This is a genomic window from Bacillus sp. FSL K6-0069 (assembly GCF_038007785.1).
GTDB lineage: Bacteria > Bacillota > Bacilli > Bacillales > Bacillaceae_G > Bacillus_A > Bacillus_A mobilis.
Map to the genome: position 1 here is coordinate 2322129 of NZ_JBBOXN010000001.1, position 57671 is coordinate 2379799.

Sequence of the window (57671 nt, forward strand, 5' to 3'; positions counted from 1 at the left end):
TAACTTTGGAATGAAAGCGTTATTTTATAGGGGTGTGAAAAGAGCAATTTTGAAAAGTGATCCTGAATCATTATTTTAGCGTAGGACGGAAAATAGTAATGCTGCTATGAATGGTGTGAAATCAAATAAGATATGTGTGATAGAACTGGCCCATAATGAATTAGCTTTAAATGCAACCCAGTTAAGTGGCAATCTAGCTAAACCAATAACAAAGAAAATTTGAACGAGGTTACCGTTATATGTAGAATAATGTGCCAAACCAAAAAAGAATGCGCCAATAATTGTAACAATAATCATTGATCGTTTCTCATTTACTCTATGTTTTTTCAAAAAGTAAATCGCTAGTATAGATGGAATTAAAACGAAACATTCTTCACCGATTAAACTAAATATAATATCTATAGCGTTATAGATGAATTGTGCAGGTGTGTTGTCTACGAAAATATTAGTCGCTCCGTTAGCAGCAACCGGAAAGTCAAAACCATATGTGATTACTACTGCAACAAGTGAGCTTTGGACTGCATTCCATATATAAGCAATTAAAATAAATTTAATTGCTCCTTTTTGGAGGGGACTAAACGCTGACTTAATTCCGTATGTACCATAGTTTAAATATAGGGCAATGACACCAGCAAGGGCTATAAATGTAAAACTGAATGGTAGACTAGCATAAACCAAACCTACGTAAGCAATAAGAATTAAAAAGATACCAATCATTACAGTTAAAGTGCTAATAGGTCTTCTGTCGTAAAGACTGTTCATTGAGTTTTCCTCCTGCTCTGTTAATCAAATTCCAAAAATATGAAATTTAACTTTTATTATATGACGGAGGTAACAAATTTAAAACAATATATGAATAATGTGAATTTATTCATGAAAATAAAACTCAACAAAATAAACCTTTTTTCATAAACAAGAAGGCGGTTGTTTCCGCAACCACCTTTTTATAAAACAAAGCACTTTTTCAGAAATAAAGTATGAATGATTTCTGAAAAGGTTATAGGATTTAATCCTATTTTCATAACTCCAGTGACTAGCTTAATTTTTAAGAAAGGAATGACTATATTATATGAAAGCTTGTCTAACAGGGTTACAAATAAAAAAACAGCTAGCAAAAGCTAACTGCTCTCGAAATGGGATGAAGTAAAAGTTCAGCAGAGCAGATCGAACGGAGGGGAGCCGTATCGTATGAATCAATCAATTGTCATTTTTTTGAAGACATCGATAAAAAAAGATACGATGACTTGTGGTGAAAGAGCTGAAAAACTACAAAGCATTGTGCGTCCGTATGAAGAATCAAGAAGAACAGGAAGGGCAGGGAAATCAGTGGAAAGAGAGTATTTATAAGCTAGTACGTTTATACTTTGAAAAACTAGTTAAGCAAGGAGAAATAAAGGAAGTAAAAAGAAGCAGAAGAAAAAGATATAGAAATAGATGATTCGGTAAAAAGTAACCATTTGGGTGCTTTTTCTTTTACACAAAACAAATGGAATCAATGAACGAAAAAACAGCGATGTATGAGATTAGTATACTAGTCAGTTTTAAATTTAATATAGTGCGGTTTCTCTAGGAAGGAGAAACCGCATTTTTATATTTATAAAGGTAATTAGAAATATAGAGTTGGATTTTTTAAGATACATGAATTGTTAGCAAAAAATAGCAACTTCAGTGCCAGATGGAAGAAGTAATTTACGTGGTATTGTAATAATCTCAAGAGCCATCTGAGCTGAATAGAGAAGTATTGGAGTTAACTCTAAAGCTTGAGTTAATAATAATATAAAGCTTGTTAGGATTGCAAAGCTCCCCCAAAAGAAACTTTTTGACATGTTACGGAAATCTTTTATTAAGGAAAAGAAAGAAAAAAATGCTGTAACAAAGAGAATCAAAAATTTATATTTATCAGCCATTAAACCCCTCCTAAAGAACAGTAGCTTATATTATAACGTATTTTTCTGTATTATAATAAAAAGATTTTGAAATTAACAGTTTAAATGCGTAAAAACCGCAACTTAAAAATATGAGTTGTGGTTTTTATTTATGAGTCCTTTGTTTTAGAAAATAAATAATCTAGATTTTAAAAACTAGATTAGTGCCCTAATTATTGTTTGCTGGAGATGTACTGGATATTTGACCGGACAATAAGACGAGCTTTGAATATAGTAATAAAAAAGGGATGTGGAACAATGGCTAGATATAGTTTACATGGAGGTCACAATAGTATTGTACAAGGTGCGAATTATGGGAATCGGAAAGAACACATTTTGGATCGCCAAGTGAAGGATGCAGTTGTTGCTAAATTAAGAGCATTGGGGCATACAGTTTATGATGATACCGATGAAGTAGGGACAACGCAAGCACAAAATTTAAATAACATTGTATCAAAAACAAACTCACATGATGTAGATTTAGTAGTTTCATTTCACTTAAACTCATATGATACGAAAGCTAATGGTGTTGAAGTTTTGTACTATGACCAACAAGCTTTATCAGCTAAGGTAGCGGCACAACTTTCAAAAGATATTGGTTGGTCAAATCGTGGTGCGAAGGAACGAAAAGACCTTTATGTGTTATCGAATACGAAAGCACCTGCAATCTTAATTGAACTTGGATTTATCGATAATGAAGCAGATATGGCAAAATGGGATCCAGATAAGATTGCTAATTCAATTGTATATGCATTAACTGGGCAATCTGGTGGGACAACTCCACCCACAAAACAAAATATCATTCAATCAGGAGCTTTTTCACCGTATGAAACACCTGATGTTATGGGGGCGCTAACGTCCTTAAAAATGACAGCTAACTTTATCTTACAATCGGATGGTCTAACATATTTTATTTCTGAACCAACTTCAGACACTCAACTTAAAGGAATGACGGATTACCTTGATCGTAAAGGTTGGTGGTACGAAGTTAAGTAAAGGTATTAGTTTAATAGAACAGCATATTTTTAAAAAAATATGCTGTAAAAAGAGGATTACTTATTATGAGTAATCCTCTTTTTATAATATTATTTCGTATAAATATAATTAGATAAAGGAGACTCCAGCCTTAAAACTTAATAAGTGCTATATGTTAGTGGGAGGTTCATTAAGATATCAGCTATATTTGTAAAACATACTTTTAAAAAGAAAAGAAGTTGAATTTAATTAATTACAATTGAAATAGCACTGAAAACTAATAAAACGGCCATAATGATGTTAAATGATTTCGTATGTTTTAATAAAAGTTTTTGGAACATGGAACCAAATAAGCTCCAACTAAATGTACTCATTAACCCAACTATACCTAGAAATAATGAGAAAAGTAGAAAACTTGAATATGAATTATAGTACGGGAGAATAAAAGTTGACACTACAGTCAGCCCAAATAGTATCCCTTTAGGATTAACAAATTGAAGAAAAATCCCGACTGTAAATAAGTTTTTATTATGTTTTTCATCTGGATCTGCACTAGTTTTACTAGTGAGTATTTTAAAGGCTAAATATAGCATATATATTACACCTAAAATTTTTAAAGGGAATTCGATTATAGGTAGGATATTAATTAGTACAATATTAAAGAAGCTACATAAGGAAGTGAGGATGAAAAATCCGAAAGCTACCCCAAAGCAAAATTGCATACTCCGTTTCAAACCATGTTGATTGGCATATGTCATAGCTAAAAAATTGTTAGGTCCGGGTGTGAAGCTACTTATAAAAACAAATAATAAAAAAGAAAATATAGGCATTTCAAAACCCCCTAATTATTTTGTGTGTTATAATGACCGAAAAGAACAATATAACGTGTGCTTTTTATTATACATAACGGTCGTTATATTGTATATGGTGTAGGGGTGTTTCCTATGGAAGAAATTCAACTTATTTTAGCAAAAAATTTAAAAACAATACGTGAAAAAGAGAAAATGAGTTTAGAAAAGGTCTCTCAATTAACAGGTGTGAGTAAAACGATGATTGGACAAATTGAACGAGGAGAGTCAAGCCCAACATTAACAACGATATGGAAAATCGCTAATGGTTTGAAAGTGTCTTTTACTTCATTAATCAATAATCCGCAACCGGATACAAAAATTGTGTTACGAAATGATGTTCAAGTATTATCAGAAGACAGTGGGAAATATAAAGTGTATCCTTCTTTTCCTTTTCAAGATGATAGGAACTTTGAAATCTATACCGTTGAAATTGAAACAGAAGGAAAATTAAGTTCAGAAGGTCATAAAGAAGGGACAGAAGAATTTATAACGGTGTTTGAAGGGGAATTGACAATTGAAATAAATGATTGTCAATATACATTAAAGAGTGGAGATGCAATTCGCTTTAAGGCGGATAAAACGCACTCGTATTATAATTCTGGACGAACGCTAACTCGATTAAGTATGACCATTTATTATCCAGCTACATAAACTTGTAATTACATCAAGGATATAAAGCAATGTGTGTTGATAAACCATCTATAAGAGATGGTTTTATTTTATTAATTCATAAAAAAGGACACTCGTTTGAGTGTCAACATAGTATTGCTCTCGCGTATAGGATTGGAGTATGTTTCTCAAGTACGCTTTGAGATGGTTCGCATTTGAGAAAATGCTTCTTGTTCAATGTAACATCCGCAGGGAAAAGTGTAAATTGATAATGTATATACGGAAAATTTAGTATAGATAATTTCTACTATGAATATAGTGTAATGTATTTATTATCCGGTATTAACTGGTAGTAAAACCCCCACTTTAAATTTCAGCTGGAGTAAAGATCTTAGGTGGGGGCGGGCTTCACATAAACGACCGATTGGTTTAACTAATTATTAGTGGGGGCGGATAAAACTCCTACTGATAAAACTTTCGCTTTATTACTTAAGTATGTAAGAAAGTGACTTATAAAAAGTATGAATCATTTTTTAATCGTTTTGTATAATTGTTAGAGGGAGATCCGGTGAAGTGGACTTATTTAATTAATTTGAAGTGGATATTGTGGAATAAAAAATAAAGCTGGGAAGTGAGAGTTTTTAGTAGTAGTTATAACAATGGTAACATGTTTAATAGGCTAGTCATTTGAAAAAAGAGGATAGTTATTAATTTATTCTTTAATAATAGATTTTAATGATTTGAATGAATAAAAAAACATGTGGAATGAGGTATTCAAGTGAACCACAATGATAAATTATCCTTGAATAAAGGTATGATAGGACCTGAAAATATTGGACCTACCTTTCCGGTTCTTCCACCAATTTATATTCCAACGGGATCGACCGGATTAACAGGAGCAACAGGTTTAACAGGACCGACCGGATTAACAGGAGCAACAGGCTTAACAGGATCGACTGGTTTAACAGGAGCAACAGGATCGACTGGTTTAACAGGAGCAACAGGCTTAACAGGACCGACTGGTTTAACAGGAGCAACGGGATTAACAGGAGCAACAGGTTTAACAGGACCGACCGGATTAACAGGAGCAACAGGCTTAACAGGACCGACTGGTTTAACAGGAGCAACAGGTTTAACAGGACCGACTGGTTTAACAGGAGGAACAGGCTTAACAGGACCGACTGGTTTAACCGGAGGAACAGGCTTAACAGGATCGACTGGTTTAACAGGAGCAACAGGCTTAACAGGACCGACTGGTTTAACAGGAGGAACAGGCTTAACAGGATCGACTGGTTTAACAGGAGCAACGGGATTAACGGGACCGACGGGTTTAACAGGAACTACCGGAGCAACAGGTCCAACTGGAGTTATTGGTCCCATAACAACAACTAACTTATTATTTTATGCTTTTGCAGATGGGATGAAATTTATATATACAGATTCAGATGGGATAGCTCAATATGGTACAACTAAAATATTATCTCCTGATGAGGTTTCCTATATTAATTTGTTTATTAATGGAATACTTCAACCACAACCATTTTATCAGGTTAGTACTGGTCAGTTAACTTTATTGGATGATCAACCACCATCGCAAGGTTCTTCAATTATTTTGCAATTCATCATTATTAATTAAAAAAGACAGATTCTTAAATGAAAAGAATCTGTCTTTTTTTTCTACATTAAAGTAGTTACACTAAGTGACGATAAATTCAATTGTAATTGGAATTCCGCCGTCTAATGCATCTCCATTAGGAATTGTAATAGCACCAGTTGGTCCAGTAGTAACACTGGAGTTCACACTAGGTTGAAGAATACCGTTTACATATAAGTTGTAATACGTAAAAGTTGGAAATGCTGTTGCAGTTGTACCGGCATCATTTAAACAAGCTGTTGCAGCAATTGCAAAAGCTGCACCTGTTCCTGTTCCAGCACTTAGTGTAGATGTAAATCTTCTAGATGCCATAAATGGTTGGATGATTGGCAATTAACTCTCACCTCCTCAATTTTTGGGAACGAAGTATAGAATAACTTGTCCGATATATTGTATGAGAGTTTTCAATAATAGAGACGGCTACATGATTATTGAGAGAACATAATTTTAAGAAAGTTATTATTGTTACATATCTGAAAAGCTAGTGTTGGTACTTGTTGGTTGTATGCTAATGCTTAGTTTTTATACTCAAATTAAAATGTGCTTTTGGACCTAAGAGATAAACGTGGAAAAATAAAATAAACTCGTAAGTTTAGGTGTTTAATCTAAGCAGTCAATTATTAAAAACATATAATTAATATGTGAGTCATGAACATAATTAAATAACGTTTTTTCAGTTTAATTATTATTCATGTTTCCTATTTTAAGTGAATGAAACCTATACACAATTTTATAGTTCTTATAATAGGAAAACACTCAAATATAATTTAAGTAAGGAGGAAATATATGACAAATAATAATTGTTTTGGTCATAATAACTGCAATCCGATAGTTTTCACTCCGGAATGTTGCAATAATCCACAAACTGTTCCAATTACTAGCACTCAATTAGGACAATTAATCACTTTACTAAATTCTTTAATTTCGGCTATCGCAGCATTTTTTGCAAATCCAAGTGACGCAAACAGATTAAATTTACTCAATTTGTTTACTCAACTATTAAATTTACTAAATGGATTAGCACCATCTCCAGAAGGTAATTATTTAAAACAATTAATTCAAAGTATTATCAATGTACTCCAATCTCCTAATCCAGACATAAGCGAATTACTTTCTTTATTACAACAATTCTACAGCGCTCTTGCACCATTCTTCTTCTCTTTAATTATTGATCCTGCAAGTTTACAACTTCTATTAAACTTATTAACTCAATTAATTGGAGCTACTCCAGGAGCAGGAGCAACAGGTCCAACAGGAGCAACAGGGGCAACGGGAGCAACAGGTCCAGCAGGAACTGGTGGCGGAGCAACAGGAGCGACAGGAGCAACGGGAGCAACAGGCCCAACAGGAGCGACAGGAGCAGGAGCAACAGGCCCAACAGGTCCAACTGGGGACACAGGAGCAACGGGGGCAACAGGTCCAACAGGAGCGACAGGAGCAACGGGAGCAACAGGCCCGACAGGAGCAACAGGGGCAACGGGAGCAACAGGCCCGACGGGAGCAACTGGATCAACTGGTGCAACAGGTGGCGGAGCTATTATTCCATTCGCTTCAGGTACAACACCAGCAGCGTTAGTTAACGCATTAGTAGCTAATACAGGAACTCTTCTTGGATTTGGATTTAGTCAGCCTGGTGTAGCTTTAACTGGTGGAACTAGTATTACTTTAGCGCTAGGTGTAGGTGATTATGCATTCGTAGCACCACGAGCAGGAACTATTACGTCGTTAGCAGGTTTCTTTAGTGCAACAGCTGCATTAGCGCCATTATCACCTGTTCAAGTGCAGATACAAATATTAACTGCGCCAGCAGCAAGTAATACGTTTACAGTTCAGGGAGCACCTTTATTATTAACACCGGCATTTGCTGTTATAGCTATTTTGGACACAGCATCAGGTATCATACCTGAAGCTATTCCGGTAGCTGCTGGAGATAAAGTACTACTGTATGTTTCGTTAACAGCAGCAAGTCCAATAGCTGCAGTAGCTGGATTTGTAAGTGCAGGTATTAATATCGTCTAGTTTGTTACAACGCCTGTTTGAAATTTGAATTGGTGTTTGTATATAGCCCACCCTAATTTTATTAGGGTGGGCTATATTTTATGGGAAGATAGTTGATAAATCAATTGAGGAATTCTTCTTTGTTAAGTTGGGGTAAAAGGAACATCAAAATGTATGATTTACACTTTATTGTTTATGAAATAAGTTATATGGTTTGAAAAATTACCTATAAATAAAAAAGATGAATTCTATTAAAAATAGAATTCATCCATTACATAAACGGTATACAAGGGAAGGAAATTATTTATTGAGAGTGTTGAAATATTATTATTCAAATTAATAATAAACTATTTGTTTTTATTGCAGTTACATCCTTTTTTCTTTACATATCCTTGCTCGGCTAAATCTCTTTGTGATTGGGAATTGGAAGATTGAGAATTCGAAGACTGAGAGGATGTTGATGAACTACTATTTTTATTATGAGAGTAGTTTTTTCGATAGTTATAATTACTCATAGTACTATCACCTCCAATTAAATATATAAATATTATATGTATGTACTCTATTAATTGTTACGCTAAAAATAGGAATGGAGTGTAAACAATAAAAAATCTCCTACGTATTTTCCAAGGAGATTTTTTATTGTTTATTCATGATATAAATTAATATCCCCAGTAAAGAGGGAAATAATATGAATCTTGATAATATAAATTTTGTTGTGGACTAGGAGGCTGTGTTGGTGGGTTTATCATTCCGCGGTTTTGATTACAGTTTGCTGAAGGACCAATTACTGTAGTGGATTGAATAGGGGATACCGCTTGTTTCCATTGTTGTTCATCAAGGCAGTAAGTATGAGCCATCAAATTTGCGGGAGTTAATCTTAAAATATCAGAACCAAAAATAACTTCTGGTGTCGGGGCGTCGAAAATAGCTAATAAATGAGTACTATCTGTTGTAGCAATTTCATAATGCCACCACGCTTTTGGAATGTTGGCAACTTGCCCTGGTTTTATCGGTAAGTTTAATATTTGATTTGTAAAAGGGTTCAGTATAGAAACAACAGCAGATCCTGAAATACAGTAAACAAGTTCAGCTGCATTTTGATGAATATGCGGCTCTACAACATTTCCAGTACTTAAATAAATATCTAGTAAAGAAGTATTTTCTAACGTATTTAATTGTTTCACGCCAAGTACGTTTATATAATTTTGGGCATCTTTTTTAAAAAAATTACTTTTACTTAAATCATAGGTGAAATTAGTTGAGGGGGAAGTGTAGTCGATACTAGAAGTCATTTGTATTACCCGCCTTTCTTATATTTTCATGCAATTTGAATTTAAGATATGAGTCTAGTTATTGAAATGTGAAAGTGCTGCTGCTCTTGGTTTGTAAAGTGATAAAATTGTTCGTTGGTATGCAATATAATTACAACAGTTTCATTGCGAAAAAAGGTGCATTTAATTACAATTAATGTAAAATACGGCACTTTTTTAATTTGTATTATAAGGGGAGTACAGAAAATGAATCAAACTATTTTAAAAGAGTTGGAAGTTGAATTAAAAAATTACTTTAAACCGTTTTTGAATGCGCCTGCAACAATAGAAGAAATTCAAGATGCTGAAAATGAAATGGGAATTGCGTTTCCAGATGAATTACGTAATCTTTATCTTGCACATAACGGTGAGGATAAATCAGGACCAGGGTTATTTTTTGGTTTGCCATTTCTTTCATTAAATCAAGTTTTGGATGAGTGGAGAATATGGAAAAGAATTGAAGAGGATGATTTTTTAAATTTTGATGCATTTTCAATACCAACAGAATGTATTAAGGAAAGATATGTGAATCACAATTGGATACCTATTAGTAAAGATTATGGCGGTAACAATATAGGAATAGATGTTGATCCAGATGAAAAGGGAGAAGTGGGGCAAGTTATTAATTTTGGACGAGATGAAGAAGTAAAATATGTAATTGCGAATAGAATTTCAGACTTGTTACTATTTATTTTACAAACGCTAAAAAATAAAAATTTCACCATTCACCAAGAAGAAGACTATGTATATTGGAGTTATGGTGCTAACAATAATATACACTTTTTAGACGCTTTATTTAATATTGAATTACCTGTTTTACATCCTCAATTTATATTTCAATCTGAAAATAACATTCATGATTGGTACGATAGTTTAGATGAGAATTGGAGAAATATAGTGGGTCCACTTGAGTGTGCAGGTAAGTTTATTAGAGAGAAGCGATTATATTTAGGTGAAAATGGATTAGTAGATATTAGTCCGTTACAGATGTGTACGGAAGTGAGAGAACTAATTTTATCTGGAAATGAAATTAAAGATTTAACAGGATTAGAACGAGTAGATTCTTTAAAGAAGTTGTATTTAGTAAATAACCCGGTTCAAGATTTAACGCCATTATTACGTTTGCAGCACTTACAAGAAATGAATATAAAGAATACGAAGATAAATAATCTATCGGAACTTGTAGAAATATCATCATTAAAAAAATTAGATATTTCACATACTAGTATTCAAGACTTTTCGTTGCTACCGAAGTTTCAAAATTTAGAATCTCTTACAGTACATATTTCAAATTGTGAGCAGCTCTATGCGATTTCGAAAGTAGATAATTTAAAGCATTTATATATTTTAAGTTTAGAGAATGTTAGTGAATTGGATTTGCTTGTTTTGCAGAATTTAAAAAAACTAATAACAATTGAATTTGAAAATAGCATCATTGCTAATTTAAATTGCTTAAAACACAATTCGTCAATTCAAAATATAAAGTTGACAGATACAAAAGTAAAGGATGGAGCCGCATTAGGTAAAATGAAAGGACTAATAGAATTAGAATTAGATGGCACAACAATTGATAACCTTGAAACAATTTGTTGTTCTCATTCATTAAAAATATTTACAGGATCGTTTGAACAATTTTATAAGTTAAAAGACTCATTTGATAGGAAAATAGATTTTTCAAAAATAATAGGAGGGATGAGTGAAGAAGAAAGTGAAATTTGGCACCAGCATGTAATGGATTAGAAAATAAATTATGTATCACTGAATGTCACATCCCTCGTTAATCGTTCGTCTTGTATGTAGAATGGATAAGGAGGGATTTTGTTATGAAAAATTTGGATGTAGTAATTGTTGGTGGTGGGCTTGCTGGATTAACAGCATCTATATATTTAGCGAAAGCTGGAAGGAAAGTTATTGTATTAGAAAAGTCCAGTCACTTTGGTGGTCGAGGGATGACTAAAAATAATAATGGCATTTGTATGAATCTTGGTGCACATGCTTTATATAGAGGTGGAGAAGCGTTTATAACTTTTAATGAGCTAGGTGTAAATCTTCCAGGTGGAATCCCATCTACAAAAGCACATGGAATATGGAAAGGGGATATTTTTACCATCCCAACAGATTTTCGCTCAATTTTATCAACACCGTTACTTTCATGGTCTGCAAAAGTACAGTTCTCTCGTCTTATGATTCATTTAGGGAAATTAGAAGTAGGAAAAGTTCCGAAAATGAGCCTAACTAAATGGGCAGAAAATGAAATTAAAGATCCAATGGTTCGAAATATATTTTATGCATTATGCCGAACAACAACATATACGTATGCTCCTACAATACAATTAGCATCTTCAGTATTAAAACAAATACAGCTTTCAATGAAAGAAGGAGTACTTTATGTAGATGGTGGTTGGGAGACGATAATAACAAATTTAAGGGGTATTGCAAGTACTAGTGGTGTGCAATTTCTAGCTAAAAAGAATGTGTTGAAAATAGAGTATTGTGAAGGGAAACAAAGAATACAATGTTTTGACGATGAAATATTTGAAGCAGGTGCAGTCATTGTAACAACTCCACCGAAAGAGGCTTGTAAAATTATAAAAGGTGCAGAAGGAACAAGTTTGCAAAAATGGAGTGAACAATCTATACAAGTGACCGCGGCAGCGTTAGATATCGGTTTAAAACATTTACCGAATCCTTTGCATCATTTTGCATTGGGATTAGATCAACCTATATTTTTCACAAATCAATCGAGAGCAGCTAAATTAAGTGAAGATGGATCAATTGCAGTGAGTCTAATTAAGTATCACAACCCTGTGCTAGAGCTGAATCATATTCAAGAAGATAAAGAACAGTTAGAAAATACAATGGAATTGCTACATCCGAATTGGAAAAGAGAAGTTGTTGCACAGCAATATTTACCGAAAATATCGGTAGTACATGATTTTCCTCATATTGACCGTGTTGAAAACCCTGGCCCTAATATACGTGAAATGCCAGGTGTTTATATTGCAGGAGATTGGGTTGGACATGATGAAATATTAGCTGATGCTGCGGTAGCAAGCGGAAAACGTGCAGCGTTACACATTTTAAAGCAATCCGAAAGTGAGGCAGTTCATCATGGAAGCGGAGCAATTATATGAAACGTATCAATCATTATTATTTTCGGTAGCATACAGAATCCTTGGGAGTGTTATGGATGCTGAAGATATCGTCCATGACGTATTTATATCGCTTAATAAAAGGGAGGACATTCAATCTATTGAAAATATGAAAGCATATTTATGTAAAATGGTAACAAACCGCTCAATTGATAAATTACGTTCGGCAGCACATAAACGTAACGTATATGTCGGGATGTGGTTGCCAGAGCCATTTGTTGAAGAGATTAATGATCCATCAGAGTCATTTGTAATGAAAGAATCAATTTCTACGGCATATTTATTACTTTTACAACAACTGACTGAGGTAGAGAGGGTTGTTTTCATATTAAGAGAGGTTTTCAGTTATGACTACGAAGAAATCGCTTCAATTGTAGATAAGAGTAATGCGAACTGCCGAAAAATCTTTCAACGTGCACGAAAAAGTATTTTGGATAAGCCGAAGCAGTCAACATTAAGTACGAAAAAGATGGCTGCTTATGTGGAGAAATTTATATCATCATTGCAGTGTGGGGATGCGCAAGGCATGTTAGAAGTATTAAAAACAGATGCGATATTAAAAGCTGATGGTGGTGGTAAAGCTACAACTGCAATCCATCCAATCTATTCTGCGGATAGAATTATACGTTTATTCTTTGGAATTGGGAAGAAGTTCCCGGAAGAGTACGATGTTGATTATAAGATGGTAAATGGTGCCCCAGGCGTTATTGTTAAAGTAAATAATAAAGTGACTTATGTGCTTTCATTTTTATTTGAGAATGAGAAAATCTCAAACATTTATATGATGGTTAATCCTGAAAAACTTATGCACTTAAATGTAACAGTATAAAAAAGACGCATTTCTTTAGAAGTGCGTCTTTTTTTTATTTCTCTAACATTTCAAGAGGTACATCTTTTTCGCCAGCTACCTCAAATTTAATTTCCCCATCTTCTTCATAAATACGTGAAATAATCGGTATAGTAATCATTAATTTTTTATGCTGTTTTCGTTTTCGAGCAGCATCTAAGCTAATCACGTTCATTGTAAGCATCCTTTCTTCTAGAAATATATAAACAAAAGAAAATGCGTCCGAAAAGGGCGCTTAATTGAATTTGAAATACCGATTCATTTAATTGGGGTTTATATGATTTAACAACTGCAATTGAATTAAAAATAGTATGAATGGAATAATTGCACGTAGAAATTAACTTTACCAAAAAACGAAACAATATGCTATAAAAAAATTTAAATCTTTGTCGTATAACGAGAAAAAGATTTTCGTTTCGCATATAATGAAAGTAGACGGGCAGCAAGAGCTTTTTCATCATATTGCTTTGGAAAGGCGATGAAAAAAATGGATACGTTAGATTCATTATTATTTCAACTTGAACAATATGGAGAAGAGCATGATCGAAATAAAAAAACACGGGAAGAAAAATTACGAAATATTTCTCGTGAAATGGGGCAATTTTTATCAATTTTAGTAAAAGGATGTAGAGCAAAAAACATTTTAGAAATTGGAACTTCTAATGGCTATTCTACATTGTGGTTAGCTAACGCGGTAGAAGAAACAAATGGAAGTGTAACGACTGTAGAGCTTTCTTCGGAACGAGTTGGAGAGGCACTTGTCAATTTTGAAAAGGTAAACCTTTTGCAAAGGATTGATGTTCATAATCAAGAAGCAGGGGCATTTTTAGATTCACAGCTAAATCATTCATTTGATTTTATTTTCCTAGATTCAGAGCGTACGCAATACATGTGGTGGCTTGAGCATATAAAACGCATTTTACAACCAAAGGGTTTTCTTGTTGTTGATAATGCTACTTCTCATGCGAGTGAGTTAGCCGAGTTTATAAACATGATTGAAGAAGATGAAATGTTTGAAACGGTGTTATTAGCATTTCAAAATGGAGCATTCGTAGCGCGCAAGAAGAAATAGGAGTGAGCGCAATTTAATTATCACATTGTAAAAGGGTATATGTCAAAAGATTGCGTACAGTAGGATAAGAAGAACATAATTTATATATATAACTTACGAAGAATCCGCCTTCAGCATGTTGTTCTCTAGGTCTTAAGTCTGAGGAAAATAATGTTGAGAACAGGTATACTTATAGTAAGAAACAGGGAATGACTGCATAAACAGGCATTTCTAAATAAATCGATTTCAAGCAACCAGAATGTATATGAAATACGATATAATAGATGAAATATAGTGCATATAAATTCGCACATATAAATAAAGGAGCGATTTTGTTGACTGAACTCGAGAAAAAAGAACCTGTATCGATTGTGAAAGATAATAATGTAGAAGTAGTGGTTGATACAGTTATAAAAGATGCAGAATTAGAGGAACTGAATAAAGAAGCTGATCTTTATGTACAAAAGTTAAATAGCGAGCAAAATACAGATTTATCAAAAGTATTGTCTCAGCTAGGAGATTTAGGAGATAAAGAGCAACAAGCAGCAGGAAAAACGTTGTCAGCATTAAAACGTCCTGTAACAGCGATGATGAATGGAAAGAACGAAGAAATTCCAAATACATTGTTAGAATTACGAAAAGTGGTATCAGAACTTGATCCGAATTCCTTAAAAGCAAGTGGTATGAAGAAAATTATGTTTAAAGTATTCAAGAAAAATCCACTTGAAACATACGTGCATAAATATCAATCTATAGATAAGCAAATTGAGGAGATTATAAGATCCCTTCTAATTGGTCGTGACAACTTACAAGAAGATACAGTTGGTCTTGAAATGCTTAAAGAGCAATCGCACGATAAAATTCACGCTCTTGATAAGCAAGTATACTTAGGTAGAAAACTTGCTGGCATGCTGGAAGCTGAGAAACAAAATCCAGAACGTCAAAGAGATATTCCATTAATTAACGATGCATTAGAAAAGATTCTAGTGCGTACACGTAATATGCAGCAAGCGAAAAGTGTTTTATTACAATCTATCGCATCTGTAGATATTATTAAGAAAAATAATGAAAAGTTAACAGAGGCAATTCGTAATGCAATTACGATGACGCAAAACGTTGTAACAGTTTCTGCTGCTATCCAACTAGCATTAACAAATCAACGTAAAACAATTGATGCAGTGAATGCGACAAATGAAGCAATTGAATCGATGGTATTAAGTAACTCACAAGCATTAAAACAAAATACAGAAGAAACAACAAAACTTCTTGAAAATCCTGCAATTAGCATGGATAAATTACGTGAATCATTCCAAAACGTATTCGCTGCGATTGAAGCTTCTGAGAAATCGTCAGAACGTATTATCGAGTCAAGTAAGAAATTTGTTATTGAACTAGACACATTTAATGATGAAATGAAACAAAAACTCATTCAGCGCCCAAGAAAATAGCAGACTTTTAGAGGAGGTGAAAAAATGAGTTTCATTCAAACCGTATTAGTACTATTAGGTACATTGCTTTTAATCGCATTTACTGTCGTTGTTTTAGTTGTATATTTCGGACGTAAACTGTATTTTTCATGGACGAAGCCATATAAAAGAGCACATGATTCTTTAGAAAAGTTATCGAATAAATCATTACCGTTTCTACAAGAATTTACACAACACCCACTCTTTTATCGTTGGATTCGTACGGAAGGAAAGAAAGAACAGTATACATTAAACACTCTTTTCTGTGCATCAGGTCAACGTACGAGAGAGCAAGTATTCTCAATGTTACCGAAAGAAAAACAGAAAAAAGTACATGTAATGGCAAAAACAACGAAAAAACTTACAAATGAAGATATTGATATAGCGGCGATGAAAGTAAAAGATTTTTTAAGACAAGAAACGCAGCAAACGGTAAAACCGACAGACTTATCGTTTTATAAATTGTATTTTTATGATCGATATCCAGATGCATTAAATACAATTCAAGCGTATAAACGCTCAATAAATCCTTCATTACAAAGAACGGTTGATGACATTACAATTTCAGTATTAAATGCACTTCCGTATTATCAAGAACAACGAATGTTTGAACAACAACATAAACTTGAAACGTTCTTAATGAAAGATTTAACGGCGATGCTATCGTTAGTCGTACAATTACCACCTTCACAACGACCAGAAAAAGAAGAAGAGTTAAAAATCTACTTACAAAATTTCCAAAAAGAAATGGAAGTAGTAGAACGAGATATCCGCGACTCGATTGATCATGATTTGAATGTGAAGATGAGAGCAGCGACTGAGAAGTTTAAGAATAAATAAAAAAAGTGCCTTAAAGCTATAGTTTTTAGCTTTTAAGGCGCTTTTTTTATTAGATGTTATTTTGCCTTTACGGTAGTTTTACTAGAAGCAACACTTTCATTATGCAATCGATCAACTGCAGTTACTACATACGTATACGTTTCTCCAGAAATAGCTGTTTTATCTACATAAATTTCTCCAAGTTTTGTTTTTCTTACAGTAGTAAGTAAATTTTTTGGGTTTTGTATATCCACTTCATTTTTTCCATTCACACGATAAATAGCGTAATAAGCAGAGTCATTCTCTCTATCATCAATGATACCTACAGCAATACCTTCATCTCTTGGAATGGCCCCTTTTAAAGTGGGTTGTTTTGGTGGCTCATGATCAAGCCAAGGCATAGGCGGAATAAGTGCAGGATGTTTATATATGTCTTTTGCGAGTCTATCTTTAACCCCTAGTGGATTATTATTAATATCTTTTAAGCTAAAATGCGTACTACCTTTTATTTCAGGATATAACCGGTTTAATGCAATTTGTCTTGGATATTCTTCTGGATCAAACCAAGCGGGGACAGAGTTGTTATTAATTTTATAAGCCGCCTGACCGATGTATAGGTGAATCGGTTTATTATTTGTTTCTTTTACCCACCAATCTACTAATATGTCATATGCAGCTGGTGTGAAACCAATATTCCAGTAAATTTGCGGTGTAATGTAATCAATGTATCCTTTTTGTATCCACTCACGTGTATCAGCGTAAAGGTCATCATAGTTTCTTTGACCTGCGGTAGTGTTAGAGCCAGTTGGATCATCGGCTATATTTCGCCATACGCCAAACGGACTTATACCAAACTTTACATATGATTTTTCTTGTTTTATAGCAGTATTTAAATCTTTGACAAGTTCATTTACATTGTCACGTCGCCAATCTTCTATATTTGTAAATCTACCGTTATTATAGGTTTCGTACGTTTTTTGATCGGGGAATTCTTCACCTGCTACTTTATATGGATAAAAATAATCATCCATATGTATCGCATCAACATCATAATTTTGCACGATTTCTAAAGCACCTTCAGTTATAAAATTTTTCACTTCTGGAATACCAGGATTGTAATATAATTTTCCGCCATAAGGTACAACCCAATCCGGATGTTGCCTTGCAGGATGATTATTTGATAATCGATTTATATCGGTGTGATTCATCGTTATTCGGTACGGATTAATCCATGCGTGGAATTCTATATTTCTTTTATGAGCTTCTTCAATCATAAATGCGAGCGGGTCGTATCCAGGATCTATTCCTTGTGTACCTGTAATGTATTCAGACCAAGGACCGTAATGGGAAGGGTAAAAAGCATCAGCAGTTGGTTTTATTTGTACAACGACTGCATTCATACCGGTGTTTTTTACATCTTCTAATAATCTAATAAATTCTTGTTTTTGATTTTCGATGGGTAAGCCAGTTTTTGAGGGCCAATCAATATTAAGAACAGATGCAATCCATACAGCACGTAATTCATGTTTTTTGTACGTAGCATTTACTTCAGCGTAAGTAGAGTGAGGAAAAATGAAAGAGAAAGGAATAAAAAAGATGGCGATACAACATATCATTAATAAACGTTTAACAATCATTTATACGCCTCCCTATTATATCGTTAACTAATATGATATCCGAGGTGAGGTTGTTCTTACAATTGAGAAAAATACACATTGAAACATTAATTTAATAGGAAAAATATTTTTAGTGAAATTTACTTTCATCATAACTAAATTCTTTCACTTCTTCATATGCTTGTTAGTAAAGTGAAACTTCCTTTCATTCGAAGGGGCTAATTTATAAGTATAGGAGGATTAATAAATGAAGGTTTTATTCGTTTGTTCTGGAGGAATGTCCAGTGCAATTGTTGTAAACGCTTTAAAAAAAGAAGCGAAGAAAAAAGGGGTAAACATGGAAGTGCATGCGATTGGAACAAATGAGGTAGAAGAAGAAGTGAAGAATGGCTGGGATGTTGTAATGGTTGCACCTCAAGTAAGACATCGATTCGATTCAGTTAAAAAATTTGCAGAAGAGGAATCTATTCCGTGTGGTATCATTCCGCCGCAAGCATATACACCGCTTGGCGGACCAACTTTATTAAAAACTGTAAATGAATTAATTAGTTAGGGGGAAGCGTTATGAATAAGTTTGTCACGTTTCTTGATAAAAACTTATCTGGACCGATGGCAAGGCTTTCTGAACAGAGGCATTTACAAGCAATCCGTGATGGAGTCATTTCAGCGTTACCATTTATTATAGTAGGAAGTTTCTTTTTAATCGTAGCATTTCCACCATTACCGAAAGATAGTTTCATATCCGTTTGGGCATTAAAAAATCAAACAAGTATATTAATACCATATCGTTTAACGATGTTTATTATGTCGTTATATATAGCATTTGGAATAGGATATAATTTAGCGAAAAGTTATAAGCTAGATGCTTTATCAGGGGCACAGCTTGCAGTATGTTCCTTGCTATTAACGTTAACGCCTGAATTAATTGATAAAAAAGGTTTTATGCTTCCGATGACAAATCTCGGAGGTCATGGATTATTCGTGACGATGATTGTTTCTATTTTATCAGTTGAGATTTTAAGATTTTGTAAGAAGAAAAACGTAACGATCAAAATGCCAGAACAAGTACCACCGTCAGTAGCGCGTTCGTTTGAAGCACTTATACCTGCGGCTTTCGTTATTATTATTATGAGCATTATTACTGTCGTTTTTAAAGTAGATGTACATTACGTTGTGGATAAATTAGCAGCACCATTAGTTAAAGCTGGTGATAGTTACTTTGGCGTTATTATACCAGTATTTTTAATTACATTTTTCTGGTCTTTCGGGATACACGGTGTATCCGTTGTAGGTACTGTCGCGAGACCACTTTGGGATGTATATTTAGGGAAGAACGGTGAAGCTGTAGCAAGTGGCGCGAGTCATTTTCCATTCATTGCACCAGAGCCGTTTTATCAATGGTTTATTTGGATTGGTGGTTCGGGCGCAACGCTAGGACTTGTATTAGCTATGATTGTTTTTGGTAGATCAAAATATTCGAAAGCATTATCGAGAAGTTGTATTGTGCCTGGAATTTTTAACATTAATGAACCAGTCATTTTTGGTTTACCAATTGTCCTAAATCCAATCTTAATTATTCCTTTCGTTATTACACCACTAGTAACAGCTACTATAGCATATTCTGCAACTGCAATGGGATTTGTAACACCAACACATATTATGCCGCCGTGGACATTACCAGCTCCAATTGGTGCATATTTAGCTACAGGAGGAGATTGGCGTGCAGTTGTATTAGTTTTAATAAATATAGCAATATCATTCCTTATTTATCTACCATTCTTTAAAATGTACGACAAAAATATGCTTGAAATTGAAAAGAGTGGAGACGGAGAATCTGTTAATCCGTGATTTTTAAACTGTCTTTATGAGTGATAGGTATTTTGCCTATCACTTCTTTCACATGTAGTCCAGGGAGAGGGTGAAATGGAATGAATATAAAATTTAGTTATAAAGGTGTATTTTTATTACTATTTGGAGTGATATGTGCGAATTTACTATTTGTACCTTTATTAAGAATGCTAAATTTATCTCAAATGCATAGTATATGGCTCGTTACAAGCATTGCGGCAAGTATTTTGCTTACAGTAGTTATTTCTTTTATTGATGGATCATTTGCATCAAAGACTCAGTTATTTTTTAGATTTATATTATTTTCGATCGGTTGTACGTTTGTAACTTACATGATTGTTTTTTAGTAAAGGAGAGGAGATGCATGTTATGTATATTGTAGGGGTAATGTCCGGTACTTCGTTAGACGGAGTAGATGTAGCACTCGTTCATATAGAAGGAAGCGGTGAAGGTTCTAAAGTTGAACTCATCCATTTTACTACTGTGCCATTTTGTAATGATATGAAAAATGAGATCCAGCAGGCATTATCAATAGAAAATTCAAATGTACAACTTATATGCAGTTTAAATTTCAAACTCGGTTTATGCTTCGCAGGTGCTGTAAAGGAAGTTTGTAAAGAGGCCAAATTTCCTTTGGGACAATTAGATGTAATTGGTTCTCACGGACAAACGATTTATCATCAGCCAAAGCAAGATGGTACTATGATTCCTTCCACATTACAAATTGGAGAACCAGCAGTAATTGCGTATGAAACGAAAACGACAGTTATTTCTAATTTTCGAACGATGGATATGGCAGCAGGGGGACAAGGTGCACCACTTGTACCATATTCAGAGATTATTTTGTATCGTCACCAAACTAAAAATAGACTACTACAAAATATTGGCGGGATCAGTAATGTTACCGTAATACCAAGTCAACTAAGTGAGAAGAGCGTAATAGCATTTGATACAGGTCCAGGTAATATGGTAATGGATGAAGTATGTCAAAGGTTATTTCAGTTGCCATATGATCAAAATGGTAAGGTTGCAAAACAAGGAGTAGTTGTGGAAGAAATTTTGACATATTGTATGAGTCATCCATTTTTGAAAATGAATCCACCGAAATCAACTGGTAGAGAACAGTTTGGAGAAAAATTTGTCAGTGAGTTATTGAAGCGGTTTGAAAAGCATAGTAAAGAAAATATATTGACGACTGTCACGATGTTTACTGCAAATTCAATTGTTTATCATTATAAGGAGTTTATTTTGCCGTATTATGAAATTGATGAGGTAATTCTAGGTGGTGGCGGAAGTTATAATGATACACTTGTAGAAATGATACGGCATGGATTGAAAGAAGAAAAATGTACATTATTCCTTCAGGAGGATATAGGCTATTCTTCAGAAGCGAAAGAAGCAATCGCATTTGCTATTTTAGCAAATGAAACATATCATCGTAATCCGAGTAATGTGCCGAGCGCAACAGGTGCAACGCAATCTGTAGTTTTAGGGAATATAACATTCCCTCCAATAAGATGATGAAAATGAGGCGAACATATGAAGTACATGATTGGAATAGACGGCGGGGGAACGAAGACAGAAGCAATTGCATTTGATAAAGACGGAAATGAACTTGTAAGAGCTACAAGTGGTTTTGGGAATATATTAATAGATTTTGAAGAAGCTTTTGTGCATATTACAGAAGTGATTGATCAATGCCAGAAAGGGTTATTAAATGGGCATTGCGTTTGTATTTGTTTAGGGTTAGCGGGGGTAAGTGGAATAAATACGGATGAATTAACAGTACGTTTAAAAAAGAAGTACGGAACAAAAATTGAAGTTTTAAATGATGCAATGATTGCACATGCAGCTGCTTTAAAAGGGAAGGATGGAATTTTAACGATTGGCGGTACAGGTGCAATTTGTATTGGAAGGAAAGGTGAGGTGTACGAGTATAGTGGTGGATGGGGACATATTTTAGGAGATGAAGGAAGCGGATATTGGATTGCGTTACAAGGTTTAAAGAGAATGGCAAATCAATTTGATCAAGGAGTTACACTTTGTCCATTAAGCTTAAGGATTCAAGACGAGTTTCAACTATTAACATCGTCTCATATAAAACAAATAGTATATAGTTTTTCAAAAGATAAAGTTGCAGCAATTGCACCGCTAATTATTGAGGAAGCGAGAAATGGGAATGATGATGCACATAAAATTATTCTACAAGCGGCTAAGGAATTAACAAGAATGACGGTGAATATTTACAATAAGATGCAGTTTAATTTATTCGCTTCAATTGCAGTAAGTGGCAGCATACTGCGTTTTGTTCCTGAAATATATGCTGAATTTAAGAAATGCTGTGAGAAAAGTATAGGAGACGTTACATTTGTACTACAATCAGAACCAGCAGTGAAAGGAAGCTATTATTTAATGAAGAATATATATTTTAAAAAATAGCTGTATGAGAATTTTTGTATGATTTGTAAATATATGATGTTAAAATGTATAAAGGGATATGTATAAAAAAGTACAATATACAAAGTTCTTGAATATTGTATAAGTACTCCCATGTAGAAAGTGAATGATTACATGATTAATAGTATGCAATTTTTGTATTTGGTGGCTTCTTATTTATTTGGAAACATATTAACCGCTTATTTAGTAACAAAATGGAGACATAACGTTGATATTCGGGATGAAGGAAGCGGTAATCCTGGTGCAAGAAATATGGGGCGCGTATATGGAAAAGGGTATTTCATCGCTACATTTTTAGGTGATGCAATTAAAGGGGCAATCGTAGTTTCTATTGCAAAATACCTTTTTGGAGATTCAACATTTGTAATGGTAGCTTTAATGGCTGTTTTACTTGGACATATTTATCCAATTGTATTTAAAGGCAAGGGCGGAAAAGGCATATCAACATTTATCGGAGGATTAATCGCATTTGATTATTTGATAGCGCTTACTCTTGTTGCTGTTTTCATTATATTTTATTTAATCTTTAAAGGATTTACTAAGCCAGGGTTAATTACAATCGCTTGTTTACCAGTTTGCATGATTTTATATTCTTACTCAATTGTTACGACTATTTTAAGTGCTCTTATCATTGTACTTATTTTATATGTAAATCGAGAATGAAACGAACTTTTAATAAGTGGAGTAAATCTCCACTTATAATTTTTATTAAATACATAAAGGAGATACAACATGGGGTTAATATATAAAGTTGCTGATCAAGCTTGGGAATTTGAATGTATACATAAATTGAATTATAAAACATTTGTAGAAGAAATTCCGCAACACGAAGAAATGAAAGAGCGTGTTCGTATTGATCGTTTTCATGATGAAAATACATATTTAATTTGTTTAGATGACGATAAGTTAGTAGGTATGGTTGCATTGCGAGGAAAACGACCATTCTCATTAGACTATAAAATTACAAATCTAGATTTGTATTTGCAAGAACATGGAGAAAATGTATATGAAATTCGTTTACTTTCAGTAGAACGTGAATACCGAAATGGAAGAGCATTATTAGGTTTAATTCGCTTTTTACATCGTTATTTGCTTCTAAATGGATATGAATTGGCACTCATTTCTGCGACAACACGTGAACTACCTTTATACGAACAAATGGGATTCAAATCTTTCCATACGTTAGTTGGTACTGAAGAAGCAGCCTTCCAGCCAATGTATGTTACACCTGCTATGTTTGAAGAGTCGAGTGTTGGTGGGATTATGACGAAAGAATACACATTTTTACCAGGTCCAGTAGATATTGAAGAAAATGTTCGAAAAGCATTTTCTACTAAGCCTATTTCGCATCGTTCTAAGTCATTTCAAGTGACAATGGAAAATGTCAAAAAACGTTTACTGCAAATGACAAAAGCAAAACGTGTGCAAATATTGTTAGGAACAGGGACGTTAGCGAATGATGCGATTGCTTTACAGTTACGTTCTTTAAAAGGAAAAGGACTAGTATTAACAAATGGGGAATTCGGTATTAGATTAGTTGGACACGCAGCACGCGCGCAATTACATTTTGATACGTATAAAAAAGAAATGGGAGAACCGTTTATTTATACCGAATTAGAAAAAATAATGGAAACTGGCAATTATGAATGGCTTTGGTTTGTTCACCATGAAACATCAACTGGAATGTTAAATGATTTAGACGAACTAAATGTTTTATGTAAAAAGTATAAAGTGAAACTATGTGTAGATTGCATTAGCTCAATTGGAGCAATACCGATGGATTTGAATGATGTATATTTTGCAAGTGGTGTTAGTGGAAAGGCAATTAAATCGTTTACTGGATTATCTTTCGTTTTTTATAATCACAATGTGAAAGTAAATGAGGCATTACCGGCCTATATGGACATTGGCATGTACGAAGAAAATGACAGTATTCCATATTCTCATTCATGGAATTTAATGTATGCATTGCAAGAAGCCTTAAAAAGATTTGATGATGAAATGGCATTTGAAAAAATAAAAGAGACGTATGCATATATCGAACAAGCTATTACTACTATGGGTTTAAAACTTGTTTCACCTAAAGAACATGCTGCGCCAATCATACTTACCATTCAATTAAAAGAAGATCAGTCTTCTAAAGATGTAGGCGATGCGTTGGCGTTACAAGGATATATCGTCCATTATGAATCAGCGTATTTACAAAAGAATAACTGGATCCAAATTGCATGCCTGAACCATTACAAAGAACGTGATATGAAGAGGATGTTGAATTGTTTACAACTGTGTGTATTACAGAGTGAGGTACATATATAAAGACTTTTTCTTAATATAGATGGTTTCGTATAAAGGAGTTGCTACATACGAAAACTTAGGAATAGATCATTGGAAGAGGTGTTAGTATGATAACTAAAAAACTACCGTTACATATAGATGATATTAAAAAAGCTCAAAACATTTTAGACAGAAATGCTCGTAAAACGCCATTAGTAAAATCATTTTATTTGACTAGTAAAACAGGCGGAGAGATTCACTTGAAATTAGAAAATATGCAATTAACGGGTTCTTTTAAATTCCGTGGTGCATTTAATAAAATGTCACAGCTGACAGATCAGGAAAAAGAGAGAGGAGTAATTGCTTGTTCCGCTGGTAATCATGCGCAAGGAGTCGCTTTATCTGCTCATTTACTTGGTATTAAGAGTAAAATTGTGATGCCGATTTCTGCCCCTCAGGCGAAAGTTGAAGCAACTAGAGGATACGGATCAGAAGTGATTTTATATGGTGAAAATTTTGATGATGCGAAGGCAAAATGTGAGGAGATTATTAAGGAAACAGGTGAAACATACTTACATCCGTATGACGATGTAGAAGTAATGGCTGGTCAAGGTACAATAGGATTAGATATTCTTGATGATATGTGGGATGTTGATACTGTCATTGTACCAATTGGCGGAGGTGGAATTATTTCTGGTATTGCTGTTGCATTAAAATCTTTTAATCCATCCATTAATATTATTGGTGTCCAAGCAGATAATGTTCATGGGATGAAGGCATCTTATGAAAAAGGTACGATTGTAGAACATTATGAGGCACCTACTATAGCAGATGGTTGCGCAGTTAAAATACCAGGCGATTTAACTTTTGAAATAGTAAAAGAATTAGTAGATGATATTGTAACTGTATCAGAAGGTGAATTAGAAGTAGCGATGAAAGACTTATTACAACGTGGTAAAGCTGTTGTAGAAGGGGCTGGCGCATTAGCTACTGCTGCTCTACTTGCAGGGAAAGTGGATCCATATATTAAAGGGAAAAAGGTAGTCGCGGTTATATCTGGTGGAAACGTAGACTTGCAGCGCATTTCCAGTGTTTGCGAGCAATTTTTTGTAGCAAATGAAGTGAAATAGTATTTGAAAAACATAAAGTGAAACTTTAATCAGTGGGGGTTTTCTTCATCCCCCACTGATTATCAGCCCTCACCAATCGGACTTTAATGGGCAGTTGATCCCCCACCTAACTTCTTTGCTTTCGCTGAATTTTGAGGTGGGGGTCTTACTGCCCATTAAAGCGGGATAAATTTTATGGAATAAGAGCTAAGACAACTAATCTTAGCTCTTATTTTTTGTCTACCGTGTAGGGCATGTTATAATACACATGTTTTATTTTCCGTATAGTGAATTATTATATTTTATCGTCTGCTTTCATAGATAGCTCAAATAATTATATCAATATTGTCGAAACGGAAACAGAAATTTAATATAATGGTTTTAAAGTATGAATGAGCTGTTAGGAGGATAGACCATGAACAAGGAAGAACAGGTCATGAACGGTTTCAGGGAATTATATAATAAGATGGTTTGGCTTAATAAGGATAAAATGGAAGAAGGTCTTAAAGGTTTTAAGTCTTCTGAAGTACATTGTATTGAATATATTGAAAACAATGCCGATTCTAACGTGACACAACTTGCAGAGGCTTTTTATGTGACTCGCGGTGCAATAAGTAGAATGACTAAGAAGCTCATAAACAAAGGCCTTATCGAAAGTTACCAGAAATCAGAGAATAAAAAAGAAATCTATTTTAGGCTTACTGAACAAGGGAAAGAAATATATATAATTCACGAGGAGTTGCACAATGAGTTTCAACAGCGGGATAAAGCTGTATTTGAGCAAGTAACCGAGGCAGAATTCGACAGTATTATTAACTTCGTGGAAAAGTATAGTAGGCATTTGGATGCAGAAATAAAGAAACAAGGTATACATATTAAGTCGTGAATTTTCCTGCTAATGCCAGATATATTTAAATAATAAAAAGGTAGCCTTCCCGTGAACAGGCTACCTTTTTATTATTTAAATTTTGTTGACTAATCAACAAAGTGGAGTTATCATTTTGTTGACGAATCAACAAAATGTTTTGAGAGGAGAAATTAAATGTCTATATTTAGATCACAAAATGAAAATGAAACTGAAAAAAACATAGATAAACATGCTTTAATATTTGGCCTTATTTCTGTATTTCTTTGTGGTATAGGTTTCAGTATCATCATGCCAGTAGTGCCATTCTTAGTGCAGCCTTATATAAGTAGTCCGGAAGAACAGGCTCTAGTTGTTACGCTACTGACCTCTGTTTATGCGGTCTGCGTATTTTTCACTGCACCTGTACTCGGAGCTTTGAGCGATAAATATGGCCGCCGTCCATTACTTTTAATATGCCTTTTCGGTTCTGCAATTGGGTACTTAGTTTTTGGTATAGGAGGGGCTTTATGGGTACTATTTGCTGGACGTATAATAGAAGGAATAACAGGCGGGAGCATCAGTACAATTTTTGCATATTTTGCAGATATCATTCCCTCAGAACAGAGAACGAAGTATTTTGGGTGGGTGAGTGCAGTGGTAGGTGCAGGAACCATTATTGGACCAACTCTTGGGGGATTACTTGCAAAGTTTGGTCATTCTGTACCTTTGTATTTTGGAGCGCTTATAACTTTATTAAATGTTCTATATGGGATGAAATATATGCCTGAGAGTCTTGACAAAAATAATAGGTTAAAAGAAATTACTTTTGTAAGGATAAATCCTTTTGCACAGCTGGCAAACATACTTTCAATGAAAAACTTAAAATGGTTACTTGTCTCAGCGTTTTTACTTTGGATACCTAACGGATCTTTACAAGCAATTTTCACACAATTTACGATGGATACTTTTAGCTGGAAACCTGCACTAATTGGACTTATGTTTTCAATTATGGGCTTTCAAGATATCATTTCACAAGCTTTTATAATGCCAAAGCTTGTAATCAAGCTTAGTGATAAACAAATAGCAATACTTGGCATGGTTTCGGAGGTTATTGGCTACAGTTTTATTGCAGCATCTGCTTTATTTTCCTTATATCCTCTTCTAATCGTTGGGATGTTACTGTTTGGTTTTGGTGACTCAATTTTCGGGCCTTCATTCAATGGGATGCTTTCAAAGTCTGTCGATTCTAGTGAACAAGGAAGGATTCAAGGCGGTAGCCAATCTATTCAAGCTTTGGCAAGAATGATTGGTCCAATGATTGGAGGGCAAATCTATGTATCACTTGGTCATACTGCACCTGCTTTTATGGGGATGATTCTTATAGTAGTGGCAATAGCAGTTTTGTATAGGGGGACGCATGTAACTGCATAAAAACGAAGGATAGGGTGTCGGAACTTAAGAATAAGTGCTGGCACCCAAATTTGCTAAGGCTAAAGAGTTAAGAGAATTTCTGTTGTTTCTGACACGATTTATCCTGTAAAAGCGCAATTCATGCAGGATAATATTTAGTGGGATACATAGAGTTTACATTAACTAAAGATTGGGTGTAGTTAAAACTAGAAAAGGTAGGATAAATGACTAATTATTTTAAGTCATGCCTGAGCTGAAGTAAATAATGACTCCATTTTCATTCTACTCTTCTCGCGAATTTCAGCGTCGGCATGGCGCATTACAAATTTATGCGCTATAGCGATTGCTAAAACATCATCTAATAAGCCAATTCCAATAATAGCAGCTATATCTGGAATGAAATCGATTGTTAATACGTAATAAGATAAAGCGGCTAATATTATGAATTTGGCTTTAGTAGGCAATTCTTTCTTTTTCATTGTGTAGAATAAGATAATACTTTCATATACGGTGGATTTACCGAGGTTTACAGAGCTTTTTTTGAACTTTTTCCAAAGTACCTGTTTCTCCATATAAACACTCCTTTTACAAAAACATAGATTTTTTAAAAGGATGGACAAAGAAGTGAGAGATTAATCAATTTTATTGTTTTTCTTAATTATATATTTCCATAAAAATAGGGGATTACCTGTTTAAAATAATATAATGTGGATTATGCAATGATTCACACTGTTTTATTACATAGTATGTAAGTAGTATTTGTTAAATCAAACAACTTGCAAACGTTATCTATCTAAAGATGATTTCACCTAAGGTTTTAATTACTTCTAAAAGGATAGAGATTGTACGTCTTATCAGTGAATCGCTGCAATATAAGGTTCATAATAGTAAAGGTATATTACTGTAAATGAAGCTTATTCATTTAACATGCCGTATTTTTACAATTAATGAACTAGCAACCTTCTTCTTTCTATATCCTTCACCTGTAAATTTTTCACTACTATATTATTGACGTACAATAAATGGCTAAATGTTTCTAAAAGGTTTTCTAAACACACAAAATTCTTAAATTGATACGAAAATGCTATAGAAAATAATAAATATATCTAATGCACTATTAGAATTATTCCATATTATAGTATTAAGAATTGTATAAGGAGGTGGAAAAAGAATGGACGAGCGTGTACAACCTCAACTTTCACCGCCATGGATCACATATTTTAACGAACTTAGAAATTCGATAGGAGCTGATCCAACTGTAACAGTAGGTCCGCTAATACCGACTGATGGAAATTTTATAATTTTAGTACAAACTACGGATTTTGAAAAAGCGATTGCATTAGCTACACTTCTTAAACCTACAGTGCAATTTGGCAATGTAAATGTAACTATTGTTGTTAGTGTTATTGGGGATGGAATTGTAAACCCAATTCCTTGTCCTTTAGACGCTTTTGAAATTGCACACCTTTTTCAAGTAGCTTTAGAAAGCAACTTGTATTTTGAGCAAGTTGTTGTGCAGCCGCAGTTCCCAGGTGGAGCGAATGTTGTTTTTCCGGTTTTTGCTGCAAAAGTGATTCAGTTTTTTAATGATGATATTTCTAATCTATGCCAAACTTTTACAGAAGTCGCTGCAAAAGTTTTTCGTGATGTAATGAATGATGCTATATGTGGTATACCAATTTTATACTCGACAAGTTGTAGTACAAGCACTGAAAATGTATAATTTATTGATGAAGAAACTTTTCAAAAAAAGAAATACAACTAAATTTGTTTTATTAATTTAAAAGAGGCATTTCTAATTTTATGAGATGTCTCTTTTATTACATATGAAAATACGGTTTTCAAAAAAATTTAAACTATCTATCTGAAAAAGAATATTCAGAATAAGTAATTTGGGTGTTTTGTTCTATATCTCGTTTTGGGGGATTCACTTCATTTGTATATTTTAGCTGGAAAAAAAGAGGGTATTTACAATATCGAAAACTATTTATATTAGATAAATAATGGTAAATTTATATTTTGGAAATAAAAGTCAATATAAGAAATATTTGTAAATAGCAAAAGCACCCACTCAAGGGTGCTTTTATCACTTATAGATAATATATTATACTTCCAATTACTATGGTATTTAAGAAAAGAGTATTAGGATAATTTAATTAGATTAATCGATGCTGCAAGTTTTCGACCATCACAAGTGTCTATAATTTCATCTAATACATTTCTCAATTGAACAGTAGCGTTAGCTGGGATGAATACAATAGATCCACCAGAAACAGTGGCACAACCATTGCGATCGGCTTCGTAATCAGAAACCCCAAATCGCGTTTGATTGTTGGGAACTTCCACCCCGTTTATGAATAACCCCAAATCCCTGTCACCACCAGGAGTATCAGGATTATAATTCACGCTTACATAGTAATCGATATAGTATGAACCAGCTTGAGTAACATGGATAGTCACTCCATCAGAGTCAAGATTTACTCCACCAGCAGTCTGCCCAGTAGCATTCCAAGGCATAGGTTGATTCCTGACCAATGTAATAAAGTTAGTCTGATAAAAATTTCCGAAAGCCGGTGAGAATACACTTGGTGCGCTCTCAATAAAAACTTTTTGTACACAAGTTTTGCATTCTTTATGACAACTACAGTTACAAAGTCTATGTCCACACTTCTTACAACGTTCAGACAAAAAAACATCTCCCATCCTATCAATTAGCTAATAGCTATTAGTAGGATATTCATTTTTTTAATAATACGAAACGGATACTTGTCCAATAAGGGGTAAGTTCATTTATAAAAAGGATCAGCTTAGGTTATGAGTGAAAACCCTGTATATGATTTTACAAACGAACTTGCTAACACATATGAGAAATAGATATAAAATATCTTTGGTATACCACATTTAAAAATAGAATTAACCAATAAAAAACATTAAAACAAAATACTGAAAAAATTTTTTAATATGTATAGTAAAATATATGTGGACGAAGTGGTTATTATTAAATGTTGAATAAGCGATATGGGGGGAGAAAAATGAAAATAATAGAACTACCAATTGAATTCGAATTTAACGGGCAAAAACAATGTGTTTACCCAAGTTTAATTATATTACATAATGAATTAACGTTAGTCGATACAGGATATCCAAGTTTTTTACCTTTAATTGAAAATGCAATATTAAAACATGGGTATGAGATGAAAAACTTAAAAAATATAATTATTACTCATTATGATGATGATCATATAGGGTCTTTATATGATTTCAAAGTGAAATATCCTCAAGTTAATATTATTGCTAGTGAAATTGAATGCCACTACATTAATGGTGATATAAAATCGGAGAGACTAGTTCAAGCAGAAGACATGTTACAACGTATGCCAATTGAAGAGAAAGAATTTGGTGAATGGTTTATACAACAGTTAAAAAATATAAGACATATTTCCGTCGATGAAAAAGTATATGATGGTCAAATGATTTTGAATGATGAATGTCAAATAGTAGCGACTCCAGGACATACTTCGGGGCATATTTCATTATATTTCCCGAATTCAAACTGTGTAATTACAGGGGATGCGGCTGTTCAAGATAATCATGAATTAGTAATAGCTAATCCAAGTTTTTGTTTAGATTTAGAAAAAGCGGAAGAATCTTTAAAGAGAATTAAAAACCTTAAAGCAGCAACGTATTATTGTTATCATGGAGGAAAACTCAATATATAAAACATTAAAAAACCGATCTTTCCCATATCGAAAAGATCGGTTTTTTTAATTCATAGATTCTGCAATTTGAATTAAATCCTTTACGTTATATGTTCCTTTTATATAGCGTTTGTTACCAATTGCAATTATATATTGAAAACCATTCTGCTGAAAGATAAGCTCATATGCTGAATCAAAATGAGGATTATATAATGCTTTTATATTATTTTTTAAGGTGTAGAACTTAGCTCCCCTAAGTACATAGAAGCCTAATTTGTTTTGAACTGGAGAAACAGTGATTTTAAAAATCCCATTAATATCGTCATTGTAGTATTGGAGGTTTAAGTAATTGTTATAGATATACCCTTGAAATTCGTGAATTTCGAACGGGAATTTTGTAGGAGTAAGTATATGTTCCTTACACTTCATTTCATATTTTTTTACAATAGTAGCTTCTTTCATAAGAGGATTCGTTCCATCATAAATTTGATTAATTCGAGATATTTTATTATTTTTTGTTACTATTTCTAAAATGTAACCAAGAGTAAATCTATCATCAGTGTCTTTGAAATAAGAAATAAGAATTGTAGTATCTTCTTTTGGAGACGGTACTATCTTAATTTCATGAATTTGTTTATTTGTTTGGAAAGTAGGTAGTTCAACTCCATCTGTTACATATGACCTCATTAATTTTTTATCATTTTTGAGTAAAGCATGTTTGAATTCACTTATTACATCTGTTTGAGATTTCGCCATTATAATTGTGTTGGATTGAAAATATAGTAAGAAAAATACGCAAAAAATCTTTATGAATGTATTGGTCAATTTTATCACCATGTAACTATGTTTTCTTAACATTGAAATATATATGTATAGGAGGGGAGAAGATGAGTTTACTGCTTGATGTAATAATGGCTATAATTACATTCTATCCTCGAAATGATATGAAATTAAAACATCATATTGCAAAGTTAAGTGAATTCGAGTGGTTTCGAAGGCTACACGAAGATACAAAGTATACAAGTTTAATTTGGAGTAATAGAAAAATTAAAAAGTTAATTTTGTCTACGACTAATATGGAAGCATTAATAAGTTCCGAGAAAAAACAAATAGAATTTGTACAACTAGTGCACGATGAATATAAAAAAAGAAGATAAGAATTTTTTTATTTTTCATATTTGGCGAAACAAATGGTACAATGAAAGCTAATGTGAAAAATAAGGAAAAGAAGTGGTCTATTTGAAAAATTTTTTAGAATTAGGAATTAGTGAAACTTTTAATCATACATTACGTGAAAATGGAATTACAGAAGCAACACCAATTCAAGAGCAGGCAATTCCTGTTATTATGTCAGGTAAAGATATTATTGGGCAGGCGAAAACAGGAACGGGTAAAACGTTAGCATTCGTGTTACCGATTTTAGAAAAAATCGATCCAGCGTCTAGTGATGTTCAGGCTTTAATTGTTGCACCAACAAGGGAACTAGCACTGCAAATTACAACTGAAATTAAAAAAATGCTTGTTCAAAGAGAAGATATCAATGTACTAGCGATTTATGGCGGGCAAGATGTAGCACAACAATTGAGAAAATTAAAAGGCAATACACATATTGTTGTTGCGACACCAGGACGATTATTAGATCATATACGTCGTGAAACAATTGATTTAAGTAATCTTTCAACGATTGTATTAGATGAAGCGGATCAAATGCTTTATTTCGGTTTCTTATACGATATTGAAGATATTTTAGATGAGACACCTGGTAGTAAACAAACGATGTTATTCTCAGCAACGATGCCAAAAGATATTAAAAAATTGGCGAAGCGTTATATGGATGAACCACAAATGATTCAAGTAGAAAGTGAAGAAGTAACGGTAAATACAATTGAGCAGCGTGTCATTGAGACGACAGATCGTGCAAAGCCAGATGCACTTCGTTTTGTTATGGACCGTGATCAGCCATTTTTAGCAGTTATTTTCTGTCGTACAAAAGTTAGAGCAAGTAAGCTTTATGATAATTTAAAAGGACTAGGTTATAATTGTGCTGAACTTCATGGTGATATACCTCAAGCGAAACGTGAAAGAGTCATGAAGAGTTTCCGCGAAGCTAAAATTCAGTACTTAATTGCGACTGATGTAGCAGCTCGTGGACTTGATGTAGATGGTGTAACGCATGTATTTAACTTTGATATTCCTGAAGATGTAGAAAGTTATATTCACCGCATTGGCCGAACAGGACGTGCAGGTGGATCAGGTATAGCAATTACGTTCGTTGCAGCGAAAGATGAAAAACATTTAGAAGAAATTGAAAAAACGCTCGGTGCACCATTGCAAAGAGAAATAATTGAACAACCGAAGATAAAACGTGTAGATGAAAATGGAAAACCGGTACCAAAGCCGGCTCCGAAGAAATCAGATCAATATCGTCAAAGAGATAGCCGCGAAGGTTCAAGAAGTGGTTCAAAAGGTGGCTCCAGAAATAGTTCGAGAAATGATAACAACCGATTATTTAACAAGCCAAGTAATAAAAAAGGCAGTACAAAACAAGGTCAGCAAAGACGTGGACGTTAAATAGTTATTATTGAAAAGAGTCGCAGATTATTGCGGCTCTTTTTTGTTTGTATACAACGAAATCGATATAAGTACAAGGATGATTGCATTTAAATACGCTTTAAAATTTCATTCACCGTATTAAAAAAATTAAAATTTATAAAGGAAATAGAAAGTAGGGTGTTGTATATGTACGATAATAGGAAACTTTTTACTAACTAAACATATAATTTAAATAGACCGACAGTCGGTCTGGTGGGAAGGAGAACGTGAATGCGAATAGTAAAGGAGTATGAGGAGCGTAGAAAGGAAATTTTAGAAACTGCTGAACGTTTATTTATTACGAAAGGTTATACGAAAACAACAGTAAATGACATTTTAAAAGAGATAGGGATAGCAAAGGGGACGTTTTATCACTATTTTAAGTCGAAAGAAGAAGTAATGGATGAGATCATTATGAGGATCATTAAAGAAGATGTTGCGAAAGCGAAAGTAATCGTCTCTAACCCAAATATCCCCGTTTTAGAAAAGTTATTTCGAGTCTTGATGGAGCAATCGCCAAAATCAGGAGATGTGAAAGATAAAATGATTGAACAATTTCATCAGCCAAATAATGCGGAAATGCATCAAAAAAGCATAGTGCAATCCATTATTCATTTATCTCCTGTTTTAGCAGAGATTTTAGAACAAGGAATTGAAGAAGGTATCTTTTCTACACCATACCCACAAGAAACGATTGAATTATTACTTTCTTCGGCACAAGTCATATTTGATGAAGGTTTATTCCAGTGGAAGCCAGAAGAAATGATGAGAAGAGCGAAAGCTTATATAAAAATGATGGAAGTATCTGTTGGGGCGAAAGAAGGATCCTTTGATTATATGGTTGAGGTTGTAATTAAACAGAAATAATCATTTTCTGTTTAATCACTACAGACCGACAGTCGGTCTAAATTAAAAGAAGGGTGTGATGAGGATGCCAGCAAGTATAAGATCTTCTATGAAAGATTTTCACTTAATGGTGAGTGGGCAAATTATTACTATTTTAGGATCAACACTTTTACGTTTTGCTCTGTCGTTATATGTGCTAGATATAACAGGGCGTGCTGATATATTCGCAGGATTATACGCGGTTACGAGTATTCCGTTTTTGTTAGCCCCTCTTGGCGGAGCGATAGCTGATCGTTTCAATCGCCGTAATTTAATGGTCATTTTTGATTTTATAAACACTGCGATTGTATTAAGCTTTTTAGTTTTATTATTTACTGGATCGGTATCTATTACACTGATTGGGACAATTATGTTTTTACTAGCTGTCATTAGTGCAATGTACTCACCAGTTGTAATGGCGAGTATTCCGCAATTAGTTCCAGAGAAAAAGTTAGAACAAGCGAACGGTATCGTAAATGGCGTGCAAGCATTATCTAACATAGTTGCTCCTGTATTAGGAGGAATATTGTACGGCATAATTGGTTTGAAAATGCTCGTAATAATAAGCTGTCTTGCTTTCTTTTTATCTGCGATTTTAGAAATGTTTATTACAATACCTTTTATAAAAAGAGCACAAGAAAGCCATATCATACCGACAATTGTAAAGGATATGAAAGATGGCTTTATATACGTTTTAAAACAACCATTTATTTTGAAATCTATGCTTTTAGCTGCATTACTAAATTTAATACTGACACCGCTATTTGTAGTTGGTGCTCCAATTATTATACGAGTAACAATGAAAAGTAGCGACATGATATACGGAATTGGAATGGGATTGATCGATTTTGCTACTATTTTAGGTGCATTATCAATAGGTTTTTTTGCGAAAAAGATACAGATGAAAACATTGTATTACTGGATGCTTTTAATAGCTTTATTAGTAATACCAATGTCACTATCAGTTACGCCATTTATTCTTAATTTAGGATACTATCCACCATTTATCCTCTTTATACTTTCTTCTATTCTAATTGCAATGATCATGACAATTGTATCCATCTATATAATTACTGTAGTCCAAAAGAAAACACCAAATGAAAATCTAGGAAAAGTAATGGCAATTATAACAGCGGTATCTCAATGTATGGCGCCAATTGGGCAAGTTATTTATGGTTTTATGTTTGAAGAATTCAATATGAAAATTTATTTACCTATATTAGCTATTAGTTTCATAATGATAATAATAGCGATCGTGACGAAGAAAATATTATGGAATGAGGGGAACTAGCTTAATATGATTAGGAGAATGTTAAAAAGAGATTTCTCTCAAAATAAAATGATAATTACCATTTTATTTATGTTTATCATGTTATCAAGTCTATTAATGGCTAGTGCTTCAAGTAACGTTATAAATTTATTGAACTCGATGGATCAATTGTTTAAAGTATCAAACGCACCGCACTTCGTACAAATGCATGCCGGAGAAATAAATCAAAAGTCAATCGACTCATTTGTAGCAAAAACTCCTTTTGTAGAAAAACAACAAACGGCTGAGATGATTCAAATAGCTGGGTCCAACATTTTTATAAAGAAGAAAAATGAAGCGGAACATAATAGTGTAATGGACATTAGCTTCGTTAAACAAAATAGTAAATTTGATTTTTTATTAAATTTAAATAATGAAGTGATTGATGTTAGAACAGGGGAAATAGGTGTACCAATTTATTATATGCAAAAATACAAATTGCGTATTGGAGATAAAATATGGGTTGTTAAAAATAATAATGAACTAGAATTGACTATTTCGTCATTTGTTCGTGATGTTCAAATGAACCCATCAATCGTTAGTTCAAAACGATTTGTAATAAGCGATGAAGACTTCGAAAGAATAAAGGGGAATTTTGGAGAAAGCGAATATCTTATTGAATTCCAGCTAACAGATGTAAATAAAATTAATGAATTTGAAACTCTATACCAGTCATCGAACTTACCTCAAAAAGGTCCCTCTATTACGTATTCACTCTTTAAAACTCTCAATTCATTAACAGATGGAATAATAGCTGCAGTGCTTATTATAATAAGTGCATTATTAATGTTAATCGCAAGTTTATGTATTAGATTTACGATTATGACTTCTATGGAAGAAGATTATCGGGAAATAGGTGTAATGAAGGCTATCGGCATAACAAGTAAAGAGATTCAAAAGCTATATGTAACAAAATATGTTGTTATTGCTGCTAGCGGATGTATATGTGGATATATTCTTTCGTTATTTGTTACAAAAATATTTACTTCTAATATCTCGCTTTATATGGGGACAGCAAATACAAGTGTTTTACATTTTATTGTCCCATTAATAGTCACAACTTTGTTATTTCTAGCCGTTATCCTTTTCTGTCGTCTCATTTTGCGGAATTTTAGGAGAATTACAGCAATAGATGCCTTAAGATCAAGAGATAATCTAGGAAAGAAGAAGGGAAAAAGGACTTTTTCTCTCTCTCAAACTAGAATTACAAATGTAAATATATTTATTGGTATGCAAGATGTAGTAAAACGATTTAAGTTATATCGCGTGTTAAGTATCGTTTTAATCATTGCTGTGTTCATGATTGTTGTACCTGTTAACTTTTTGTATACGATTCAGTCACCGAAGTTTGTAAATTATATGGGAACAGGAAAAAGTGATATTCGAATAGATTTACAGCAATCTGAAAATATAGAGAAACGATTTAAGGAAGTAATTTCATATATACGAAACGATGAAGAAGTTGAAAAGTATGCAGCATTTGTAACGAGTACATTTAAAGTGGTGAATACTGATGGGACACATGAAAACTTACATGTAGAAGTAGGAGACTTCTCTAAATTCCCATTAGACTATATTCAAGGTATGGCACCAAAAAATGAAGATGAAATTGCTCTTTCTTATATGAACGCAAATGAATTAAAAAAGAATGTAGGGGATGAAATTGTTTTATTTGTAGAAGGAAAAGAAAGAGCACTAACTATTAGTGGGATATATCAAGATGTAACAAATGGCGGAAAAACAGCTAAAGCGAGCTTCTCTTATAATAGCGAAAATATATTATGGTATGTAGTAAATGTAGATATAAAGCCTACTATGAATTTACAAGAAAAAGTGAAGGAGTATAAACATAATTTTAGTTCTGCAAAAATAACAGATACAGATGATTATTTAACGCAAACTTTAGGAGAGACAATTAAACAATTAAGATTCGTGACTCAAGTGGCAATGTTAATTGCCATATTGATATCAGTTTTAATTACTGCGATGTTTTTTAAAATGTTATTAGCTAAAGATTCTTCGCAAATATTAATTATGAAAAATATCGGCTTTTCTTACAAAGATATTCGAATACAGTATATAACCCGTTCTATTGTCATTGTATTAATAGGTATTCTAACAGGGACATTACTAGCTGCTACGTTTGGGGAAATGTTAGTAAGTTGGTTAGGCTCATTTATGGGAGCAGCTCATATAAAGTTTGTTGTAAATCCTATCGTTTCTTATGTAATATGTCCAGCTATTTTATTTATATCTGTTACTGCAACAACACTTTTCAGTAGTTTTACTATGAAACAAACAGACGATTTAAAACGAAATGGGGAGTAGGGGGTGTAACGTGAAGAAAATTTTAGAAGTAAAGCAATTAAACAAAACATATTCATTAGATGGAAATGCAAATTATCATGTGCTAAAAAATATAGATTTAGAGATTTATGAAGGAGAATTTGTATCGGTCATGGGCCCTTCTGGTTCTGGGAAATCAACGTTACTATATAATATTAGTGGAATGGATCAAATGTCATCAGGAAGTGTGAAAATTGATAGTAAAGAAATATCATGTATGAAAGAAGAAGAGCTAGCCAAATTGCGCCTTACTGAAATAGGATTTATTTTTCAACAGAGCAACCTTCTTAGAAACTTGAATCTATTTGATAATATCATCTTGTCAGCATATGTAGCGAAATGTGAGAGTAAGGAAACAGTAAATCAACGTGCTCTGGAGCTAATGAGGAAAATGGGGATAAGGGATATAGCGTCTCATTATATAACCGAAGCATCTGGAGGGCAATTACAAAGAGTTTCTATTTGTAGAGCGCTTATCAATAAACCAAATGTTATTTTTGCTGATGAGCCAACTGGTGCTCTAAATTTAAAATCAACAAAAGAGGTAATGCAAATATTATTAAACATTAACGGTGATGGAACGACCATTATGTTAGTGACTCATGATGTAAAAGTAGCAGCGAAAACAGAAAGAGTTCTTTTTATGGCGGACGGAGAAATTGTTAGTGAAATACAGTTAGGTAAGCTTAGGAACGATGATTTAAAAGTACGAGAAGAGAAGTTGTTAAAATGGTTAGCTATACTTGGATTTTAAAGAAAAAAAACTCCTATTGAATGTAGGAGTTTTTCTTTGTCTGAAAGCTTTAAAAGATATATAATAATTTTCTGATTATTGAAATTTGGAGGGGTACAAATGAAAAATGAAACGTTGCACACGCAAGAAGATATTATTAAAATGCTTGATTCATTATTAAGACCAGCAGAACCATTTTGGAATGAATTTTATGAGAATAGAGAAAAGGATGTTCCGTTTTTTGAAAATGTTCCAGATGAAAATCTAGTTTCATATATAAAAACAGGATGGGTTTCCAAAGGGAGAGTGTTGGAGCTTGGATGTGGTCCAGGAAGAAATGCAATTTATTTGGCGAATGAAGGATTTGAAGTAACAGCAGTGGATTTATCTATAGAAGGCATTAATTGGGCGAAAGAGAGAACATTAGCAAAAGGAGTAGAAATTGATTTTATTTGCGATTCGATTTTTAATTTAGAGGTTCAAAATGATTTTGATTTTGTGTACGATTCGGGCTGTTTACATCATATTCCACCACATAGAAGAATAAGTTATGTGAATTTAATTAAAAACTCATTGAAACCGGGTGGGTATTTTGGATTAACATGTTTTGCAGCAGGCGATTTAGATGAGAGAAATGGATCGGAAATAACGGATTGGGATGTATATAGAGGGTGGAGTCTACAAGGTGGTCTTGCATATTCTGAAGAAAAACTGAGAGAGATATTTAAAGAATTTGAAGTAATTGAAATTCGAAAGATGAGGCAAATTAAACAACCAAATACTATGTTTGGAGAATCATTTCTTTGGACAGCATTATTTAAGAAGAAATAAGAAAGTAGATAATTGACAAACGTATCGTTTTTATAGACAATATATTTACAGGAATGTACGTTCGGTTTTTGCTAGCCGATGTATGTTTTACATAAATACATAACAAGGGGCTGTCTCAATATGAGTTCTACAAATCAAAAAATTACGACGTTTCTAATGTTTGAAGGTAAAGCTGAAGAGGCGATGAATTTTTACACATCGCTATTCGATCAATCAGAAATTGTAAGTATCTCTCGTTACGATGAAAATGGACCTGGTAAAGAGGGTTCTGTTATTCATGCAACGTTTACGTTAAATGGTCAAGAATTCATGTGCATTGATAGTTATGTAAAGCATGGTTTTACATTTACACCATCTATGTCTCTTTATGTAACTTGTGAGACAGAAGAAGAAATTGAAACGGTCTTTCATGAGCTAGCGCAGGATGGATCTGTATTAATGCCTTTAGGTTCTTATCCATTTAGTAAAAAGTTTGGCTGGTTAAATGATAAGTATGGTGTGTCTTGGCAGTTAACGCTTGCGGAATAAAAAATGTAATTTATTTGTTTAATGAGTTTAATTAAGAAGTTGAAAATTCAAATAATACATAAAAGGTATTCCAATCATCAACAGGTTTGGAATGCCTTTTTATATGTAAAGTGATTTGTTTAATATTCATCAATTCTATGATGGATTTAAATGAATGTATAATTTTGTTTCTATTTAGAATATTTTATTTTTCTTGCTACTTTTTATCTATTAATATAAATATAGAAAAATATGTATTAATTATTGGTTAGGTTAATAGAAAAAGGGAAGCACAAATAGTAAATGATCTTACACTTAAAATGTAACAAGATAGCTGGGGGGAATAGTTATAATGGATACAATCCAACAAAACAGTAATGCATGGGATAAAAAAGTTGAAGAAGGTTCTAGATATACGCAACCAGTGAGTAGCGAGGTTATTGAAAAAAGCAAATTAGGTGAATGGGAAATCACAGTCACCACAGAAAAATCTGTTCCTAGAGATTGGTTTCCAAAGTCATTAGAGGGATTAAAAATACTGTGCTTAGCATCAGGTGGAGGGCAACAAGCACCAGTACTAGCTGCTGCTGGAGCAGATGTAACAGTTACGGATATATCAAAAAAGCAGTTGGAACAAGATAAAAAGGTAGCGGAACGGGATGGTTTAACTTTAAATACAGTGCAAGGAGATATGTCAGACCTTAGTGATTTTGAAGATGAATATTTTGATATTGTCGTAAATCCTGTTTCTAATTTGTTTGTAAAAGATGTTCATCTAGTATGGAATGAGGTATCAAGGGTACTAAAGGATAGAGGTATTCTTATTTCAGGATTTACAAATCCATTACTATGGATTTTTGATGACAATCAAGAGCAACAAGGTATACTTGATGTTAAACATTCAATACCATCATCAACACTAGATTATTTACCAGAGGATGAAGTTCAAGATTATGTAAATTCTAATCAAACAATAGAATATGCACATACTCTTGAAGACCAAATTCAAGGTCAAATTGAAGCTGGTTTAGTTATAACTGGTTTTTATGAGGATGATTTTGGTGGAACTAGAATATTAGATAATCATATTAAAACTTTTATCGCTACAAAAGCTATAAAGATAAAGATGGATTAAAAACTTTTTCCTGTTAAACTGGGGTTAATTGAAGAATGGCTTTAAAAATAGGGGAAGTTTAATGTATGTCAAAAAGGATGGCACTTGCCATCCTTTTTCTTGTGTATTTTGAGTATATAAACAAGTTTGATATCTTTTAGTTGAACTTGTTATTATTTATGGTTACGCTTTTCTTATTAAGAATTTTGCTTGCCGAATCTTTCACCGAGTTTAGCTAACAATTCAGGCTGATCTCCTTGACTCATTACAACTTCAATAAAGATAAGTTGATTCTTATTTAAAGTTATATTCGTTAAGACTTCTGCTAACTCTATTTCATTTTCCACTTTACAAGGTAGACTTTTTTCTTCTGATCCGAATACGTTTGCGAGTTTTGTGTAATCCCACATTTGTATGTCATTATACGGTTCGTTTTGGCCGTGAATTGCACGTTCAACGGTGTATCCATTGTTATTAATTAAAAATATAATCGGTTTTAAATTTTGACGAAGTATAGTCGATAACTCTTGAACAGTTACTTGGAAAGAACCATCACCAATAATTAAAATGTTACGCCGCGATAAATCAGCGAGCTGTGTACCGAGTAGAGCAGGTAATGTATAACCAATCGATCCCCATAAAGGTTGCGCTACATATGTAGTGTTGCTTGGTAAAGGGATAGTAGCACTACCGAAGAAAGGTGTTCCTTGCTCTGCAATTAAAACATCGTTTTCTTGTAAGAAATGGTATATTTGTTGCCAAAAACGTTTTTGTGTAACCATTTGTGCTTTTGGATTAAACTCTTCAGTAATCGATAGTGATTCTGAAATAAATGACTTAATTTCAAGTGTTTCCTCTCTGCGATATTCGATTAAATCACTTAACTGTTCTAAAACATCTTTCATTACAACGGGCCCATATGTTTTATCTGTAATTTTCACAGTATAGGGATGGATTTCTATTACTTGCTCTTTCGTAAAGCCTTGTGTAAAGCCGCCAGTAATAGTATCAGTTAATTTCACGCCAATACTAATAATACAGTCAGATTCATCAATTCTTTTTCGTAAGTATGGAGAACTAACATCACCAGTATAAACTCCTATAAATTGAGGGTGTTTTTCAGGGAAGACTCCTTTCCCCATACTTAACGTTGCGATAAGAAATCCAGTTTTTTCTACGAATTGATGCAAATATTCTTCCGCATGAAAACGAGCCACTTCAAAATCAGCTAAAATAACAGGTTTTTTGGCACTGTTTATTTTTGAAGTTGCATGTAGAAGCATTTTATCTAGCGCATCTTTATTACTTACAACTGGTTTATGTAAAATTGGTTCCGTAGGTTTATTGATTGGTTTATTATACACATCAATCGGTAATTGAATATGAACAGGGCGTTTCTCAATCCAACATGCACGTAACACACGGTCAATTTCTTCAACAGCATGCTCAGGTGTTAATTTTGCTTGTGCCACCGTGATTTCTCGATACATATTGGAAAAATGATCGAACTTTCCATCACCTAACGTATGATGAACGAGTGCTCCATTTTCCATTACTTTAGTTGTTGGCGTACCAGTTATTTTTATAACTGGTACGTTTTCTGCGTATGACCCAGCAACGCCGTTAAGTGCGCTTAATTCTCCAACACCGAAAGTGGTAATAAGAGCGGCGATTCCTTTTATACGAGCGTATCCATCTGCAGCATATGCCGCATTCAATTCATTACAATTACCAATCCACTTTAGCTTTTCATGTGCTAGTACATCATCTAAAAAAGCCAAATTATAATCACCAGGGACACCAAAAATATGTTCAATTCCTAATTCGCTTAGTCGGTCTAGTAAATATGTACTTACAGTATATTGCGTTTTCAAGTGAATCATCTCCTAATTTTGCAATGAATATTTCAATAGACTAAGTTCCAATGCGTTCATTAAAATATTGATTACTGGATTGTGGTATAATTTACATACAGGGGGAAAGTAGATGACACAACATAAAGAAGAACAGATGAATGAAGCATTAGCATTATTTTACTTTGCATATAAAACATTTACTGAAAAGCCAGATGAAATTATAAAAGAGTATGGCATACAACGAGTACATCATCGAATTTTATTTTTTATCGCACGATTTCCAGGGATAAGTGTAAATGAGTTATTATCAATGCTAGAAATAAGTAAACAAGCTCTTCACGGACCATTACGACAACTTGTGGAAAAGGGTTTAATTGAGAGTAATGAAGCTACACATGATCGCCGTGTGAAACAGTTATCTTTAACAGAAATAGGTGTAGATTTAGAGAAAAAACTGAGCGATGTTCAAAGAGAACAAATGAGTGCTATTTTTTCAAAATTTGGTGAATCGTGTGAAGAAAATTGGCATCAAGTTATGAATGAAATGGCAAATAGTCGATCAGGTTTTGATGCTTGGATATCAAAACGAGAAGTTGTAATCGATCAAAAATAATAAGAAATATATCTGTTTTTATAGTTTGAAAAAGAACAAATTTTATCCATACATTTGGCAACTATGGTTTGATCATAGAGTGAATGGATAAAAAGATACATTACTAGATACTTTATACGTGTACGCAATGGAACAATAAAATTCACATTTCCGAGAGGGGAATTATTATGATAAAACTTGTACTTATTCGTCACGGACAAAGTTTATGGAATCTTGAAAATCGATTTACAGGATGGACAGATGTAGATTTATCAGAAAATGGGTTAAGTGAAGCGAGAGAAGCAGGAGCGATATTAAAGAAAAATGGATATACTTTTGACGTTGCTTATACATCGGTATTAAAACGAGCAATTCGGACGCTGTGGATAGTTCTGCATGAGATGGATCTTACTTGGGTGCCTATACATAAATCGTGGAAATTAAACGAAAGACATTATGGAGCACTACAAGGATTGAATAAAGATGAAACTGCGAAAAAATATGGTGAGGAGCAAGTTCATATTTGGAGAAGAAGTATTGATGTAAGACCACCTGCTCTTACTGAGGATGATCCTAGATATGAAATGAATGATCCAAGATATAAAGCACTTAAAAAAGGTGAGTTTCCATTAACAGAATGTTTAGTGGATACGGAGAAAAGAGTACTTGATTATTGGCATTCAGAAATTGCGCCGTCATTAAAAAATGGAGAAAAGGTAATTATTTCATCGCACGGTAATACGATTCGTTCGCTAGTGAAATTCTTAGATAACCTTTCAAGTGATGGTGTTGTTTCATTAAATATTCCAACGAGCATTCCGCTTGTGTATGAATTAGACGAAGATTTACGTCCAATTCGTCATTATTACTTAAGTATGGATGGAGAAGTACCTGAAGGAGAAATTCCGAAACATATTTCTTTTTAACATGAAAATTTGAAACGCATGCTTGTCTACATATACAATGTAGATTCATGATAAAAGACGTGGTACCTTCTAATGTATATGCGATATTGCTAAATTTAGAAGCTTGTCCACGTCTTTTGTCATAAAGAGAGCTGCTTGTGCATGTAATGATATCGTGAGTAGTTTTTGAATGGAGGGTGATGTCATTGGTGATCTCTAACATTCGAATCGGCTTATTTATTTTAGCAATCGTTTTTCTCGTTCTTGTTTTCTTTTACTGGAGAAATGAAGAGTTGTATGAGGAGAAAAAGCAACGTATTAGAAAGACTTGGTATGGGTTGTTTATAATATCAGTCACCGTGTATTTCATGATAAAAGGAATTGATTTAACCCTCTGGAAAAATCTTTTAATGTTCACTGCAATGGTTATTTTCGTTGATATTGCATTTATTTTAACACCTAATATTTCAGAAATATGGGGAGCGAAATTTAGCGATATCGGCAAGACTGTTCAATCGATAAAACGGTCATTAATTGCTTCTAAAGCAAGAGGAGAAATATATACAACAATAATTCAAAATGTCAATCCAACAGTGTTCGGTACGATGGAATGGCATACGGAAGAAGAATATACAAAAAGCTTAAACGTATTTTTAGATTCGTATGGAGAAAAGATTGGAGCGAAAATTGTTGTATTTGAAGCGGCAAAGGAATTGAATACAAACTTTCGCGGTATCCGTTCTCAATTTAGTATTATCGTTCCGTTTGAACACATTGAGCAATTGAATGAGCAGAAAGCAGTGCAAGTAGAAAATGTCGGAATTATACCAGCAAAAATTGTAAGTGATGTTTTCATTGTTATTGATGGGAAGAAAAATAACCTGCAAGATCGAGATTTTGAAAATGTATATAATTTAACAATACATCATAGTTATTTTAGTAAGTAGGACAGAACTTTCTGTCCTACTCTTTTATACATAAATTCGGAATAAATCGGCTAAAGTTGAATAAAATCGGACAATCATTCCTACACTAGCACGTAGAGGTGATTGTAGTGATAAAAGATTATGACAATGATTTTTTTAAAGAAGATAATGAAGATACAACAGATTTCTCGTTGATAAAAGGAGATACATTACAGCAAGTAGAAGAGTTAGAAGAAGAATTAAAAAGAAAATGATACTTGTACATGCTGCGTACATTTGCGATACAATATAAATAGAAGGTTGTATCTTTTTGAAAAGGGGGAGAAGAGATGGCTGAAGTAAATGTACAAAAGTCTTCATTTTTTAAAGAAAAAAAAGAAGAACCAAATACAGATTTCTCTCTTGTGAAAGGTGCGTTAACGGAAAATATAAATCGTTTAGAGAAATTAATGAATAATGGTACTTCAAAATATATGAGAGCAAAAAAAACGAAAGAAAATGCATAGTGCATTTTCTTTCGTTTTTTTATACGATTAAATATTTAACAAGTGGATTATAAAGTATGAAATAGAAAGGGAAAATAAAGAATCATGGTATAATGATAAAAGACTTACATATTATTTTGTCATTTTGAGAGGAGCTTAAAAATGTATTCTACTTTAGAACAATTAACAAAGCACCCTGTATTTTATCATTTTGCAGAAATTTCAAAGATTCCTAGAGGATCGGGTAATGAAAAGGATATTAGTGATTATTTAGTTGGTTTTGCAAAAGAGCGTAACTTAGAAGTGATTCAAGATGAAGCATTAAATGTCATTATTAAAAAAGAAGCAACTACTGGTTATGAAAATGTACCAGCTATAATCATTCAAGGTCATATGGATATGGTATGTGAAAAAAATCAAGCAACCGTACATGATTTTGAAAAAGATCCAATTGAATTACGCATCATTGGGGACATGTTATATGCAAATCAAACAACTTTAGGTGCTGATAATGGTATTGCAGTTGCGTATGCAATGGCTTTATTAGATTCAAAAGACATTCCGCATCCAGCACTTGAAGTAGTTATTACTACTGAAGAAGAAACAACAATGGGCGGGGCTTTCGCTGTTGAGGCAAATCACTTTGATGGTAAGATTTTTATTAATATTGATTCTGAAGAAGATCATAAATTACTTGTAAGTAGCGCTGGTGGTGCGAAAGCTGTTGAAACAATTCCAGTAATATGGGATGAAGCGCCAGCGGATACAGATGCATACCGTCTATATGTTGGTGGTTTAAAAGGCGGACATTCTGGTATGGAAATTGATAAACAACGTGGTAACGCGAATAAAGTATTAGGACGAGTATTACGCGATTTATCAGTAAATATTCAATTTGACATAAGTGAAGTTCACGGCGGATTAAAAACAAATGCAATTCCGCGTGAAAGTGTAGCTACAATTGTATTACGTACAGAAGATTTAGAGAAAGTAGAAGAAAAACTAGTATCTTGGACTAGAGTATTACAAGAAGAAATGCGTGCTGTTGATCCAGATGTTCATGTTACACTTACAAAATTGGATGAGAAAGTAGAAAAAGTATTTGCTAAAGAGACACAAAAGCAACTTATTGCATCTTTATTCTTAATTCCAAACGGCATCCAAAGTATGAGCTTGGATATTAAAGGTCTAGTAGAAAGTTCAACAAATTTAGGCGTTATTGAAACGTTGCAAGATGAAATTAAATTACGTAACGAAGTGAGAAGTTCTGTAAGTAGTTTAAAACAACACGTTGCAGATGAAATTAAATGTATCGCCGAGTTAGTTGGTGCAACATTTGAAATAGAGTCAGAGTATCCAGAATGGCCATACAATCCGAATTCACAAATTCGTAATTTGTTTGAAAAAGTGCATCAAGAAAAATACAATAAAGAGATTGAAATCTTTGCAGTGCATGCAGGTATTGAATGTAGTGCATTCGTTCAAAAAATGCCTGAATTAGATGCAATATCATTCGGTCCAGATATATTTAATGTTCACACTCCAGATGAGCATATTAGTATTTCTTCTGTTGTGAATAACTGGGGATTCTTCGTTGATGTAATGAAGGGTACGAAAGAATTAGCTAAATAATATTCATAAAATGAAGAGTAGCCTATAAAATTTTATAGGCTACTTTTTTGTATAGCGTTGTATTAGAAATTCATTTTTACGTTAGTATTTAATTTTCACTTTTATTTCTAGAGGAGATTGTACCAAAGGCTGCTCCAGAAATTGCTCCGATTAAAGTCATAAAAATTGCACCCCATGCTGCAAATGACATTATTACACCTCCAAATAATAAATTATTGTTTCTTAGCCTTTTGAATAGAAATGATAATTGCAACAACTATTAAGAAAATAAGAGGAGACCAAGTATTCTCCTTCCAATATTAATTTTAAATATTTTTATAAATAAATTATCGCATTTTTAAAGAGTGAACATATAAAATATGCAATATTGCATATTGAATTGTGGTACTAAAAGAGGTAGAAACAATTATTGAATAAAAATTATAATTTATAAAGAAAGTAAGGATTTTTTAATTCTTAAAAAGGGGGAAAAATCAAAAAGCTTCTCTATCTTATATAAGATAGAGAAGCTTTTAAAATAGTTTTTGTTTACTGGTGAGATAAATATATATTATTTTGAGATTTTAAAGCTGCCCCCATAATAATAATTGTCTCCAAGTTTCATAACAGCTACATATGTTCCAGGATTATAAGCCTTAGTAATAGGGGTTACAAATCTACCATAATCATGTTTTAAACCTGAGTCATAAATGGTTTTATATCTATGCAAGTTTATGTCATCATTTTCATTTCCACTCAATTGATATATTTTTACAATACCAGTATCTTTACCACCAGTATATATAGTAACATCGAATGTATCTCCATGTTTTAAGTCACCGACTGCTAATTCTTCTATAAAATCTGCATTATGATGTAATAAAAAATAGTTTTGCCACTGCCAATTATCTAAAAATGGTGATACTTTTTGTGTAAGTTGCGATTGGGCAGACACAGGTGTGATTGTATAAAATGTACTCGATAATAAAACTCCTCCAACAGTCAATGCACCAATAATTGTTGATTTCTTTAAAAGTTTCATCTTCTAAACCTCCTAGTTAATAAAGGATTCAGAAATCTTTTTTGTGAAAAACAAGCTGTGAAATCTAATGGATGATAATATCTTCTATAATCATATTAACATTTATCGATTTATCTGACAAATCAATAAATAATAAAACTAAATCGAGGAAGTTACGGCTAATACAGGAAAGAAGTTAGATGTATAGTAAAGAAATCTTTATCATATGTAATTGGCATTTGTTATTTGAAAACTCGATTGTTTTAATGTTTAAATTTCAATTCACACTTTAAGTTTTAGTACATAATTTTACAATTTGACTTATGTAATTTATCACGTTATGATTTTTTTATTATAAAAGAAAGGCTTGAATATAATGATTCGTCGTTTGAGAAAGCTAAAAAATGTAGCAGTTGTATTAAGCTTCTAAGTGAATTACAAAGATCTACAATACTTAGAAGCGAGGAATAAAGGTATGAAACATCCATTATATAATCATTGGTCAGAAACGAAGTATTTAAAAGATATAGTAACAAATCCACTCATTGAGGTAGGAGAGTACTCCTATTATTCAGGTTACTATGGTCATCAAAATTTTGAAGATGGCTGTGTAAGGTATTTGTGGGGGGATGCTAAGTCCCGAGCGCTTTTCAATCCAATTGAACAGATGGGATGGCATCTTGATAAACTCATTATTGGGAATTATGTTTGTATTGCCAGTGGAGTAGTCATTTTAATGGGTGGTAATCATAATCATCACTCAGAATGGATTACAGTATATCCATTCGCTGAGCAAATTGAACATTCATATGAACCGAAGGGTGATACAGTCATTAAAAGTGATGCTTGGATTGGAATGAATGCTATAATAATGCCTGGCGTTACAATCGGTGAAGGTGCAATCGTTGCAGCAGGATCTGTCGTAAGTAAAGATGTTCCGCCGTATACAATAGTTGGTGGAAATCCTGCTAAGGAAATAAAGAAGCGGTTCACTGATTCAGAAATGAATATGCTAATGGAGATGCGTTGGTTTGATTGGGATAGAGAATTAGTTGAGAAGGCAATGCCTATATTATCTAGCTCATCTATTAAACTATTATATGATTTTTATAAAAAGGAAGTAAAAAATAGATAAGTCTGTGAAAAAACTACATTCTATATAGGATGTAGTTTTTTATCATAAAAAATTAATAGTCTAGACTAAGGAAAATTCATCTTAGGTATGAGTATAGCAAATAGCTGAATTAAATAATTAAAATCCTTGATAGCTAATAAACGAATGTTTGGCTACCAGTGTGTCTCGATATTTAATCGGGATACACTGGTTTTATTTTTGTAAATGTGGAACAAATGTATTATTTAGGTTGTCTGTTAATTGTAATCCTAAAAAATATAAAAGTATGAATCATTTTAAAAAATACAAAGGTATTAAAAATAGGGACGTGTGTGGGGATACAAAGTATCAGTGTCCTAATAGTGTGGGATAAGAGGGTTTATATGACAGCGATACTAACGTCTTATATGTAATTTGATAAAACTGTCTATTTTTTATAGGGATTATGCAGTAATAACGTTTTTTTGAGTACAAAGATATTGGAGGTAACAGAAGTGAAAGATATGTTGTGCAAGAGATTTATTGCAATAGTAACAGTGCTTACACTATTTTGTAGCATAGTTGTTACATCTGGAAGAGCAACAGCGGAAACAGTTTCTGCTATAGACGTAGAAGCAGGATCGGCAATTTTAGTAGAAGCAAATTCCGGGAAAATTTTATATGAAAAAAACGCAGATGAATCATTAGCAATTGCTAGTATGACAAAAATGATGAGTGAATATTTAGTTCATGAAGCGGTGGAGAAAGGAAAACTTAAATGGGATCAAAAAGTTAAAATCTCTGAATATGCATATAAGATTTCGCAAGATCGCTCATTATCAAACGTTCCATTAGAAAATGGAGGCTCTTATACAGTAAAAGAGTTATATGAGGCAATGGCAATTTACTCTGCGAACGGTGCAACAATTGCTTTAGCTGAAGAAATTGCTGGAAAAGAAGTTAATTTCGTAAAAATGATGAATGATAAGTCACAAGAGTTTGGAATGAAAAATTATAAATTTGTAAACTCAACAGGTTTAACAAACCATGATTTGAAAGGACATCATCCAGAAGGGACAACTCCGGATGGGAAAAATAAAATGTCCGCAAGAGATTGTGCGATTTTAGCACAACGTCTTATTCAAGATTTTCCGAAAATATTAGATACAGCAAAAATCCCTAAAAAAACATTCCAACAAGGTGGTAAGTATCCAATTGATATGACGAACTTTAACTGGATGTTAAAAGGTTTAATTAAGCAATACGAAGGTGTAGATGGGTTAAAAACAGGAACTACCCCAGAAGCTGGTGATTGTTTCACTGGTACAGTAGAAAGAAACGGTATGCGTCTAATCTCTGTAGTGATAAAAGCAAACTCTCATGCAGCACGTTTTGATGAAACGAAGAAATTATATGATTATGGATTTGCGAATTTTGAAGTGAAGAAAGTTAATGGAAAAGATTCAGTAGTAAACGGGCATGAAACAGTGCGAGTAGCAAATGCAAAAGACAAAGATGTAGTCGTTCAAACGAAGCAAGCTGTTTCACTTCCAATACCAAAGAGCAACAAAGACGTATATAAAAAAGAATTTAAAGTATTGAATGAAGTACAAGAAGCACCTATTAAAAAAGGTGTAACAATTAGTAAAATGATTATCTCGCCTAAAGATAGTAAAGATCCTGGGTTCTTATTAGGTAAATCATTACAAGTAGACCTTGTAACAAAATCTGATATAGAACAAGCAAATTGGTTTACACGTTTTATGCGTAACATCAGATCTTTTTTTAGCAATATGTGGGATAGTGCGGTTGATATAGTAAAAAGCTAATTTTATAGAATAAAACTAAATATTAATCTGAAAAAAGAGTTTCGAAGTTTTATAAATTCTTATGTAGATAGTTTAGAATGGAAGATGGTATTAATTTTCAAATTGGATTCTTCGGAATTTTTCTTATTGTAATCAAGCTAAGATAAATTTGTATCTATAAAAACAAAAAACGCTATTCTTTTTGGAGAAATATACAGAAAGGATGGCGTTTATTATGTATGTTTTGATTCAATGCATTCTAGTACAAAGTTAGTTTAATAAAGTTACATGATGAAAAAACATCCATTTTTTCATCAAATGACAATAAAAAATGAATATCCGGTACTTATTTCTGTAAATAGATTTTATAAAAATTTAATAAAATCTTTTCTTTGTATTAAATATTTTGTTTTAAATTATTTATATAAGGAAATGGAGACCAGAAAACAGATGCATAGATTGACTTTGAACTGCTTATATCTGGGATCTAGATAGACATTATGTACAATTCTCCCACTACACTAGTATAGTGGCCTTTATGAACAGCAAAATCTACAATTTACAAGGAGAACATTTTATGAGTAAGAGAATAAAAGAATTAGATTCTATACGAGGGTTAGCGGCACTTACTGTGGTATTTGGACATTTTTGTTTAATGCTACCATCGTTGCCTAATTCTATTAAATTTTCCCCGCTTAGGTTTTTATGGGCGGGCGGGGAAGCTGTTATCGTTTTTTATGTACTAAGTGGTTTTGTGTTATCTGTGGCACTTTATCATTCAAAAACAAATTATTGGGGATATTTAATTAAGAGATTTGTAAGAATCTATATTCCTTATTATTTTTGGATAATCGTTACCTTTGTTTTATTTATTTTATTTTCGTCGTATGAAGTGGTAGGACTACGGGATTGGTTCTATGATAGGTGGCAAGGGTCTATAACAAAATTAGATATTCTAAACCACTTTGTGCTTCTTAATAACTTTTTTACGGAAAATTATAATCCAGTTATTTGGTCATTGGCTCAAGAAATGCGTATATCTATTGTGTTTCCTTTTTTATTCCTTCTTTTTTATAAACTGAATTGGAAGAAAACGATACTATTTGCTTTGAGCTTTTCTTTCATTAGTGTTTTTCTTAATATGTTGCATATTGGGAAAGCTGAAGGATTTTATAATGGTTATGCTGATACACTGCATTTTACATCTATGTTTATGGTTGGAATGTTACTTTTTAAGTATCAGGAAAAACTTATTTACTCATATAGGAATATGAAAAAATTTAAAAAAGGATTTCTTATTGCATTAGGGATTATTTTATATTTATATTCCATTTTAATTTATGGTTTTTCCCGTAATGATACTACTTTCTTATTAAAAGATTGGGGTGTCGTAATGGGGGTTATTATATTTATTATAATGGTTATGAGTAATCTAAAAGTAAAAGCATTTTTAAATAAGAGTGTATTTGTATATTTAGGAGAAATTTCATACAGTATCTATTTGTGTCATTTTCCAATCATGATGGTACTATTTAAACTTTTGTATACAAAGATACCTATCTTTTTCCTTCTTACTTTGTGCATTGCAATGACACTACTTTTTTCTATAATTTCGTATCATTTAATCGAAAAGAAATGTATTAACTGGGCAAAACAAAGAACAACCAATTTTTTGAAAAAAGTATAATTCCTAGAGAGATTTTATTTCATTAGTAAATATACGAATATGACCGATTCCTAAGTATACTTAGGAATCGGTCAATTTTGGATTCTAAATGTAAATAAAATAAAGTGGAATATAATTGAAATCGAAAACTACTTAGAAATAACAATTACGGTGTGAGCTATTGTATAGTATAGATATGGTTAATAATAAAGGGGGACTACATATGTGGAAGCGATTTGTATCGATTGGTGATAGTTTTACAGAGGGCATAGGGGATGAAGTTGAGGGAATAGCATTAAAAAGCTGGGTAGATCATTTTGTTCAACTTTGTGTAAACGATATGGAATATGCTAATTTTGCAAAGCGTGGGTTAGTAACTAAAGAAATTCGCTCACAGCAATTGGAAAAGGCATTAACGTTTAATCCAGATTTAGTTAGTCTAATTGCAGGTGCAAACGATGTTTTAAAAGGACGTTGGAATCATCAAGAATATAAGAACGATATGGAATTTATGATAGATACATTAAGTAAAACAGATGCTGATATTATTATAGCAAACCTTCCAGATTTTACAGTTCGGCTTCCATTTTCTTCTGAAAAAAAACAAATGTTAAAAGAACAATTATTAGAGGTTAACGAAGTTATACTTTCACTGAGTAGAGAGTATAAGCTTCATCATGTTGACTGTTGGAATCATCCATTAGTTAATGATAATTCGCTTTGGTCTACGGATTTAATTCATCCAAACTCAAAAGGATATGTAAAAGTTGCTGAATTAATTCATAGTAGTTTACCTGTACATGACTCTTCTAAATAAGATTTAGAGTGAATGAATCCCCAGTCGCATACAGCACAGGGGTTTTGATCCGAAATAGAAGGATATACAGCGTCTATAAATTAAACTTTAATTAATTCTTTTATATTGTATATACTTTGTTATTTTTTGTTGAAGGACCCTTAGAATAAGGGTCCTTATTTGTATTAAATATCTACAAAAAGGATAAGAGCGGGGAACCTAAACAATAAGATATTTTAAATAATAGTGTTAAATAGATCCGCTACTTTTGTTTGTAAGAATCTTAAAATCTTCTCCTTCGAATGTAACTTGATCATAAATCAATTTTTTTTGTAAATGTGGAACAATTTCATTACTTACACTGTCTATTAAGCGTTACAACATTTTTTATTTAATAGATCAAGAAAGGAATAAACATTTTTAACTAAGGGAGAAGATTGAATTGAAAAAATTATGGATGCTGCTTTTCTTTTGTTTTGCAGTTATATTGGTAGGATGTAATAAAAACGAATCGCCAAAACAAGCATTTGAAGAATATGTAAATTTATGGAATGATAGAAAATTTGCAAATATGTATGATCATTTATCAGAACATGCCCAAAAAGCAATTTCTAAAAAGGAATTCACAGAGAAATATCAAAAAATTTATGAAGGTATTGGCGTTAAGAATTTAAAAGTTAATACGAAAGCAGAAAATGCTAAAGATAAAGAAGTTTTTCTTTTTGAAGTTAAGATGGATACGGATGGAGGAAAAGCTTCATTTATCCATGAAGCAAAACTTGTGAAAGAAAAAGAATCTTGGAAAATAGATTGGACACCAGACTTCATTTTTCCAGCTATGAAAAAAGATTACAAAGTACGTATGCAAATAGAACAAGGAAAACGTGGAGAAATATATGATCGAAATGGGAAAGCTCTTGCAACAAATGGTAAAGCGACTGAGGTTGGAATTATTCCAGAGAAACTAGGCGAAACGGCAGTGCAAACAAAAGAAATAGTAGCACAATTACTTGATATGTCTATAGAAGAGGTCGATCAGAAGCTTACAGCGAAATGGATAAAACCAGACTCCTTTGTACCAATTGGTATTTTAAAAGAAGGAACTAGACAGAATGATTATATTGAATTAGAAGGAGTATCATCTCGCCCAGTAAATATTCGGACGTATCCATTAGGAGAAGCGGCCGCACACTTAACTGGTTATATAGGAAAGGTGAATGCAGAGGAGTTAAAATCGCTTCAAAAAAAAGGGTATCAAGCAGATGATTTAGTAGGTAAGACAGGTTTAGAGAAAGTATTAGAGAATAAATTGCGTGGTGAAAAAGGTGGACGCGTATTTATAGAAGATGAGAATGGAAAAGAGATTAAAAATGTAGCGAAAAAAGAAGCAAAAGAAGGGGAAAACGTTACGTTAACAATTGATGCTGCAATTCAAGAAAAAATCTTTAATGAGATGAAAAATGAGGCAGGATCTAGTGCAGCGGTCAATCCTAAAACGGGTGAAACTATTGCACTTGTAAGTAGCCCTGCTTATAATCCAAATACATTAGTTAGAGGCGCGTCAAAAGCCCAACGAGAAGCATGGAATAACGACTCGAAACTACCAATGATGAATCGTTTCACACAAGCATTTGTACCAGGTTCCGTATTTAAAACGATTACTGGTGCAATTGGTTTGGAAACAAACACTATAAACCCTAAGGAAGAATTTAAAATTCAAGGATTAAAGTGGGCAAAAGATTCATCTTGGGGAAATTATTATATAACACGTGTGAAGGAAGCTAGTCCAATTGATTTTGATAAGGCAATGAAGTACTCTGATAATATTTATTTTGCTCAACAAGCTTTGAAAATGGGAAAAGATCAGTATGTAAATGAATTTAAGAAATACGGATTTCATGAAAAATTACCAATCGAATACGAATTTCCTATTTCAATCATTGCAAGAGATGGGATAAAAAATGATATTCAACTAGCAGACACGGGATATGGACAAGGACAAGTATTAATGACACCACTTCATTTAGCATTAACGTATGCACCGATTGTGAATGAAGGGAATATTCCGTCGCCTCATCTTTTAAAAGAAGCAAAAGTAGCGGGGAATTGGAAAGAAAATGTGGTTTCTAAAAAGAATCAAGAGATATTAAAGAGCGCATTAATAAAAGTCATTAATGACCCTGATGGCGCGGGGAGAATTGCTAAGGTTGATGGTATAACTCTTGCTGGTAAAACCGGTACAGCAGAACTGAAGGAGTCGAAAGAAGCAGACGGAAAAGAACTTGGATGGTTTGCAGCTTTTGATGCAAATGCGCCCGACATGATCGTTACCATGATGATCGAAGATGTAAAAGGAAGAGGGGGGAGTAACGTACCAGCTGAAAAAATAAAACATATTTTCCAAAAATAATAATCAATTATAAAGTAAAATCTTTTACTGTATTCATTGTTTGCCTAACACAAAGGTATAAATCATGCAAAACAAAGTATAAGTAAGCTTCGAAAAAGCATTCTTCTTAATCGAGAATGCTTTTTTGTTGTGGGTGTAGAAAGTTGATACCCCATTCCCATCTTTATTTTCATTTTTGAAAGGGTGAGATTGCTGACAGTAAATAGAAGAGGTGAACAAATTGAAATGGACAAGTTTTAAACTAAAAAACCAGTTATTTAGTAAAA

The 57671-nt window shown here is 33.1% G+C and carries 55 protein-coding genes; 43 read left to right on the top strand and 12 right to left on the bottom strand.

Going from position 1 to position 57671, the window contains the following annotated elements:
* Positions 1-75: 75 nt before the first annotated feature.
* The gene (locus MHB74_RS11860; protein WP_061679250.1) at positions 76-762 is read right to left on the bottom strand and encodes a CPBP family glutamic-type intramembrane protease; all 687 of its coding nucleotides are present in this window, start codon (positions 760-762) and stop codon (positions 76-78) included.
* Between the two features lie 426 nt (positions 763-1188).
* On the opposite strand from MHB74_RS11860, the gene MHB74_RS11865 reads away from it, so the two are divergent.
* Entirely contained in the window at positions 1189-1347 is a 159-nt protein-coding gene (locus MHB74_RS11865) for a hypothetical protein (protein ID WP_168216101.1), read from the top strand.
* 299 nt (positions 1348-1646) lie between these two features.
* On the opposite strand, the gene MHB74_RS11870 is transcribed toward MHB74_RS11865, so the two are convergent.
* Entirely contained in the window at positions 1647-1907 is a 261-nt protein-coding gene (locus tag MHB74_RS11870) for a hypothetical protein (RefSeq protein ID WP_061679249.1), read from the bottom strand.
* Positions 1908-2183: 276 nt separating this feature from the next.
* Between MHB74_RS11870 and MHB74_RS11875 the strand changes: the two genes are divergently transcribed.
* Positions 2184-2921: an N-acetylmuramoyl-L-alanine amidase gene (locus MHB74_RS11875; RefSeq protein WP_061679248.1), complete on the top strand. Its 738-nt coding sequence runs from the start codon at positions 2184-2186 to the stop codon at positions 2919-2921.
* 224 nt (positions 2922-3145) lie between these two features.
* Here MHB74_RS11875 and MHB74_RS11880 read toward each other — a convergent pair whose 3' ends face one another.
* A complete protein-coding gene (locus tag MHB74_RS11880; protein WP_061679247.1) occupies positions 3146-3730 on the bottom strand; it encodes a LysE family transporter in 585 nt (194 codons plus the stop codon).
* Positions 3731-3787: 57 nt separating this feature from the next.
* Here MHB74_RS11880 and MHB74_RS11885 point away from each other — a divergent pair, with 57 nt between their 5' ends.
* Together MHB74_RS11885 and MHB74_RS11890 are read left to right on the top strand one after the other, a co-directional pair.
* On the top strand, positions 3788-4402 hold the full coding sequence (locus MHB74_RS11885) for a helix-turn-helix domain-containing protein (RefSeq protein ID WP_098374835.1): 615 nt from the start codon (positions 3788-3790) through the stop codon (positions 4400-4402).
* A gap of 736 nt (positions 4403-5138) precedes the next feature.
* Complete coding sequence (locus tag MHB74_RS11890) at positions 5139-5996, top strand: DUF4183 domain-containing protein (protein ID WP_141658079.1); 858 nt, start codon at positions 5139-5141, stop codon at positions 5994-5996.
* 60 nt (positions 5997-6056) lie between these two features.
* Here MHB74_RS11890 and MHB74_RS11895 read toward each other — a convergent pair whose 3' ends face one another.
* Positions 6057-6347, bottom strand: a complete 291-nt coding sequence (locus MHB74_RS11895) for a DUF4183 domain-containing protein (RefSeq protein ID WP_061679245.1) — start codon at positions 6345-6347, stop codon at positions 6057-6059.
* A 453-nt stretch (positions 6348-6800) separates the two neighbouring features.
* Here MHB74_RS11895 and MHB74_RS11900 point away from each other — a divergent pair, with 453 nt between their 5' ends.
* Positions 6801-8033, top strand: a complete 1233-nt coding sequence (locus tag MHB74_RS11900; RefSeq protein WP_061679244.1) for an exosporium glycoprotein BclB-related protein — start codon at positions 6801-6803, stop codon at positions 8031-8033.
* 641 nt (positions 8034-8674) lie between these two features.
* Here MHB74_RS11900 and MHB74_RS11905 read toward each other — a convergent pair.
* On the bottom strand, positions 8675-9307 hold the full coding sequence (locus MHB74_RS11905) for a cupin domain-containing protein (protein ID WP_061679243.1): 633 nt from the start codon (positions 9305-9307) through the stop codon (positions 8675-8677).
* A gap of 225 nt (positions 9308-9532) precedes the next feature.
* Here MHB74_RS11905 and MHB74_RS11910 point away from each other — a divergent pair, with 225 nt between their 5' ends.
* The 3 genes from MHB74_RS11910 (at position 9533) to MHB74_RS11920 (ending at position 13306) form a co-directional block, all read left to right on the top strand.
* A complete protein-coding gene (locus MHB74_RS11910) occupies positions 9533-11065 on the top strand; it encodes an SMI1/KNR4 family protein (RefSeq protein WP_061679242.1) in 1533 nt (510 codons plus the stop codon).
* A gap of 83 nt (positions 11066-11148) precedes the next feature.
* Entirely contained in the window at positions 11149-12459 is a 1311-nt protein-coding gene (locus MHB74_RS11915) for a phytoene desaturase family protein (protein ID WP_061679241.1), read from the top strand.
* Positions 12437-13306, top strand: coding sequence for an RNA polymerase sigma-70 factor (locus MHB74_RS11920; RefSeq protein ID WP_061679240.1), 870 nt, complete (start codon positions 12437-12439; stop codon positions 13304-13306). The genes MHB74_RS11915 and MHB74_RS11920 overlap by 23 nt, the downstream gene beginning before the upstream one ends.
* A 34-nt stretch (positions 13307-13340) precedes the next feature.
* Here the strand turns inward: MHB74_RS11920 and MHB74_RS11925 are convergent, their stop codons facing one another.
* Entirely contained in the window at positions 13341-13499 is a 159-nt protein-coding gene (locus MHB74_RS11925) for a hypothetical protein (RefSeq protein ID WP_001100983.1), read from the bottom strand.
* Positions 13500-13802: 303 nt separating this feature from the next.
* Here MHB74_RS11925 and MHB74_RS11930 point away from each other — a divergent pair, with 303 nt between their 5' ends.
* The 3 genes from MHB74_RS11930 (at position 13803) to MHB74_RS11940 (ending at position 16681) form a co-directional block, all read left to right on the top strand.
* Entirely contained in the window at positions 13803-14396 is a 594-nt protein-coding gene (locus MHB74_RS11930; protein ID WP_061679239.1) for an O-methyltransferase, read from the top strand.
* Positions 14397-14710: 314 nt separating this feature from the next.
* Positions 14711-15823, top strand: coding sequence for a toxic anion resistance protein (locus MHB74_RS11935; RefSeq protein ID WP_061679238.1), 1113 nt, complete (start codon positions 14711-14713; stop codon positions 15821-15823).
* Positions 15824-15847: 24 nt separating this feature from the next.
* Positions 15848-16681: a DUF3974 domain-containing protein gene (locus MHB74_RS11940; protein ID WP_061679237.1), complete on the top strand. Its 834-nt coding sequence runs from the start codon at positions 15848-15850 to the stop codon at positions 16679-16681.
* Positions 16682-16737: 56 nt separating this feature from the next.
* On the opposite strand, the gene MHB74_RS11945 is transcribed toward MHB74_RS11940, so the two are convergent.
* Positions 16738-18297, bottom strand: a complete 1560-nt coding sequence (locus MHB74_RS11945) for a glycoside hydrolase family 10 protein (RefSeq protein WP_061679236.1) — start codon at positions 18295-18297, stop codon at positions 16738-16740.
* A 226-nt stretch (positions 18298-18523) separates the two neighbouring features.
* Between MHB74_RS11945 and MHB74_RS11950 the strand changes: the two genes are divergently transcribed.
* The 10 genes from MHB74_RS11950 to MHB74_RS11995 all read left to right on the top strand — a co-directional run bounded on the left by MHB74_RS11950 (position 18524) and on the right by MHB74_RS11995 (position 28242).
* Positions 18524-18829: a PTS sugar transporter subunit IIB gene (locus MHB74_RS11950; protein WP_061679235.1), complete on the top strand. Its 306-nt coding sequence runs from the start codon at positions 18524-18526 to the stop codon at positions 18827-18829.
* Positions 18830-18840: 11 nt separating this feature from the next.
* Positions 18841-20124, top strand: coding sequence for a PTS sugar transporter subunit IIC (locus tag MHB74_RS11955; protein ID WP_061679234.1), 1284 nt, complete (start codon positions 18841-18843; stop codon positions 20122-20124).
* A gap of 80 nt (positions 20125-20204) precedes the next feature.
* On the top strand, positions 20205-20471 hold the full coding sequence (locus tag MHB74_RS11960; RefSeq protein ID WP_061679233.1) for a hypothetical protein: 267 nt from the start codon (positions 20205-20207) through the stop codon (positions 20469-20471).
* Positions 20472-20493: 22 nt separating this feature from the next.
* Entirely contained in the window at positions 20494-21645 is a 1152-nt protein-coding gene (gene anmK, locus MHB74_RS11965; RefSeq protein ID WP_061679232.1) for an anhydro-N-acetylmuramic acid kinase AnmK, read from the top strand.
* 18 nt (positions 21646-21663) lie between these two features.
* Positions 21664-22563 (top strand): BadF/BadG/BcrA/BcrD ATPase family protein, encoded by a 900-nt coding sequence (locus MHB74_RS11970; protein ID WP_061679231.1) that lies wholly within the window; start codon positions 21664-21666, stop codon positions 22561-22563.
* A 132-nt stretch (positions 22564-22695) separates the two neighbouring features.
* Positions 22696-23244: a glycerol-3-phosphate 1-O-acyltransferase PlsY gene (plsY, locus tag MHB74_RS11975; RefSeq protein WP_061679230.1), complete on the top strand. Its 549-nt coding sequence runs from the start codon at positions 22696-22698 to the stop codon at positions 23242-23244.
* A 69-nt stretch (positions 23245-23313) separates the two neighbouring features.
* Positions 23314-24897: an aminotransferase class V-fold PLP-dependent enzyme gene (locus MHB74_RS11980; RefSeq protein ID WP_061679229.1), complete on the top strand. Its 1584-nt coding sequence runs from the start codon at positions 23314-23316 to the stop codon at positions 24895-24897.
* Positions 24898-24983: 86 nt separating this feature from the next.
* Positions 24984-25985: a bifunctional threonine ammonia-lyase/L-serine ammonia-lyase TdcB gene (gene tdcB / locus MHB74_RS11985; RefSeq protein WP_061679228.1), complete on the top strand. Its 1002-nt coding sequence runs from the start codon at positions 24984-24986 to the stop codon at positions 25983-25985.
* 394 nt (positions 25986-26379) lie between these two features.
* Positions 26380-26850: a MarR family transcriptional regulator gene (locus MHB74_RS11990; protein ID WP_061676301.1), complete on the top strand. Its 471-nt coding sequence runs from the start codon at positions 26380-26382 to the stop codon at positions 26848-26850.
* Between the two features lie 156 nt (positions 26851-27006).
* The gene (locus tag MHB74_RS11995) at positions 27007-28242 is read left to right on the top strand and encodes an MFS transporter (RefSeq protein ID WP_061676300.1); all 1236 of its coding nucleotides are present in this window, start codon (positions 27007-27009) and stop codon (positions 28240-28242) included.
* 221 nt (positions 28243-28463) lie between these two features.
* Here MHB74_RS11995 and MHB74_RS12000 read toward each other — a convergent pair whose 3' ends face one another.
* Positions 28464-28793: a YkvA family protein gene (locus tag MHB74_RS12000; RefSeq protein ID WP_061676299.1), complete on the bottom strand. Its 330-nt coding sequence runs from the start codon at positions 28791-28793 to the stop codon at positions 28464-28466.
* Positions 28794-29392: 599 nt separating this feature from the next.
* On the opposite strand from MHB74_RS12000, the gene MHB74_RS12005 reads away from it, so the two are divergent.
* A complete protein-coding gene (locus MHB74_RS12005) occupies positions 29393-29944 on the top strand; it encodes a hypothetical protein (protein ID WP_061676298.1) in 552 nt (183 codons plus the stop codon).
* Between the two features lie 419 nt (positions 29945-30363).
* Here the strand turns inward: MHB74_RS12005 and MHB74_RS12010 are convergent, their stop codons facing one another.
* Positions 30364-30909 (bottom strand): hypothetical protein, encoded by a 546-nt coding sequence (locus tag MHB74_RS12010; RefSeq protein WP_061680180.1) that lies wholly within the window; start codon positions 30907-30909, stop codon positions 30364-30366.
* 344 nt (positions 30910-31253) lie between these two features.
* On the opposite strand from MHB74_RS12010, the gene MHB74_RS12015 reads away from it, so the two are divergent.
* The gene (locus MHB74_RS12015) at positions 31254-31940 is read left to right on the top strand and encodes an MBL fold metallo-hydrolase (protein ID WP_061680179.1); all 687 of its coding nucleotides are present in this window, start codon (positions 31254-31256) and stop codon (positions 31938-31940) included.
* Positions 31941-31985: 45 nt separating this feature from the next.
* Here the strand turns inward: MHB74_RS12015 and MHB74_RS12020 are convergent, their stop codons facing one another.
* Complete coding sequence (locus MHB74_RS12020) at positions 31986-32777, bottom strand: hypothetical protein (protein ID WP_061680178.1); 792 nt, start codon at positions 32775-32777, stop codon at positions 31986-31988.
* Between the two features lie 29 nt (positions 32778-32806).
* On the opposite strand from MHB74_RS12020, the gene MHB74_RS12025 reads away from it, so the two are divergent.
* The 9 genes from MHB74_RS12025 to MHB74_RS12065 all read left to right on the top strand — a co-directional run bounded on the left by MHB74_RS12025 (position 32807) and on the right by MHB74_RS12065 (position 42257).
* A complete protein-coding gene (locus MHB74_RS12025) occupies positions 32807-33076 on the top strand; it encodes a hypothetical protein (protein ID WP_061680177.1) in 270 nt (89 codons plus the stop codon).
* Positions 33077-33149: 73 nt separating this feature from the next.
* The gene (locus MHB74_RS12030; protein ID WP_061680176.1) at positions 33150-34490 is read left to right on the top strand and encodes a DEAD/DEAH box helicase; all 1341 of its coding nucleotides are present in this window, start codon (positions 33150-33152) and stop codon (positions 34488-34490) included.
* Between the two features lie 252 nt (positions 34491-34742).
* Positions 34743-35378, top strand: coding sequence for a TetR/AcrR family transcriptional regulator (locus MHB74_RS12035; RefSeq protein WP_061680175.1), 636 nt, complete (start codon positions 34743-34745; stop codon positions 35376-35378).
* A 58-nt stretch (positions 35379-35436) separates the two neighbouring features.
* Positions 35437-36687 carry an MFS transporter gene (locus MHB74_RS12040; RefSeq protein ID WP_081110428.1) on the top strand — a complete coding sequence of 417 codons (1251 nt, stop codon included), beginning with the start codon at positions 35437-35439 and terminating at the stop codon, positions 36685-36687.
* Positions 36688-36693: 6 nt separating this feature from the next.
* Positions 36694-39033, top strand: coding sequence for an ABC transporter permease (locus MHB74_RS12045; protein ID WP_061680174.1), 2340 nt, complete (start codon positions 36694-36696; stop codon positions 39031-39033).
* Positions 39034-39043: 10 nt separating this feature from the next.
* Positions 39044-39805, top strand: coding sequence for an ABC transporter ATP-binding protein (locus tag MHB74_RS12050; RefSeq protein ID WP_061680173.1), 762 nt, complete (start codon positions 39044-39046; stop codon positions 39803-39805).
* Positions 39806-39904: 99 nt separating this feature from the next.
* Positions 39905-40615 (top strand): class I SAM-dependent methyltransferase, encoded by a 711-nt coding sequence (locus tag MHB74_RS12055; protein WP_061680172.1) that lies wholly within the window; start codon positions 39905-39907, stop codon positions 40613-40615.
* A 120-nt stretch (positions 40616-40735) separates the two neighbouring features.
* On the top strand, positions 40736-41143 hold the full coding sequence (locus tag MHB74_RS12060; protein WP_061680171.1) for a VOC family protein: 408 nt from the start codon (positions 40736-40738) through the stop codon (positions 41141-41143).
* Positions 41144-41474: 331 nt separating this feature from the next.
* Positions 41475-42257, top strand: coding sequence for a class I SAM-dependent methyltransferase (locus MHB74_RS12065; RefSeq protein WP_061680170.1), 783 nt, complete (start codon positions 41475-41477; stop codon positions 42255-42257).
* 176 nt (positions 42258-42433) lie between these two features.
* On the opposite strand, the gene MHB74_RS12070 is transcribed toward MHB74_RS12065, so the two are convergent.
* On the bottom strand, positions 42434-44119 hold the full coding sequence (locus tag MHB74_RS12070) for an alpha-keto acid decarboxylase family protein (protein WP_081110426.1): 1686 nt from the start codon (positions 44117-44119) through the stop codon (positions 42434-42436).
* Between the two features lie 103 nt (positions 44120-44222).
* On the opposite strand from MHB74_RS12070, the gene MHB74_RS12075 reads away from it, so the two are divergent.
* The 6 genes from MHB74_RS12075 (at position 44223) to pepD (ending at position 48632) form a co-directional block, all read left to right on the top strand.
* Positions 44223-44705 (top strand): MarR family winged helix-turn-helix transcriptional regulator, encoded by a 483-nt coding sequence (locus tag MHB74_RS12075; RefSeq protein ID WP_061680168.1) that lies wholly within the window; start codon positions 44223-44225, stop codon positions 44703-44705.
* Between the two features lie 167 nt (positions 44706-44872).
* Complete coding sequence (gene gpmA / locus MHB74_RS12080; protein WP_061680167.1) at positions 44873-45610, top strand: 2,3-diphosphoglycerate-dependent phosphoglycerate mutase; 738 nt, start codon at positions 44873-44875, stop codon at positions 45608-45610.
* 188 nt (positions 45611-45798) lie between these two features.
* Positions 45799-46536, top strand: a complete 738-nt coding sequence (locus tag MHB74_RS12085; RefSeq protein WP_132132214.1) for a type II toxin-antitoxin system SpoIISA family toxin — start codon at positions 45799-45801, stop codon at positions 46534-46536.
* 107 nt (positions 46537-46643) lie between these two features.
* Positions 46644-46769: a hypothetical protein gene (locus MHB74_RS12090; protein ID WP_000588712.1), complete on the top strand. Its 126-nt coding sequence runs from the start codon at positions 46644-46646 to the stop codon at positions 46767-46769.
* A gap of 75 nt (positions 46770-46844) precedes the next feature.
* Complete coding sequence (gene spoIISB / locus MHB74_RS12095; protein ID WP_000852619.1) at positions 46845-47021, top strand: stage II sporulation protein SB; 177 nt, start codon at positions 46845-46847, stop codon at positions 47019-47021.
* A gap of 141 nt (positions 47022-47162) precedes the next feature.
* On the top strand, positions 47163-48632 hold the full coding sequence (pepD, locus tag MHB74_RS12100) for a beta-Ala-His dipeptidase (RefSeq protein ID WP_061676392.1): 1470 nt from the start codon (positions 47163-47165) through the stop codon (positions 48630-48632).
* 550 nt (positions 48633-49182) lie between these two features.
* Here pepD and MHB74_RS12105 read toward each other — a convergent pair.
* Complete coding sequence (locus tag MHB74_RS12105) at positions 49183-49653, bottom strand: DUF5065 family protein (protein WP_061680427.1); 471 nt, start codon at positions 49651-49653, stop codon at positions 49183-49185.
* A gap of 454 nt (positions 49654-50107) precedes the next feature.
* On the opposite strand from MHB74_RS12105, the gene MHB74_RS12110 reads away from it, so the two are divergent.
* The 5 genes from MHB74_RS12110 (at position 50108) to MHB74_RS12130 (ending at position 57405) form a co-directional block, all read left to right on the top strand.
* Entirely contained in the window at positions 50108-50767 is a 660-nt protein-coding gene (locus tag MHB74_RS12110; RefSeq protein WP_061680426.1) for a CatB-related O-acetyltransferase, read from the top strand.
* A 473-nt stretch (positions 50768-51240) separates the two neighbouring features.
* Positions 51241-52554 (top strand): D-alanyl-D-alanine carboxypeptidase family protein, encoded by a 1314-nt coding sequence (locus MHB74_RS12115; RefSeq protein WP_061680425.1) that lies wholly within the window; start codon positions 51241-51243, stop codon positions 52552-52554.
* A gap of 517 nt (positions 52555-53071) precedes the next feature.
* The gene (locus tag MHB74_RS12120) at positions 53072-54220 is read left to right on the top strand and encodes an acyltransferase family protein (protein ID WP_061680424.1); all 1149 of its coding nucleotides are present in this window, start codon (positions 53072-53074) and stop codon (positions 54218-54220) included.
* Between the two features lie 175 nt (positions 54221-54395).
* Positions 54396-55016 (top strand): SGNH/GDSL hydrolase family protein, encoded by a 621-nt coding sequence (locus tag MHB74_RS12125; RefSeq protein ID WP_081110445.1) that lies wholly within the window; start codon positions 54396-54398, stop codon positions 55014-55016.
* A 421-nt stretch (positions 55017-55437) separates the two neighbouring features.
* Entirely contained in the window at positions 55438-57405 is a 1968-nt protein-coding gene (locus MHB74_RS12130) for a penicillin-binding transpeptidase domain-containing protein (protein ID WP_061680422.1), read from the top strand.
* Positions 57406-57671 lie beyond the last annotated feature (266 nt).

Excerpts from the sequence above, each read along its gene's own strand:
- pepD (WP_061676392.1), top strand. The coding sequence starts at position 47,163 with ATGTATTCTACTTTAGAACAATTAACAAAGCACCCTGTATTTTATCAT.
- MHB74_RS11910 (WP_061679242.1), top strand. The coding sequence starts at position 9,533 with ATGAATCAAACTATTTTAAAAGAGTTGGAAGTTGAATTAAAAAATTAC.
- MHB74_RS11980 (WP_061679229.1), top strand. The coding sequence starts at position 23,314 with ATGGGGTTAATATATAAAGTTGCTGATCAAGCTTGGGAATTTGAATGT.
- MHB74_RS12055 (WP_061680172.1), top strand. The coding sequence starts at position 39,905 with ATGAAAAATGAAACGTTGCACACGCAAGAAGATATTATTAAAATGCTT.
- MHB74_RS11875 (WP_061679248.1), top strand. The coding sequence starts at position 2,184 with ATGGCTAGATATAGTTTACATGGAGGTCACAATAGTATTGTACAAGGT.
- MHB74_RS12020 (WP_061680178.1), bottom strand. The coding sequence starts at position 32,777 with ATGTTAAGAAAACATAGTTACATGGTGATAAAATTGACCAATACATTC.
- plsY (WP_061679230.1), top strand. The coding sequence starts at position 22,696 with ATGATTAATAGTATGCAATTTTTGTATTTGGTGGCTTCTTATTTATTT.
- MHB74_RS11945 (WP_061679236.1), bottom strand. The coding sequence starts at position 18,297 with ATGATTGTTAAACGTTTATTAATGATATGTTGTATCGCCATCTTTTTT.
- MHB74_RS12120 (WP_061680424.1), top strand. The coding sequence starts at position 53,072 with ATGAACAGCAAAATCTACAATTTACAAGGAGAACATTTTATGAGTAAG.
- MHB74_RS12025 (WP_061680177.1), top strand. The coding sequence starts at position 32,807 with ATGAGTTTACTGCTTGATGTAATAATGGCTATAATTACATTCTATCCT.
- MHB74_RS12065 (WP_061680170.1), top strand. The coding sequence starts at position 41,475 with ATGGATACAATCCAACAAAACAGTAATGCATGGGATAAAAAAGTTGAA.
- MHB74_RS11930 (WP_061679239.1), top strand. The coding sequence starts at position 13,803 with ATGAAAAAAATGGATACGTTAGATTCATTATTATTTCAACTTGAACAA.
- MHB74_RS11955 (WP_061679234.1), top strand. The coding sequence starts at position 18,841 with ATGAATAAGTTTGTCACGTTTCTTGATAAAAACTTATCTGGACCGATG.
- MHB74_RS12045 (WP_061680174.1), top strand. The coding sequence starts at position 36,694 with ATGATTAGGAGAATGTTAAAAAGAGATTTCTCTCAAAATAAAATGATA.
- MHB74_RS11860 (WP_061679250.1), bottom strand. The coding sequence starts at position 762 with ATGAACAGTCTTTACGACAGAAGACCTATTAGCACTTTAACTGTAATG.
- MHB74_RS12125 (WP_081110445.1), top strand. The coding sequence starts at position 54,396 with ATGGTTAATAATAAAGGGGGACTACATATGTGGAAGCGATTTGTATCG.
- tdcB (WP_061679228.1), top strand. The coding sequence starts at position 24,984 with ATGATAACTAAAAAACTACCGTTACATATAGATGATATTAAAAAAGCT.
- MHB74_RS12035 (WP_061680175.1), top strand. The coding sequence starts at position 34,743 with ATGCGAATAGTAAAGGAGTATGAGGAGCGTAGAAAGGAAATTTTAGAA.
- MHB74_RS11925 (WP_001100983.1), bottom strand. The coding sequence starts at position 13,499 with ATGAACGTGATTAGCTTAGATGCTGCTCGAAAACGAAAACAGCATAAA.
- MHB74_RS12075 (WP_061680168.1), top strand. The coding sequence starts at position 44,223 with ATGACACAACATAAAGAAGAACAGATGAATGAAGCATTAGCATTATTT.
- MHB74_RS12060 (WP_061680171.1), top strand. The coding sequence starts at position 40,736 with ATGAGTTCTACAAATCAAAAAATTACGACGTTTCTAATGTTTGAAGGT.
- MHB74_RS12110 (WP_061680426.1), top strand. The coding sequence starts at position 50,108 with ATGAAACATCCATTATATAATCATTGGTCAGAAACGAAGTATTTAAAA.
- spoIISB (WP_000852619.1), top strand. The coding sequence starts at position 46,845 with ATGGCTGAAGTAAATGTACAAAAGTCTTCATTTTTTAAAGAAAAAAAA.
- MHB74_RS12000 (WP_061676299.1), bottom strand. The coding sequence starts at position 28,793 with ATGGAGAAACAGGTACTTTGGAAAAAGTTCAAAAAAAGCTCTGTAAAC.
- MHB74_RS11865 (WP_168216101.1), top strand. The coding sequence starts at position 1,189 with ATGAATCAATCAATTGTCATTTTTTTGAAGACATCGATAAAAAAAGAT.
- MHB74_RS11970 (WP_061679231.1), top strand. The coding sequence starts at position 21,664 with ATGAAGTACATGATTGGAATAGACGGCGGGGGAACGAAGACAGAAGCA.
- MHB74_RS11920 (WP_061679240.1), top strand. The coding sequence starts at position 12,437 with ATGGAAGCGGAGCAATTATATGAAACGTATCAATCATTATTATTTTCG.
- MHB74_RS11950 (WP_061679235.1), top strand. The coding sequence starts at position 18,524 with ATGAAGGTTTTATTCGTTTGTTCTGGAGGAATGTCCAGTGCAATTGTT.
- MHB74_RS12040 (WP_081110428.1), top strand. The coding sequence starts at position 35,437 with ATGAGGATGCCAGCAAGTATAAGATCTTCTATGAAAGATTTTCACTTA.
- anmK (WP_061679232.1), top strand. The coding sequence starts at position 20,494 with ATGTATATTGTAGGGGTAATGTCCGGTACTTCGTTAGACGGAGTAGAT.
- MHB74_RS12105 (WP_061680427.1), bottom strand. The coding sequence starts at position 49,653 with ATGAAACTTTTAAAGAAATCAACAATTATTGGTGCATTGACTGTTGGA.
- MHB74_RS11880 (WP_061679247.1), bottom strand. The coding sequence starts at position 3,730 with ATGCCTATATTTTCTTTTTTATTATTTGTTTTTATAAGTAGCTTCACA.
- MHB74_RS12015 (WP_061680179.1), top strand. The coding sequence starts at position 31,254 with ATGAAAATAATAGAACTACCAATTGAATTCGAATTTAACGGGCAAAAA.
- MHB74_RS11870 (WP_061679249.1), bottom strand. The coding sequence starts at position 1,907 with ATGGCTGATAAATATAAATTTTTGATTCTCTTTGTTACAGCATTTTTT.
- MHB74_RS11960 (WP_061679233.1), top strand. The coding sequence starts at position 20,205 with ATGAATATAAAATTTAGTTATAAAGGTGTATTTTTATTACTATTTGGA.
- MHB74_RS11900 (WP_061679244.1), top strand. The coding sequence starts at position 6,801 with ATGACAAATAATAATTGTTTTGGTCATAATAACTGCAATCCGATAGTT.
- MHB74_RS11905 (WP_061679243.1), bottom strand. The coding sequence starts at position 9,307 with ATGACTTCTAGTATCGACTACACTTCCCCCTCAACTAATTTCACCTAT.
- MHB74_RS11990 (WP_061676301.1), top strand. The coding sequence starts at position 26,380 with ATGAACAAGGAAGAACAGGTCATGAACGGTTTCAGGGAATTATATAAT.
- MHB74_RS12005 (WP_061676298.1), top strand. The coding sequence starts at position 29,393 with ATGGACGAGCGTGTACAACCTCAACTTTCACCGCCATGGATCACATAT.
- gpmA (WP_061680167.1), top strand. The coding sequence starts at position 44,873 with ATGATAAAACTTGTACTTATTCGTCACGGACAAAGTTTATGGAATCTT.
- MHB74_RS11995 (WP_061676300.1), top strand. The coding sequence starts at position 27,007 with ATGTCTATATTTAGATCACAAAATGAAAATGAAACTGAAAAAAACATA.
- MHB74_RS12070 (WP_081110426.1), bottom strand. The coding sequence starts at position 44,119 with ATGATTCACTTGAAAACGCAATATACTGTAAGTACATATTTACTAGAC.
- MHB74_RS11915 (WP_061679241.1), top strand. The coding sequence starts at position 11,149 with ATGAAAAATTTGGATGTAGTAATTGTTGGTGGTGGGCTTGCTGGATTA.
- MHB74_RS11940 (WP_061679237.1), top strand. The coding sequence starts at position 15,848 with ATGAGTTTCATTCAAACCGTATTAGTACTATTAGGTACATTGCTTTTA.